This is a genomic window from Pseudomaricurvus alcaniphilus, from assembly GCF_011440395.1.
In the GTDB taxonomy this organism is placed as follows: Bacteria; Pseudomonadota; Gammaproteobacteria; order Pseudomonadales; family Cellvibrionaceae; genus Pseudomaricurvus; species Pseudomaricurvus alcaniphilus.
Map to the genome: position 1 here is coordinate 1 of NZ_JAAOIX010000009.1, position 56827 is coordinate 56827.

At 60.2% G+C, this 56827-nt stretch carries 55 protein-coding genes (1 of these 55 cut by a window edge); 23 read left to right on the forward strand and 32 right to left on the reverse strand.

The window, feature by feature from the left end:
- Positions 1-555 precede the first annotated feature (555 nt).
- Complete coding sequence (gene tyrS, locus G8764_RS16380; protein ID WP_166165759.1) at positions 556-1863, reverse strand: tyrosine--tRNA ligase; 1308 nt, start codon at positions 1861-1863, stop codon at positions 556-558.
- A 269-nt stretch (positions 1864-2132) separates the two neighbouring features.
- Between tyrS and G8764_RS16385 the strand changes: the two genes are divergently transcribed.
- Together G8764_RS16385 and G8764_RS16390 are read left to right on the forward strand one after the other, a co-directional pair.
- Positions 2133-3440: a peptidoglycan DD-metalloendopeptidase family protein gene (locus tag G8764_RS16385; RefSeq protein ID WP_341806407.1), complete on the forward strand. Its 1308-nt coding sequence runs from the start codon at positions 2133-2135 to the stop codon at positions 3438-3440.
- A 6-nt stretch (positions 3441-3446) separates the two neighbouring features.
- Positions 3447-4544 (forward strand): anhydro-N-acetylmuramic acid kinase, encoded by a 1098-nt coding sequence (locus tag G8764_RS16390; protein WP_166165761.1) that lies wholly within the window; start codon positions 3447-3449, stop codon positions 4542-4544.
- 188 nt (positions 4545-4732) lie between these two features.
- On the opposite strand, the gene erpA is transcribed toward G8764_RS16390, so the two are convergent.
- The 4 genes from erpA to argC all read right to left on the reverse strand — a co-directional run bounded on the left by erpA (position 4733) and on the right by argC (position 7585).
- Positions 4733-5086 (reverse strand): iron-sulfur cluster insertion protein ErpA, encoded by a 354-nt coding sequence (gene erpA / locus G8764_RS16395; protein WP_166165762.1) that lies wholly within the window; start codon positions 5084-5086, stop codon positions 4733-4735.
- A gap of 147 nt (positions 5087-5233) precedes the next feature.
- Positions 5234-5728, reverse strand: coding sequence for a polymer-forming cytoskeletal protein (locus G8764_RS16400; protein WP_166165763.1), 495 nt, complete (start codon positions 5726-5728; stop codon positions 5234-5236).
- A 5-nt stretch (positions 5729-5733) separates the two neighbouring features.
- A complete protein-coding gene (locus G8764_RS16405) occupies positions 5734-6468 on the reverse strand; it encodes a DUF6776 family protein (protein ID WP_207951931.1) in 735 nt (244 codons plus the stop codon).
- Positions 6469-6544: 76 nt separating this feature from the next.
- Positions 6545-7585 (reverse strand): N-acetyl-gamma-glutamyl-phosphate reductase, encoded by a 1041-nt coding sequence (gene argC / locus G8764_RS16410; protein WP_166165765.1) that lies wholly within the window; start codon positions 7583-7585, stop codon positions 6545-6547.
- Between the two features lie 279 nt (positions 7586-7864).
- Between argC and G8764_RS16415 the strand changes: the two genes are divergently transcribed.
- The 4 genes from G8764_RS16415 to hemL all read left to right on the forward strand — a co-directional run bounded on the left by G8764_RS16415 (position 7865) and on the right by hemL (position 12409).
- Positions 7865-9682, forward strand: coding sequence for a chloride channel protein (locus tag G8764_RS16415; RefSeq protein ID WP_166165766.1), 1818 nt, complete (start codon positions 7865-7867; stop codon positions 9680-9682).
- 24 nt (positions 9683-9706) lie between these two features.
- The gene (gene hemJ, locus G8764_RS16420) at positions 9707-10123 is read left to right on the forward strand and encodes a protoporphyrinogen oxidase HemJ (protein ID WP_166165767.1); all 417 of its coding nucleotides are present in this window, start codon (positions 9707-9709) and stop codon (positions 10121-10123) included.
- 120 nt (positions 10124-10243) lie between these two features.
- Positions 10244-11053 carry a bifunctional hydroxymethylpyrimidine kinase/phosphomethylpyrimidine kinase gene (gene thiD, locus G8764_RS16425; protein ID WP_166165768.1) on the forward strand — a complete coding sequence of 270 codons (810 nt, stop codon included), beginning with the start codon at positions 10244-10246 and terminating at the stop codon, positions 11051-11053.
- Between the two features lie 75 nt (positions 11054-11128).
- Positions 11129-12409, forward strand: a complete 1281-nt coding sequence (gene hemL, locus G8764_RS16430) for a glutamate-1-semialdehyde 2,1-aminomutase (protein ID WP_166165769.1) — start codon at positions 11129-11131, stop codon at positions 12407-12409.
- Between the two features lie 61 nt (positions 12410-12470).
- On the opposite strand, the gene G8764_RS16435 is transcribed toward hemL, so the two are convergent.
- From G8764_RS16435 to mrcB, 4 genes are all read right to left on the reverse strand, one after another.
- Complete coding sequence (locus G8764_RS16435; RefSeq protein ID WP_166165770.1) at positions 12471-12824, reverse strand: PilZ domain-containing protein; 354 nt, start codon at positions 12822-12824, stop codon at positions 12471-12473.
- Complete coding sequence (locus tag G8764_RS16440; RefSeq protein ID WP_166165771.1) at positions 12817-15273, reverse strand: DUF1631 family protein; 2457 nt, start codon at positions 15271-15273, stop codon at positions 12817-12819. The genes G8764_RS16435 and G8764_RS16440 overlap by 8 nt, the downstream gene beginning before the upstream one ends.
- 146 nt (positions 15274-15419) lie before the next feature.
- Positions 15420-15890, reverse strand: a complete 471-nt coding sequence (locus G8764_RS16445) for a tetratricopeptide repeat protein (RefSeq protein ID WP_166165772.1) — start codon at positions 15888-15890, stop codon at positions 15420-15422.
- Positions 15887-18190, reverse strand: coding sequence for a penicillin-binding protein 1B (gene mrcB, locus G8764_RS16450; RefSeq protein ID WP_166165773.1), 2304 nt, complete (start codon positions 18188-18190; stop codon positions 15887-15889). Before mrcB ends, G8764_RS16445 begins: the two co-directional genes overlap by 4 nt.
- Positions 18191-18295: 105 nt before the next feature.
- Between mrcB and G8764_RS16455 the strand changes: the two genes are divergently transcribed.
- Positions 18296-19312 carry an adenosine kinase gene (locus G8764_RS16455; RefSeq protein ID WP_166165774.1) on the forward strand — a complete coding sequence of 339 codons (1017 nt, stop codon included), beginning with the start codon at positions 18296-18298 and terminating at the stop codon, positions 19310-19312.
- 1 nt (position 19313) lies between these two features.
- On the opposite strand, the gene G8764_RS16460 is transcribed toward G8764_RS16455, so the two are convergent.
- The 3 genes from G8764_RS16460 to G8764_RS16470 form a co-directional block, all read right to left on the reverse strand.
- The gene (locus G8764_RS16460; RefSeq protein ID WP_166166035.1) at positions 19314-20294 is read right to left on the reverse strand and encodes a DUF2333 family protein; all 981 of its coding nucleotides are present in this window, start codon (positions 20292-20294) and stop codon (positions 19314-19316) included.
- Positions 20295-20404: 110 nt separating this feature from the next.
- Positions 20405-20875: a copper chaperone PCu(A)C gene (locus G8764_RS16465; protein WP_166165775.1), complete on the reverse strand. Its 471-nt coding sequence runs from the start codon at positions 20873-20875 to the stop codon at positions 20405-20407.
- A gap of 173 nt (positions 20876-21048) precedes the next feature.
- Positions 21049-21756 carry an N-acetylglucosaminyltransferase gene (locus G8764_RS16470; RefSeq protein ID WP_166165776.1) on the reverse strand — a complete coding sequence of 236 codons (708 nt, stop codon included), beginning with the start codon at positions 21754-21756 and terminating at the stop codon, positions 21049-21051.
- 290 nt (positions 21757-22046) lie between these two features.
- Between G8764_RS16470 and G8764_RS16475 the strand changes: the two genes are divergently transcribed.
- The 4 genes from G8764_RS16475 (at position 22047) to accC (ending at position 26493) form a co-directional block, all read left to right on the forward strand.
- Positions 22047-23879 (forward strand): protein-disulfide reductase DsbD family protein, encoded by a 1833-nt coding sequence (locus G8764_RS16475; protein ID WP_166165777.1) that lies wholly within the window; start codon positions 22047-22049, stop codon positions 23877-23879.
- Positions 23880-24155: 276 nt separating this feature from the next.
- On the forward strand, positions 24156-24593 hold the full coding sequence (gene aroQ, locus G8764_RS16480; protein WP_166165778.1) for a type II 3-dehydroquinate dehydratase: 438 nt from the start codon (positions 24156-24158) through the stop codon (positions 24591-24593).
- 56 nt (positions 24594-24649) lie between these two features.
- Positions 24650-25126, forward strand: coding sequence for an acetyl-CoA carboxylase biotin carboxyl carrier protein (gene accB / locus G8764_RS16485; RefSeq protein ID WP_166165779.1), 477 nt, complete (start codon positions 24650-24652; stop codon positions 25124-25126).
- A gap of 26 nt (positions 25127-25152) precedes the next feature.
- On the forward strand, positions 25153-26493 hold the full coding sequence (accC, locus tag G8764_RS16490) for an acetyl-CoA carboxylase biotin carboxylase subunit (RefSeq protein WP_166165780.1): 1341 nt from the start codon (positions 25153-25155) through the stop codon (positions 26491-26493).
- Between the two features lie 148 nt (positions 26494-26641).
- On the opposite strand, the gene ribA is transcribed toward accC, so the two are convergent.
- From ribA to nrdR, 10 genes are all read right to left on the reverse strand, one after another.
- The gene (gene ribA, locus G8764_RS16495; protein ID WP_166165781.1) at positions 26642-27250 is read right to left on the reverse strand and encodes a GTP cyclohydrolase II; all 609 of its coding nucleotides are present in this window, start codon (positions 27248-27250) and stop codon (positions 26642-26644) included.
- Between the two features lie 70 nt (positions 27251-27320).
- Positions 27321-27971, reverse strand: a complete 651-nt coding sequence (locus G8764_RS16500; RefSeq protein ID WP_166165782.1) for a retropepsin-like aspartic protease family protein — start codon at positions 27969-27971, stop codon at positions 27321-27323.
- Positions 27972-27991: 20 nt separating this feature from the next.
- Positions 27992-28474 carry a phosphatidylglycerophosphatase A family protein gene (locus tag G8764_RS16505; protein ID WP_166165783.1) on the reverse strand — a complete coding sequence of 161 codons (483 nt, stop codon included), beginning with the start codon at positions 28472-28474 and terminating at the stop codon, positions 27992-27994.
- A complete protein-coding gene (gene thiL, locus G8764_RS16510; RefSeq protein ID WP_166166037.1) occupies positions 28467-29441 on the reverse strand; it encodes a thiamine-phosphate kinase in 975 nt (324 codons plus the stop codon). Before thiL ends, G8764_RS16505 begins: the two co-directional genes overlap by 8 nt.
- A gap of 32 nt (positions 29442-29473) precedes the next feature.
- Positions 29474-29923: a transcription antitermination factor NusB gene (gene nusB, locus G8764_RS16515; RefSeq protein WP_166165784.1), complete on the reverse strand. Its 450-nt coding sequence runs from the start codon at positions 29921-29923 to the stop codon at positions 29474-29476.
- Positions 29924-29989: 66 nt separating this feature from the next.
- Entirely contained in the window at positions 29990-30460 is a 471-nt protein-coding gene (ribH, locus tag G8764_RS16520) for a 6,7-dimethyl-8-ribityllumazine synthase (protein WP_166165785.1), read from the reverse strand.
- A gap of 48 nt (positions 30461-30508) precedes the next feature.
- Entirely contained in the window at positions 30509-31624 is a 1116-nt protein-coding gene (gene ribBA, locus G8764_RS16525) for a bifunctional 3,4-dihydroxy-2-butanone-4-phosphate synthase/GTP cyclohydrolase II (RefSeq protein WP_166165786.1), read from the reverse strand.
- Positions 31625-31684: 60 nt separating this feature from the next.
- Positions 31685-32350, reverse strand: coding sequence for a riboflavin synthase (locus tag G8764_RS16530; RefSeq protein WP_166165787.1), 666 nt, complete (start codon positions 32348-32350; stop codon positions 31685-31687).
- 146 nt (positions 32351-32496) lie between these two features.
- Positions 32497-33624: a bifunctional diaminohydroxyphosphoribosylaminopyrimidine deaminase/5-amino-6-(5-phosphoribosylamino)uracil reductase RibD gene (ribD, locus tag G8764_RS16535; protein ID WP_243748856.1), complete on the reverse strand. Its 1128-nt coding sequence runs from the start codon at positions 33622-33624 to the stop codon at positions 32497-32499.
- A 38-nt stretch (positions 33625-33662) separates the two neighbouring features.
- Entirely contained in the window at positions 33663-34124 is a 462-nt protein-coding gene (gene nrdR, locus G8764_RS16540; protein ID WP_166165788.1) for a transcriptional regulator NrdR, read from the reverse strand.
- Positions 34125-34281: 157 nt separating this feature from the next.
- Here nrdR and G8764_RS16545 point away from each other — a divergent pair, with 157 nt between their 5' ends.
- Positions 34282-35898: a cation:proton antiporter family protein gene (locus G8764_RS16545; protein WP_166165789.1), complete on the forward strand. Its 1617-nt coding sequence runs from the start codon at positions 34282-34284 to the stop codon at positions 35896-35898.
- Positions 35899-36197: 299 nt separating this feature from the next.
- Here the strand turns inward: G8764_RS16545 and glyA are convergent, their stop codons facing one another.
- From glyA to G8764_RS16570, 5 genes are all read right to left on the reverse strand, one after another.
- Positions 36198-37463, reverse strand: a complete 1266-nt coding sequence (gene glyA / locus G8764_RS16550) for a serine hydroxymethyltransferase (protein ID WP_166165790.1) — start codon at positions 37461-37463, stop codon at positions 36198-36200.
- Between the two features lie 151 nt (positions 37464-37614).
- Positions 37615-38829: a type II secretion system inner membrane protein GspF gene (gene gspF / locus G8764_RS16555; RefSeq protein ID WP_166165791.1), complete on the reverse strand. Its 1215-nt coding sequence runs from the start codon at positions 38827-38829 to the stop codon at positions 37615-37617.
- An 11-nt stretch (positions 38830-38840) separates the two neighbouring features.
- Positions 38841-40334 (reverse strand): type II secretion system ATPase GspE, encoded by a 1494-nt coding sequence (gspE, locus tag G8764_RS16560; RefSeq protein WP_166165792.1) that lies wholly within the window; start codon positions 40332-40334, stop codon positions 38841-38843.
- A gap of 29 nt (positions 40335-40363) precedes the next feature.
- Positions 40364-42307, reverse strand: coding sequence for a type II secretion system secretin GspD (gene gspD, locus G8764_RS16565; protein WP_166165793.1), 1944 nt, complete (start codon positions 42305-42307; stop codon positions 40364-40366).
- Positions 42308-42391: 84 nt separating this feature from the next.
- Positions 42392-43033, reverse strand: a complete 642-nt coding sequence (locus G8764_RS16570; protein ID WP_166165794.1) for a type II secretion system protein N — start codon at positions 43031-43033, stop codon at positions 42392-42394.
- 251 nt (positions 43034-43284) lie between these two features.
- Between G8764_RS16570 and gspG the strand changes: the two genes are divergently transcribed.
- Genes gspG through gspM form a run of 7 tightly spaced genes read left to right on the forward strand, consistent with a single transcriptional unit; the run spans position 43285 to position 48020 of the window.
- Complete coding sequence (gspG, locus tag G8764_RS16575) at positions 43285-43707, forward strand: type II secretion system major pseudopilin GspG (RefSeq protein WP_166165795.1); 423 nt, start codon at positions 43285-43287, stop codon at positions 43705-43707.
- An 11-nt stretch (positions 43708-43718) separates the two neighbouring features.
- On the forward strand, positions 43719-44276 hold the full coding sequence (gene gspH / locus G8764_RS16580; protein ID WP_166165796.1) for a type II secretion system minor pseudopilin GspH: 558 nt from the start codon (positions 43719-43721) through the stop codon (positions 44274-44276).
- Positions 44273-44638 carry a type II secretion system minor pseudopilin GspI gene (gene gspI, locus G8764_RS16585; RefSeq protein WP_166165797.1) on the forward strand — a complete coding sequence of 122 codons (366 nt, stop codon included), beginning with the start codon at positions 44273-44275 and terminating at the stop codon, positions 44636-44638. The genes gspH and gspI overlap by 4 nt, the downstream gene beginning before the upstream one ends.
- Entirely contained in the window at positions 44638-45261 is a 624-nt protein-coding gene (gene gspJ, locus G8764_RS16590) for a type II secretion system minor pseudopilin GspJ (RefSeq protein WP_166165798.1), read from the forward strand. The genes gspI and gspJ overlap by 1 nt, the downstream gene beginning before the upstream one ends.
- Positions 45258-46265 carry a type II secretion system minor pseudopilin GspK gene (gene gspK / locus G8764_RS16595; RefSeq protein WP_166165799.1) on the forward strand — a complete coding sequence of 336 codons (1008 nt, stop codon included), beginning with the start codon at positions 45258-45260 and terminating at the stop codon, positions 46263-46265. Before gspJ ends, gspK begins: the two co-directional genes overlap by 4 nt.
- 7 nt (positions 46266-46272) lie before the next feature.
- On the forward strand, positions 46273-47529 hold the full coding sequence (gene gspL / locus G8764_RS16600; RefSeq protein ID WP_166165800.1) for a type II secretion system protein GspL: 1257 nt from the start codon (positions 46273-46275) through the stop codon (positions 47527-47529).
- The gene (gspM, locus tag G8764_RS16605; RefSeq protein WP_166165801.1) at positions 47526-48020 is read left to right on the forward strand and encodes a type II secretion system protein GspM; all 495 of its coding nucleotides are present in this window, start codon (positions 47526-47528) and stop codon (positions 48018-48020) included. The genes gspL and gspM overlap by 4 nt, the downstream gene beginning before the upstream one ends.
- A gap of 223 nt (positions 48021-48243) precedes the next feature.
- On the opposite strand, the gene G8764_RS22565 is transcribed toward gspM, so the two are convergent.
- The gene (locus G8764_RS22565) at positions 48244-49056 is read right to left on the reverse strand and encodes a CsgG/HfaB family protein (RefSeq protein ID WP_207951932.1); all 813 of its coding nucleotides are present in this window, start codon (positions 49054-49056) and stop codon (positions 48244-48246) included.
- Positions 49057-49387: 331 nt separating this feature from the next.
- Complete coding sequence (locus G8764_RS16615; protein ID WP_166165802.1) at positions 49388-51475, reverse strand: EAL domain-containing protein; 2088 nt, start codon at positions 51473-51475, stop codon at positions 49388-49390.
- A gap of 338 nt (positions 51476-51813) precedes the next feature.
- On the opposite strand from G8764_RS16615, the gene ettA reads away from it, so the two are divergent.
- Entirely contained in the window at positions 51814-53478 is a 1665-nt protein-coding gene (ettA, locus tag G8764_RS16620; protein ID WP_166165803.1) for an energy-dependent translational throttle protein EttA, read from the forward strand.
- A 169-nt stretch (positions 53479-53647) separates the two neighbouring features.
- On the opposite strand, the gene folK is transcribed toward ettA, so the two are convergent.
- From folK to tsaD, 3 genes are read right to left on the reverse strand one after another with little or no spacing between them, the layout of a single operon-like run.
- Positions 53648-54172 (reverse strand): 2-amino-4-hydroxy-6-hydroxymethyldihydropteridine diphosphokinase, encoded by a 525-nt coding sequence (folK, locus tag G8764_RS16625; RefSeq protein WP_166165804.1) that lies wholly within the window; start codon positions 54170-54172, stop codon positions 53648-53650.
- The gene (folB, locus tag G8764_RS16630; protein ID WP_166165805.1) at positions 54172-54528 is read right to left on the reverse strand and encodes a dihydroneopterin aldolase; all 357 of its coding nucleotides are present in this window, start codon (positions 54526-54528) and stop codon (positions 54172-54174) included. Before folB ends, folK begins: the two co-directional genes overlap by 1 nt.
- A 3-nt stretch (positions 54529-54531) precedes the next feature.
- On the reverse strand, positions 54532-55596 hold the full coding sequence (gene tsaD / locus G8764_RS16635; RefSeq protein WP_166165806.1) for a tRNA (adenosine(37)-N6)-threonylcarbamoyltransferase complex transferase subunit TsaD: 1065 nt from the start codon (positions 55594-55596) through the stop codon (positions 54532-54534).
- A 290-nt stretch (positions 55597-55886) separates the two neighbouring features.
- On the opposite strand from tsaD, the gene rpsU reads away from it, so the two are divergent.
- From rpsU to dnaG, 3 genes are all read left to right on the forward strand, one after another.
- Positions 55887-56102, forward strand: coding sequence for a 30S ribosomal protein S21 (rpsU, locus tag G8764_RS16640; protein ID WP_166165807.1), 216 nt, complete (start codon positions 55887-55889; stop codon positions 56100-56102).
- 138 nt (positions 56103-56240) lie between these two features.
- The gene (locus G8764_RS16645) at positions 56241-56690 is read left to right on the forward strand and encodes a GatB/YqeY domain-containing protein (protein ID WP_166165808.1); all 450 of its coding nucleotides are present in this window, start codon (positions 56241-56243) and stop codon (positions 56688-56690) included.
- 58 nt (positions 56691-56748) lie between these two features.
- On the forward strand, positions 56749-56827 hold the 5' portion of the coding sequence (gene dnaG, locus G8764_RS16650; RefSeq protein WP_166165809.1) for a DNA primase. The gene runs 2024 nt beyond the window's last position; only the first 79 of its 2103 coding nucleotides appear in the window; the start codon lies at positions 56749-56751; its stop codon lies off the right edge, out of view.

The following is a 56827-nucleotide window of genomic DNA, read 5'->3' on the forward strand; positions in this document are numbered from 1 at the left end:
ATTGTTAGGTCACTTGCAAATGATAATGCTATGTTCGCATCACCATCCCGCAAGCGCCCACACGCATTGCTTGATTAACTTGTTAAATAGCCAGTACCGCGCTCGGCTGATACTGTATTTTTCGGTTCCGTTCAGCGCTTCCTCAGAAGCCCTCCCTCAACCGTGGGATGCGAATTATACGCACCTCCCGAAGCCTGTCAATCATTTATTTGCGCCAATCTCAGCAGCTTAAATGATCGCTGGAAAACCCTGAAAATCACCTGACTTTCCGCTTCGTCCCGGCGACTGACTCAAGGGTCTGTGTCGTCGAGAGCGGCGCATTATACGCATCCTTTGTCACCCTGCAAGAAGAAGTTTACTTTTTTAACTTCTTCCGAACCTTTCTCAAAAAACTGCTGCAAGCTATTGATTGCTTGGGCTTTTTTTTAATCCCCGGCGGGCAAGGGAGGCGCATTATGCCGATGCACCTGGCACCGTGCAAGCCTTTTTTAAAATTTTATTAACGTCGTCGACAGGCGCCCAAATTAGCGCCAGGTTGCGCGTCCGTGGAACAACTCAAGCCCGTACAAACAGGTGATTTTTCTTTTTGCCAAGCTTGACCACAAAAAAGCGACCAAACAGCGCCTGCTCCGGCGCAAAACACTGTGCCGCTTTCATATTGTCCTCGGCACCCTTGGCCACCTCATTGATCAATACCGCATTGCGACCCAGCGCGTCTTTTACTTCCCGCCCCGCCTTCGCCATACCGCACTCTGTCAACAAGGTGGTGAGCGGTGTATCCGCCAATTGCGCTTCATCGAGAGTGCTGCAGGGCAGGCCATCCAGGGCCAATTGCTCCAGGTCCGCTTCGGTCAGATTTTTTAGTGAGCCACTGAACATCGCTGCGGTAATCCGTTCCGCCGCGGCCAACCCGTCCTCCCCGTGCAACATACGGGTCACTTCGCGAGCCAGCACACCCTGCGCCTGGGGTCGACCCTGGGCGGCGCGATCGGCCTCTTCGATTTCATCGATGTCGGCGACCGGCAGAAAGGTAAAGTAGCGCAGGAACTTGTAGACATCCGCGTCCGCCGTGCCCAACCAGAACTGGTAAAATGCGTAGGGTGACGTCTTGGCCGGATCCAGCCAGATGGTGCCGCTTTCTGTTTTGCCGAATTTGGTGCCATCGGCCTTGGTAACCAGCGGCAGGGTCAGGCCAAAAACATGGCCGCCATGTAACTTGCGGGTCAGGTCAACCCCGCCGACTATATTGCCCCACTGATCGGAGCCCCCAATCTGCAGGGTACAACCGTAGTTCTGGTAGAGCTCGGCAAAATCAAACGACTGCAGCAACATATAGGTGAACTCGGTGAAGGAAATCCCCTCACCTTCACGCTCAATGCGCTGTTTGACCGACTCCTTGTTGATCATGTTATTGACCGAGAAGTGCTTGCCGACGTCCCGCAGGAAATCCAGCACACTGAGCCCTGCGGTCCAGTCGAGATTATTCACCACCCGGGCCGGATTGCCTTCACAATCAAAATCAATAAAGCGGGACACCTGGGCGCGAATTTTTTCGACCCAGTTGGCGACAATGTCCGGTGTATTCAGCTTGCGTTCCTGCGCCTTGAAGCTGGGGTCGCCGATCAATCCGGTGGCTCCGCCGACCAGGGCAATTGGCGCGTGACCGGCGCGCTGAAAGCGCTGCAAGGTTAGCAGGGGCACCAGACTGCCAATATGGAGACTGTCCGCGGTCGGATCGAACCCGCAATACAGTGTTCTGGAACCCTCGTTTAAAAACGCTTCCAAGGTGTTATCACCGGTCATTTGGGCGATAAGACCGCGCGCCTGCAGATCCCGAATAAGGTCGCCATTTACACTGGACATGTACACTTCCTGACTATAGCCATTAACAATCTGGTGAACCGAGCAAACAAACGCCGCCGGGGCGCAAGTTTGACGAAAAGCGCACCATACCGAATTTGCACGCAAAAACAAGCGTCGACACCTAAAGCGGGAACCGGCGTGATTATCAGGCTATCATTGCCTATGATTTCTGATATACCATAAACAGTTAGTCCACCACCTTCACGCCCGACTTTAGTAAATCAATGGAACCCTCTGAAAACCATAACGAAAGTACGCATTCATCTGCAGTGCGACGTTTCCCCAAGAGGCACCTGGTTGCAGCCGGGGTACTGGGTGTGGCACTGGTGGTCAGTACTTTTCTGCCGCCCACCGATACCGTCGAACCCAAACGACAGAGCCAGACCGTCGAACTGGAGATCAAGCCGGAAATCCAGCAGTTGCTACCGCCGGTGGCTGAACCCATTACCGAAGAAATCATCCCGCAGATTGACTGGCATAAAGAGCGCGTTGTCTCTGGTGATAACCTGTCGCTGATATTTCAGCGCGCAGGCCTCAGTGACCGCATACTGTTTGAATTTATGGCAGGCCACCCCGAGAGCAACAGCCTGAAGCGCATTCACCCCGGCCATGAACTGGAATTTCATATTGAAGATGGGCGCCTGATGGCATTGCGCTACCGCCAGGACCGTCTCACCAGTCAGCTGTTCAAGCGGGAGAGTTCGGACAAATTCTCTTACGAACGGGAAGTGTTGCAGCCGGATACCGTGTTGGCCTATCGGCAAGCCACTATCAATGACTCCCTGTTCCTCTCCGCCCAGCGCGCGCAGATGGACGCCGACATGATCATGGAACTGGCCAATATATTTGGCTGGGACATTGATTTTGGTCTCGATATCCGCAAGGGCGACCACTTCAAGGTGCTCTACGAGGAGCGCTTTCTCGACGGCGAGAAGATCGGCAACGGCAACATCCTGGCGGCCGAATTTACCAACCAGAAGCAAACCTTCAAGGCCGTGCGCTATGAAGACAGCAACGGCAACACCCATTACTACACCCCGGAAGGCAAGAGCATGCGCAAGGCGTTTTTGCGCGCACCGCTGGATTTTCGCCGCATCAGCTCCAACTTCAATCCCCGCCGCCTGCACCCGATATCGAAGACCATCAAGCCCCATCGCGGCACCGACTACGCGGCCTCCCAGGGCACGCCGGTGTGGTCTTCCGGAGACGGCAAGGTGATTGCCTCATCCTACAGCAAAAGCAACGGCAACTACGTCGTTATCCAGCACGGCAATAATATTCAAACCAAATACCTGCACCTGCACAAACGCCACGTAAAAACCGGCCAACGGGTAAAGCAGAAGCAGCAGATCGGCACTGTCGGCTCCACCGGCTACTCCACCGCGCCGCACCTGCACTACGAATTCCTGCTCGACGGAGTGCACCGCAACCCGAGAACCATACTGGAAAAGCTGCCCAAAGCCCGGTCGGTGGCCGACGCAGAGCTGCAGCGCTTCTACAGCGCCACCCAGCCCCTGCTGGCCAGCCTGGAAAGTTACCACCAGCAAATACTGCTGACCCGAACGCAACAGGAATAGGCGCTGATGAAAGAACTGTATTTAGGCCAGATGTCCGGAACCAGCGCCGATGGAATAGATACAGTCCTGCTGGAAATCAGCGATAGCGGCATGCAGCTGCTGGGGCAACAGGCGCAGCCCTACTCCACTGAACTTCGGCAGCGCGTGCTGCGCTTGTGCCAGCCTGGCGACAATGAAATTGCGCACATGGGGGAGCTGGAATACCTGCTCGCGGAAGCCTACGCGGAAGCCGCCCTCAATCTGCTGGCGGCGCTGGATATCCCTGCGGCGCGGATTCGCGCCCTCGGCTGCCACGGTCAAACCCTGCGTCACCACCCCCCTTCCTGCGCCACCATACCCTTCACGGTACAGTGCGGCGACCCCAATATCGTCGCCGAAAAAACCGGTATAGCCACCGTGGCTGACTTTCGACGCCGGGATATGGCGGTCGGCGGCGAGGGTGCGCCGCTGGTGCCGGCCTTCCACTGTGCAGCGTTTGCTGCGCCAACCGAAAAACGGGTTATCGTCAATATCGGCGGCATCGCCAATATCACTGACCCGCACACAGGCCGTGGCTTTGACACTGGCCCCGGCAACACCCTGATGGACGGCTGGATCCATCGCCACAGCGGTGTGAATTACGACGCCGCTGGCAGCTGGGCGGCCAGCGGTACGGTGCAACCGACCCTGCTGGCGCAACTGCTGCAACAGCCCTACTTCCAGAGTCCGCCGCCAAAGAGCACCGGCCGGGAGCTGTTTAACCTGGACTGGCTCGACCAGCAATTGTCAGGCCTTGCGCCAATGGCCAGCGCCGACGTCCAGGCCACACTGCTGGAGCTGACCGCTACCACCATCCTCGATGCCATCCGGACTCACGTCGGCCCCTGTGAGGCGCTGTACGTCTGCGGCGGCGGCGCCAATAACCGCCACCTCATGCAGAGACTGGCACAATTAAGTGAGATGCGGGTAGCCACAACGGCCGCTCTCGGTATCGACCCGCAATGGGTGGAAGCGGCCGCATTCGCCTGGCTGGCCCGCCAAACCTTGCACGCCCTGCCAGGCAACAAGCCGGTAGCCACCGGGGCTCGCCGGGAAGTTATTCTGGGCGCCATTTATCCCGCCTGAGCAGGCCGACCAGCAAACTGCGGGCGCAGTAAACAACCCGCATAAGCCAGGGATGAAACCGGGTAAATGTGATCAAGTGCCGCCGGCAGAAATTTCGCTATGAATTTTGCCGAGGCCAGACGCCACAGGAAGCGCGGCGCCAGGACAGGTCAAACCAAATTAATCGATGGTATGTAAAGGGCCGGATACTAGACCGAGAAGGAGGAACCACAGCCGCAGGTAGAGCTGGCGTTCGGGTTTTGAATCAGGAAACGGGAGCCTTTCAGGCCCTCTTCGTAATCCACTTGCGAGCCAACCAGATATGGGTAGCTGATCGCATCGACCAGCACGGTAATACCGTCCTTTTCGATCACGGCGTCATCTTCTGCTACCAGCTCATCGAAAGTAAAACCGTACTGAAAGCCCGAGCAGCCACCGCCGGTAACGAAGACGCGCAGCTTCAGGTCTTCATTTTCCTCTTCCTCCACCAGCGAACGAACCTTGGCAACCGCACTGTTTGTGACTTGCAAGGCCTGGGGGGTAAAGGTTTCGGGGGCACTCATAAACTACTCCAGTTAAAACAACCACAGCCCGGACAACTCGGCAACGGCGGCAACAGCAGCGATGTCGGCCGCGCCAACCATTACTGCCTGTGCCGACCCTGCTAACGGGACAACAACGCCTATTATCGTTTTAACCCAGCAAAACAGTCAAGTACTCGCCGACTGGGGCTTCGTCGGCACTTTGTCGACTGGCTGCGAATTGCCGGCCGTATCGGCTTTTGCCGCGCGCTTATTAACCGCTGCATCGATGCTAAAGGCCGCCTGGGCGGGCTTGTCCCCTTCGATATAGACCAGGTTACCGTTCACCTGCGAGCCTTTGACCATCTCTATCACGCTGTAGTGGACATTGCCCTGCACCGTGGCTTTGGCGGCCAATTCCACATGCTTGGATGAGTGCACATTGCCTTTCACCAGGCCGTTGACAACGATGGTCGGCACATGAATTTCGCCCTCAATAACGCCCTGCTCCATGATCCTGATACGCGCATCGGACCCCTCCTCAGCGGAGACATTGCCCTTGATACGCCCTTCGACTTCGAGATTGCCGCTAAAATGTACATCTCCAACCAGCTCTGTGGTCTTGGAAATTAATGTTGTACTACCCGATGCAAAACCCACTGTACCGTCTTTTTTTCCCCACACAGTCTTCACCGCTCCTCTACCAACCAGCCAAAATTCTTTTTCACCACCACCGCGTTGCTGCCCGTCGAACTGGCTACCAGCTCGATCCGCTCCGGTTCAAAACCGTCCGGAATCGTCAGCCGGCCAGCAATGGTCTGAAAATACTTGAAACGTAGCTTGATATCTTCCTCTTCGACATTGTCGGCCATATCCTTGAGTGGCAATGTGACCAGCTGCTCAGCTTGCCGGCCGACAATATTGAAATTCAGAGTGCCCTTTAACAGCGAGTGCCGGGCCGCCAATTGCTGTACCACTAACTTATAATCGTAGACGCCAGGTTGGCCAACCGCCACCAGACTAAGCGATCCGATGGTCAAACCGCTGCTATTCTCCGAGGGCGACATCAAACTGCGGTAGAAGCTGATGTCCTCTTCCAGCGCGGCCACCTCCGACTTTAGCTCGATCACTTCCGCGCGAACCGTCTCGCTGGCGCGCTGGTCCACCTCCGCCCCCAGTTGCAGGTTGGCCACCTGCTGGCGCAGATTGGCCAACTCCTGGTCGGCCGCTTGCAACTTCAGCACCAGGCTATCGCGCTCCAGGGCGGCCCCGAGCTGGTCCGCCCTGCCGAATTTAACGCCGTACCAGTAGCTGCCGGCGGTACCGAGGATAAGCAGCAGAACACCCAGCGCAATCAGCACGCGGGCGCGCCAGGGACGGTAGGGCACCACCACCATCTGGCAATCCTTGCTGCCCTTTAGCATAGACACCCTACCCGGCCCGGGACCAACAGCCGTCGCATTGTTAACACAGACCGGCCCGCTACCGCTGCCGAAGCCGTCAAGGGAGCACGGCCACCTGGTTAAGGCCGGCGCGCTCGTCGAAGCCGAACATAATATTCATATTTTGCACCGCCTGTCCGGAGGCGCCCTTGGCCAGATTATCAATCACCGACAGGACCACCACCTTACCACGTTGCTGCGGCTGGAATACGGCGATGCGGCACATATTGGAGCTCTTTACCGTGCGGGTCTCCGGGTGGCTGCCAGCGGGCATCACGTCGACAAAGGGTTCACTGGCATAGCGCTCTTCAAACACCTGCTGCAGGTCAGCCGCAGCGCCATTCAGGTTGGCGTACAAGGTGGCGTGAATACCGCGGATCATCGGTACCAGGTGCGGCACAAAGGTCAGCCCTACCTCACCACTGCCGGCGGGTAAAACATCCCCTAATCCCTGTTCAATTTCGGGCAGGTGTCGATGTCCGGCGGCACCGTAGGCCTTGAAGCTGTCACTGACCTCGGCCAGCAGGTTGGCCACTTTGGCCTGGCGTCCGGCGCCGCTGACGCCAGAGGCCGCATCGGCAACCAGGTCGCTGGCATCCACCAGGTTATTTTCCAACAGGGGAATAAAGCCGAGCTGAATCGCGGTCGGGTAGCAGCCCGGGCAGGCGACCAATTGCGCGCTGGCGATTTGCTGGCGATTAACTTCCGGCAGCCCATACACTGCCTTGGGCAGCAACTCCGGACAGCCGTGCTCCTGTCCGTACCAGTCGCTCCAGAGCCTGGCGTCGCGAATCCTGAAATCGGCAGACAAATCCACCACCCGCACCCCGCGCTCCAGCAGGGCGGGCATCATGTTTTGGGCGACACCGTGCGGGGTCGCGAAAAACACCACATCACAGCTGGCCAAAGCATCCAGATCGGGCTCGCTAAACTGCAGATCGAGAAAGCCGCGCAAGCTTGTGTAGAGCTCATCTACCCGCAGGCCCGCTTCCGCCCGCGAAGTAATTATTTTTACCCTTACCTGCGGGTGATTGACCAATACCCGCAACAACTCGACCCCGGTGTACCCCGTGCCACCTACAATCCCGACTTCAATCACTGTTACCTCTCATATTTATCCGGCGCCTTGCCTGGCTAATGTGTTTACTGCAGTTACCGCAGCCGCAATTCTAGGTAAGAGCAACCGCCCTGTACACACCCGCAATTGCCGGATCGAAACAATAACGCCACAATAGTGTAGAAGTGCCACCGCGAGGCAACCAGTTAATTTACACTATTGGCCGGATTTTATTCCAAGCGGCACAATTTCCGCCGCCTGGCCGCACTGTCATGCCATACTCAACGATTACCGCCGATATGCCGAACTATAGAACCTACCATGCCTGAACCCAGTAGCGCCCCCTCCAACCCTGACCGGATCAATCACCGCGGGCAAGTAGTACTGGACCGGTTGCGCCACCAACTCGCCCACCTGGATGCCCTGCCACAACTGACCATCCTGGGTTTTTTCGCCGGCCTGGCCGCCGCTGGTATCATCGTTGCGTTTCGGCTGCTCATCGACCTGCCCCTGGCCGCGGCGTTTGCCTCGAGCAGTGAAAACTTTGAATCCCTACCGCGCCACTGGCACTTTCTGTTGCCGGTGCTGGGAGCGCTGCTACTGGGCCTGATCATGCACTTTATCCCGCCAGAGCGCCGCCAGGTGAGTGTCGGCCATGTGCTGGACCGGCTCCACAATCACCAGGGCAAACTCCCGGCCGGCAACTGGGCCTGGCAATTTAGCGGCGGCATCATCGCTTTGCTCAGCGGCCAGTCCATGGGCCGCGAGGGGCCCGCCGTGCATCTCGGCGCCGGCGCTGCCAGCCAGTTAGGACAGTGGCTGGCACTGCCTAACAACTGCCTGCGCACCTTGATCGGCTGCGGCGTCGCCTCCGCCATTGCCGCCTCTTTCAACACCCCCATGGCCGGTGTCATCTTCTCCATGGAGGTGATCCTGATGGAGTACACCATCGCCGGCTTTATCCCGGTCATGCTGGCCTCGGTCACCGGCGCCACCGTCTGCCACCTGATTTTTGGCGAGGCACCGGCGTTTACCATCAACCCGCCACAGATGAACGATTTGCTGGAATTGCCCCTGATCGTTTTTACCGGCCTCGCGGCGGCGACCCTTGCCGCCGGCTTTATCCGCCTGCAACTGCTCGCCAACCGGCAGCAACACTGGCCAGTGGTGCCGCGCCTGCTGTTGGCCGGCACCATCACCGGCAGCCTGGCGCTGTTCTGCCCGCAAATTCTCGGCGTCGGCTACGACACCATCGATGGCACCATGCAGGGCGAGATTGCCGTGCCGCTGCTGCTGGCCATTGTCCTGAGCAAACTGGTGGCCACGTCGGTAAGTGGCGGCCTCGGTGTGCCGGCGGGAGTGATCGGCCCCTCCCTGTTTATCGGCGCCGCTCTCGGCGGTTGCCTGGGGGCGGCCGGCACCGCCATTACCCCTGAAAGTGGCGCCAATCCCAGCTTCTACGTGCTGCTGGGCATGAGTGCGATGATGGCGGCGGTAATCAACGCCCCACTGACCGCACTGATTACCGTGTTCGAACTCACCCAAAACCCCCACGTGGTCTTTCCGACCATGTTGATCGTAGTCGTCGCTGTGCTGACCACGCGCCAGGTGTTTCGCTGCGAAGGGATATTTCTGGCCCAGCTCAAGGCCAACGGCTTTAACCTCAATACCGGCCCCATCCGCCAGGCCCTGAACCGGGTCGGCGTGCGCAGCGCCATGGAAACCAACTATCTGCGCAGTCCCAATCGACAGACTCTGGCCCAACTGAAAAATAAATTGCAGCAGCATCCCAAGTGGCTGCTGGTGGATGAGCCGGAAAAGGACAAGTATCTGCTCTCGGCGGCGGACATATCGGCGTTTCTCGACAACCGCAAAAGTACCGAACAAGACGCGCGGGATCCGGCCACGGCAAGCGACAGCGAAGACGGCGGCGACGTTGAAATCAAACTGCTCGATATTCCCGGGCGCCAGTGGCTGCTCAAACCCATCCAGCAGCAGGCCAGCCTCTACGAAGCGCAACAGGTACTGGAGCAGCACAAGGCCGATGCCCTGTATGTTGAGCGCCGTACCTCCACCATGCTCTCACCGGTGCTCGGCATCATTACCGGCGAGCGTATAAAAGACTACTACAAAGTGTAATTGCTAGGGAGCGCCCCGACGATCATGCTCTGGATCAAGGCTTTTCACATCATTTTTATGGTTTGCTGGTTTGCCGGCATCTTTTACCTGCCGCGCCTGTTCGTCAATCACGCGGCCAGCAGCGAGCCTGCGGTAACGGCGCAACTGGCGCTGATGGAGGCCAAACTGTATCGCTTTATCACGCCCTTTATGTGGCTCACCCTGGCCCTGGGAGTGTGGCTGGCGAGTTACAACTGGCCCTACTATCGCGGCGCCGGCTGGTTTCATATCAAACTCGCCCTGGTGGCCTTGCTGGTGGGATACCACTTTTACTGCGGTCACTGTGTAAAAGTTTTCCAGGCCCAGGACAACCGCCGGGGACACGTTTATTACCGCGTCCTGAATGAACTGCCGGTGCTGGTATTATTTGCCGTGGTCATCCTGGTGGTGGTAAAGCCCTGAGCGCACGGGAGCGGCGGGCTGTGGTAGACTCAGCCCGGATAATACGAACAACTCAGCCGGCAAGGCAGTCATGGCCGGAAGCAACCGCCATGACTCGACAATTCTCCAAGGATAATAGCAATGGCGGAATTCGATGCATTAACCCCGGTTATTCTCAGCTTTTCCCATCACGACCCCTGCGGCAACTCGGGCATCCAGGCCGATATCGAGTGCGCTGCCAGCCTCGGCTGCCACTGCGCCCCGATCATAACCGCGCTGTTTACCAAGGATACCGGCGACGTGCGCGACTTTTATCCGGTGGACGCCACCATGCTGGTGGAGCAGGCACGGGCAATCCTGGAAGACATGCCCATCAAAGCCATCAAAATTGGCTTCACCGGCAGCCCGGAGAATGTTGAAGCCATCCACTCCATCCTGCAGGACTACCCCAGTATCCCGGTGATTCTGGAGCCCATTACCCATATCGGTGATCGCGTCCTGGCCGGTGCCGAGGCCGTGCTGGCGGCCACGGAAAACCTGTTGCTGCCCTACACCCTGATTACCTCGACCAGCCTGCCCACCGCCCGCGACCTTGCCCAGCAGGGCGATACGGTCGAGGCCTGCGCCCAGGAAATCCTCGAGAGCGGCTGCGGCTATGTGCTGATCAGTGGCGCTAAAAACACCCGCGAGCGCTACGAAAGCCACCTCTACAGTAAACAGGGCCTGATCCGCCGCTACAATTGGAGCCGTATCAATGTCGCCTCCCACGGCGGCAGCGCCACCCTCACCGCCAGTATCGCCTGTTACCTGGGCCACGAATTACTGGTTGAGGAGGCCGCCCATCAAGGCCAGAACTTCACTCGCAACGCGCTGGCCAGCAGCCGTCGCCTGGGCATGGGGCAGCAGACACCCAACCGCTTCTTCTGGGCCGACCGCAACAAAAACAACTGACCCGCGAGCTTTTGCAATAGCTTACATTCACTGCCGCGCTGGTGGATAATGGCCGATTTTAAGGTTCCGTTTGTTATGACTCGATCCAGTGAATTATTCCAGCAAGCCCAGCTGCATATCCCCGGCGGGGTCAACTCGCCGGTGCGCGCCTTCAAGGCCGTCGGCGGCACGCCGGTATTTTTTGAGCGCGCCACCGGTGCCTATTTGTACGACGCCGACCAGCAGCGCTATATCGATTACGTACTCTCCTGGGGGCCGATGATCCTCGGCCACGCTCACCCCGAAGTGGTCGAGGCGGTGATTGCCAAGGTCCGCCAGGGCCTCAGCTTTGGTGCTCCGACCGAGATTGAAACCACCCTGGCGGACAAGGTCTGCGAGATTGTGCCCGGCATGGACATGGTGCGCTTTGTCAATTCCGGCACCGAGGCCACCATGAGCGCCATTCGCCTGGCCCGCGGCTACACCGGGCGCGATAAAATCATCAAATTCGAGGGCTGCTACCACGGCCATTCCGATTCGCTGCTGGTGAAGGCCGGCTCCGGCGCCCTGACCCTGGGTGTACCCAGCTCACCCGGCGTGCCCGCCGCCCTCGCCGACCACACCATCACCCTGACCTACAACGACATCGCCGGGGTCGAGGCCGCCTTCGCGCAGCTGGGCGAGCAGGTTGCCGGGCTGATTGTCGAGCCGGTCGCGGGCAACATGAACTGTGTGCCGCCCGTGCCCGGGTTCCTCGAGTGCCTGCGCGAACAGTGCGACCGCTACGGCGCGGTACTGATTATTGATGAAGTGATGACCGGATTCCGGGTCAGCCCGGGCGGCGCCCAGCAGCACTACGGCGTCACCGCCGACCTGGTGGCCCTGGGTAAAGTAATCGGTGGCGGCATGCCGGTCGGCGCGTTTGGTGGCAAACGTGAAATCATGTCCCACATCGCCCCGCTCGGACCGGTCTACCAGGCCGGCACACTGTCGGGCAACCCGGTGGCCATGGCCGCCGGGTTGAAAACTTTGGAACTGGTGGCTGCGGAGGGCTTCTACCCCGCACTCTTCGCCCGCACTGAACAACTGGTGCAGGGTTTGCAAAAGGTCGCGGATCGACACGGGGTGCCGTTTACCACCAATCACGTCGGCTCGATGTTTGGCTTTTTCTTCACCGGGGAGCCCGCCATCACCAATTACCAGCAAGTGATGGCCTGCGATATTGAGCGCTTCAACCGGTTTTTCCACGCCATGCTCAACGCCGGGGTCTATCTGGCACCGGCATCCTATGAGGCCGGCTTTATGTCCGCCGCCCACAGCGATGAAGACATCGAATTCACCCTGGCGGCAGCCGACAAGGCCATGGCGGCGCTGTAAACGGCGCCGGAGAGGGAAAGTAAATTGGGCAGTCGAGGAGAAGGCGGCCATGCCGCCGGTACTAATCGCCCATTTGCTGGACGAGAATTTCGATCTGTTGGCGCGCGGCGGCCGACAGGTCGATAATCTGGCAACCGGCCCAGCAGAGCGCTGAATCTTCCGAGTTGCGAACCCACAGGCAATCGGCGCCCAGCTGGATGCTGTCGGTGCCATTGATGGGGTTCGGTAACCTTAATTCCAGCTGATAGACGTAATCCGCTTGCATCCCGGCGCTGCCCATCACCATCAACCCCTCGACGTGAATATTGGCCAGGCGACCGAGGCGCAGCCCCTGATTGGCATCGTATACATCGACTACTGTCTCTATGGCGTGGCGCTTTAAACCCCGACCCTCCTGGGGCGCTGAATTACTCATCACCGGTTTCCTCTTTCAAATCTTCTGCTTTTGCATTCAGCTTGTGAAAAATATTTTCCAGCGCACGCTCGAAGAAGGGCTTCGAACTGCCGGCGATAACCCGGGCTTTTTTCCAGAGCATGTCACGGGCCAGCTCCAGGCCGGACTTCATGGCAACTTTCTTGCCCATTTGGTCAACCAGCATGTAGTGCAGGGTTTTGGAGTTATACCAGGCCACTTTCAGGCGCTTGCCACCTTCGAATTCCAGCCAGGTGCCAAACTCGATCATCTTCAGGTTTTCGACCATCTCCCTTTCTTCCGCGGTGGGAACTTCATTGTCGCTCTCGGTCTTGCCCGCTTTGGCGTCCGCCAGCGCTTCCAGCTTGTTGCGCATGGGCTCCGGCGCCGGCTCTACCTGCTTGCTCTGCAGCGCCATCTTCTGCAGGGAGTAGAGCGCCTCGAGCAGCTTTTTGCCCTTTGACTGATCGTAACCGATGGTTTCAAAACCGGTTTCAAGGATGTCGATGAGGCTGTCGTGCATCTCCATTTGCCGGTTCTTGTCGGCATTGGTTTCTTTTGGCTCAATACTCCAGAGCACATCGTCGATGACCTGGGTGGCTCGCTGCCAACTCTCCGACGCCTCACCGTAGCGCAACAGGATAAAGGCGAGGTAATCCGACCAAGGCTGCAGCAACATCAGCAGCACGGCGGAGGGCAATTCGCGCCCGTCGGTGCGGTTGCGCACCTCCCGGTTTACCCGCAACTTCACTTCGCGCAGCTTTTCTTCGCCCTGCACCTTCTCCATGGCGCGACGTTCCATCAGCTCCTGGCGCCGGGTGATACTCTTGGTGTAGCCGCTGAATTCCAGCAGCAGCTCGGCGAACAGGCGCACATCGCTTTCGAACTCTTCCAGTACGCGGGAGATAATGACTTTAATCTTGTCGTAAATATCGTATTGGCTGGTGCCGTCATTGCTGACCCACTTGACCCCGGCTTCCGCCATGGTATTGAGCAACAGCCTGGCCGGGTGCTCGGTCTGCTCGAAAAAGTCCTTGTCGATAAAGGCCACTTTCAGGAACGGAGTGTGTAAATAACTCAGCAGCGCCTTGACCGAATCCGGCAGATTGTCGTCTGACAACATGTACTCAAACAACATGCCCACCAGCTCGATGGTGTGCAAATCACCGGGGTCTACCGCGCGGTCTTCATCTTCGGCCTCCTGCTGCAGCTGCATCGCCAGCCGGTTGCCAAAGTCACTGATGGACATGGGCTCCAGGTTACCGGGGGTGGAGTCGAGCAATTTTTGACCGGTAACAGCCCTGGCTTGCACCTGCAGGTTTTGCACGGCGCCGACCAGTTGCTGATTGGTATAAATCATGGCCGGGCGACCGCCGGGCACGGCGGCATCACCCCTGGGGGCGGGGGTGGCCCCCGCGGGGTTGGGCGCGTAGTTACCGCCCTGACCGGGAGCGTAGCCTGGCGCTGCAGCGGGTGCGTAGCCCGTCGCCGCGCCGGCACCCGCGGGATTGGAGTAGGCCGCGGGCACATAACTACTGATGTGATTTTGCAGGGTGCGAATGGCATCCACCAACCGCCCCTGGTACTGGTCCGGCGGCAGGTTGGTATCGGGGCCGGCCATATAGCCCGGGCGAGCCATTTGCTGGCCGAAACCCTGCAGGTCCACGGCGCTGTCCTGGCCGGCGGTAACTGCATCCCAATCCTCATAGGAGGCTTCTTCGACATCTGCCACCGGCGGCGCTTCGTTGGTGGCCGGGCGATAGCGCAAATCGGGCAGTATGCCCTGGGCGCGCAAATATTCGTTGACATCTTCCAGCGCATCCGCCAGTTGCGAGACCATTTCCCGGTCAAACACCTTGAAGGCAATAATCTTGACTTTGGTGGTAAGTGGCGCTCGTTTGAAGGCTTTGCGCAGTGACTCGCAGAACTGGATCGGGCCGGCGGGGTTGCCCCGGTCATGGACTTTCTGGCCACCGTTCAACACGGAAAAGCGCTGGTTCAGGGCCCACAGGGTTTCGGCGTAGTGATTTTCGGCGCGGTGGGTAATGGAGGAGATGGCAATGGTCTCCTCCAGGTCTTCATTGTCGACCAGCGCCAGCATATCGCCCTGGAATTTCTCTTCACCGGTACTGGTGGCCAATTCGCGGCGCTTGAACTTGATAAAGCCCTCGCCGAGGTAACCGAGAAAGTAACGCTCAATTTCAGCGATACTCTGCTTCAGGATACGCTGCTGCTCAGTCAGCTCGGCCTGCTCCTGGTTGGTTTTGGCCGCGCCGGTGCGCTCCACCAACTGGGTGCCGAACTCTCGGGAAAACACCGCAAAGCGATTGCGCGCGTGCTCCACCAGTGTCGCCTGACAGGCTTTCAGGTGCTGGATAACAACAGCGTCCGAGAGCGTACCCGATGCAGCTGTGCCTGCCGCTGCCGGTCCGTGATTTCCCAGTTCGGTCATAGAATTCGGTTTCTTTACGCAATATTGACGATTTATAAAAGGCTAGCAGCTTTATTGTAGTCAATAAATTCGCTCGCCCCTAACGAAATACGGAATTTTGTGACGGCTGACCGGAGACCCGGCCGGAAAAAGTGGGCGCGCGCGGCTCAGCGCCCCCCCAGGGACTGCACCAAGTCTTCGGCGGCGCGGCAATTCTGGCCGCAAAAGCGCAGCGCCTGGCGGGCAAATCCCGCAGCCCGATCGTAATCGCCGAGCGCCTTGTAGCTTTCACCCAGCACCCGGTAAAAGGTGGCGTAGCGGCGATCCAGGCGCAGCCCGTGTTCCGCCGATTCAATCGCCTGTTGCCACTGCTGCTGGGCCAGGTGCTCCAGCGCCCTGTCTTCCAGCGCCGCGATCGCGCTGTAGGCGCGCTGCCGGGGCGGTGGGCGGCTGCCGGTTTCGTCCGGCGCCTCCGTTTCACGACCTTGCGGCACAGCTTCAACCGGCCCACTTTGGCCGCGCTCAGTGCCACTGGCGGGGCTCGCCGTCGGCTGGGCCTGCTGACTCTGGCAGGCGCTTACCAGCATCGCTACCAGTACCACTGCCGCCAGCGCCGGCAGCCGCGTTAATCTATTCACAACCATCGTTTTATCCAGTGCAAGACAGGGTTTTGCAGCCACTGACAGGCCGCCTTTTCCGTGGGACGCTGGCCAGCTCGAAACGGCAACAGGCGCGCATCGCGGCAATTTTCTCCGCTCAACTTGCCGGTTTTGCCATCAACCCACAGGAATTCAATATCCGCGGCGGGCACAATCTCCAGGCCGCGACTGGGCAGGCGCTTAAAGATATCGCCCCAGACGTGCAGCGCCCCGGTGGCGCCAGTCAAAGGTGTCACACCGTTGTCGTCGCGTCCGAGCCAGACCACCGCCAGGTGCTGGCCACTGAAACCGGCAAACCAGCTATCGCGCTGGTCATTGGTGGTGCCGGTTTTACCGGCCAGCGCCAGGCTGTCGGGCAATTTTTGATAAACGGATTTGCCGGTTCCTTCGCGCATGACGGTCTGCAGGGCGAATTGCAGCAAGTTGACACTGGCCGGATCCACACCCTCGCTCAGCTGCAACGAGTAACGGCGCAACTGTTGGCCCTCGGCATCCACCACCGAGCGAATGGTGCGCAGTGGCACCAGAACCCCGTCATTGGCCAGGGTGTGGTACATGGCGGCCACATCCAATGGGCTCAACTCCAGTGCACCGAGCAACACTGCCGGCAGCAGCGGAACATTTTCTTCAACGCCCAGGTTCTGCAGGGTGCGTCGCACGTTGTCGAGCCCCACTGCCATGCCCAGGCTCGCAGTGGCCTGGTTATAGGATTGCGCCAGCGCGTCGATCAACAGCACCTCGCCGTGGGAGGTATGATCAAAGTTATCCGGTTGCCAGATCTCGCCATTATCCCCCTTGACCGCAATGGCCTGGTCGCGCACCAGCGAAGCCAGATGCCAACCCGGTTTCCCCAGCGCACTGAGGTAGACGGCGGGCTTGACCAGGGAGCCGATCGGGCGAGTCGCCAGCAACGCCCGATTGAAACCGGCGAAACGGGGGTTGCGGTCACCGACGACCGCCTCTACCTCACCGCTGCCCACTGCGGTGAGAACCACCGCGCCCTGCAGGCTCGCCGCTGGCAGGCGGTAGCCTTTTTCCAGCGACTGCAGGCGCTCGGCCAGTGCCTGCTCGGCATGGCGCTGGGCCGGTGTGGAGAGGGTGGTGTAGATTTGCAGGCCCTCCGAACTGAGCGACTCCTCGCTGTACTCACGCTGTAATTGCTGCTTTACCAGGTCGATAAAAGCCGGGTAGTCGCGGATCTGGCGCTCCGACTCGGCCACTACCCCCAACGGCCGCGACTGCAAGCGCGCCACCTCCGCCTCGGCCAGCAGGCCCTCCCGCCCCATCACTTCCAACACCAGGTTGCGGCGGGCGGTGGCACGCTTCGGGTTGCGCCAGGGGTTGTAATAGGAGGCACCTTTGACCAATCCCACCAGCAGGGCGATCTCTTCGGTCTTCAGGCTGTCTATGGGCCGCTTGAAATAGTGACGTGCGGCCAGCCCGAAACCGTGAATCTGCCTGGGGCCGCTCTGCCCCAGGTAGATTTCATTCATATAGGTTTCGAGAATTTCCGCCTTGCTGTAATGCAACTCCAGCAGCACTGCCATGGCCGCTTCCGTGAGCTTGCGCGACAAGTCCCGGCTCTGGGTAAGGAAGAAGTTTTTTACCAGCTGCTGGGTCAAGGTACTGCCGCCCTGCACCACCCGCCCCGACTTGAAGTTTACCAGCGCCGCCCGGGCGATTGCCTTGGGCGATACCCCCCAGTGCCGGACAAAGGCCCGATCCTCCACCGCGATCAGCGCTTCGCCCAACAGCGGCGGCACTTCACTCAGGCGGACCAGGTCGCGGTCTTCGTGGCGGCCCGGGTAGATGCCGCCAATCAGGGCCGGCTCCAGCGCCACCAGTGAGGCCCGGTCGCCCTGCAGCACTTGCAAATCCACCACTTGCTCATTGGCCAGCGCGAACGCCACCTGCCGGGCCGACAGCGACTTGCCCGCCACCTGGTGGGCGCGAATATAAATCTCGATGCGACCGCGGTTATAGCTCCACTGACCCGGCTGGGACACCCGCGCCACCGGCCGGTATTCCAGCACTGTCAGCTCGTGGCGCAAATCGGCCAGGGTCAACAGGCGACCGGTATAAAGCTCCAGCGGTTGCGCGTAGACGCGCGCTGGCAGGGCCCATTTACGGCCGTCGAATTTATCCCGGACAATAAAATCGAGATAGACCAGCCATGCCACCAGGGCCAGTGTCAACAGTACTGCCAGCACGGCAAGGCCGCGCCAGATGCGTCGCCGGATGCCGGATTGGCGGGGTTTTTTGCGGAGTCTTTGCGTCATGGTGGCGAAGTGTACTGACTATAATTGCCCAAGCAAGGCATAATAAGTTATTTCCCTGAACAACATTACAACAACTTTTTACCCACCCCTGACTGGTAGAGGAATATGCTCGAAAATCCCAACAACAGCGACTATCACATCTACGGCATTGGTGCCGCTTTGGTCGACACTGAAATTGAAGTGACCGACACCGACCTGAGCCGCCTCGAGATCGAAAAAGGCGTCATGACCCTGGTCGATCCCGAGCGTCAACAGCAGCTGGTCGAGCATTTATCCGACCACCTGGTGGCCTCCAAGCGGGCCAGTGGCGGCTCTGCCGCCAACACCATTATTGCCGCCAGCTATTTCGGAGCGCGCACCTTTTACTCGTGCAAGGTAGCGGCCGACGAAAACGGTGATTTTTACCTGCGCGACCTGGAGGCCGCCGGCGTTGATTACCACCGGGAAATTGACCGCACCGACGGTACCACTGGCAAGTGCCTGGTGATGATCACCCCCGATGCCGAACGCACCATGAACACGTTTCTCGGCGTCAGCGAAACCATCTCGGTACAGGAGCTGCACCCGGAGGCGGTGAGCAATTCCCGCTTCGTCTATATTGAGGGCTACCTGGTCACTTCGACCAGCGGGCGAGCGGCGGCTATCGAGCTGCACAAAATGGCGCAGCGCGACAATATCAATATTGCCTTAAGCCTTTCCGATCCTGCCATGGTGGAGTTTTTTCGCGACGGGCTGACGGAGATGATTGGCAGCGGTGTCGACCTGCTCTTTTGCAACCAGGCCGAGGCCCAGGGGTTTACCCGCACCGACAACCTCGACGACGCAGTGGCCGAACTGCGCAAGATTGCCCGCACCTTTGCCATCACCCGTGGCGCCCAGGGCGCGCTGGTGTTTGACGGGGAGAAGTGCATCGACATTGCTCCCCATGCGGTCACCGCCATCGACACCAATGGCGCTGGCGACATGTTTGCCGGTGCCTTTATCTACGCCCTGACCCACAACCTCTCGTACCAGCAGGCGGGCCAACTGGCCAGCCGCGCCTCGGCACAGGTGGTATCCCAGTTTGGTCCGCGCCTGCGCCCGGACCAGCACCAGCAAATTTTGCGCGAGGTCCTGGGCTGAACTAGCCCTGGGACAGCAGTTCGCGCAGATCGATAATGGCGGCATTGGCCCTGGAAATGTAGGAGGCCATCACCAGCGAGTGGTTGGCCAGCATGCCGAGGCCGGAGCCGTTCAAGATCATCGGGCTGTAAACTGTGGCCTGGGTCGCCTCCAGCTCGCGAATAATCTGCTGCACACTGACCTGGGCATTCTTCCGGCCCAGCGTATCGGCAAAATCAATCTCGATAGCGCGCAGGAAGTGCAGCAGCGCCCAGGCGCTGCCCCTGGCTTCATAAAAGACGTCGTCAATCTCCATCCAGGCCGTTTTCACCTGCATTTCCGCAGGTGCCGAGGTGGAGCGGCTGGCCTTTTCCTCGCCGGCCAGGTCCGTATTCAGTCGGCGCTGGCCGACACTGGCACTCAAGCGCTGGGACAAACTGCCGAGCCGGGTTTCGACAGTGCTCAACCAGTAGCGCAGATTGTCCGCGCGAGCGAAGAACTGGGCGTTGTGCTTGTCCGCGTCAGTGAGGCGCTCAAGGTAATCTTCCAGGGCGGTGATGCCGTCCCGGTATTCCGACTCCGAGGCCGGCAGCGCCCAGCTGCGGTGGTCAAAGTTAAAACGCGACTCCGCTTTCGCCAGGGACAAGTCTTCGGTGGACTGTGATTGCGAGCGACTGAAGGCTTCGCGCATGGCCTTGGACAGGTCGCGAACCTGAATCAGCACCCCGTACTCCCACTTGGGGATATTATCCAGCCAAATACCCGGCGGCATCACGTCGTTGGACATAAAACCACCGGGCTTATCCAGCAAGGTACGGGTGACCTTGGCCAGGGTCGAAGTGGTGGCGACCCCGGTCAGGGGCTTGTCTTTGGTCTCCTGCAGCGCCAGGTTATCGCGCACCGAAAATATATCCGGCTCCGAGCTCCAGAACCAGCCCAGCACCAGCATAACCAGCAGGTAGATAACCACCAGCAACGCCACCACGCGCCCCAGGCCACCCATCAAATCTTCTCGAAACTCATCCAGACGCTGTCCCACAACCGCTCCTAATTTGCATTGATTCTGTACTGCTGCCCTGCACCCGTTCTGGCGCTGGCAATGCAGCCTGAGCCCTAATAACGAAACGCCTGCGCGAACGTGCGCAACGTCGAGCCATCCGCGAAGGTCAAGGTCAGCGCGTATTGGTCATCCGTTGCAGACGCCGGCAACGACGTCATGGCAAAGACCATTACATGGTAGCCGTGTGGCTGAAACACCACTGATTCACCGGCGCCAACCAGCAGCTCCGGCACCGCTCGCATTTGCATCAGGCCATCGACGTGCAAATGCTGGTGGATCTCCGCCCGCTGCGCGCCCTCCACTGCCACCGCCACCAGGTTCTGGTCACGGGCGGAGCGATTGTGCAGGTCAAAATACACCACTGCCGTGGACTGCCCCGGCAGCGGCAGGCGGATGCGGGCAGACTCGACCAGCATCTCTGCCCGGGCGCCGGGCTGGCATATTAACACCAGCAGCAGCGCCAGCAACAGGCAGCTCGCTCCGCGCCGGAATCCCGCCGCACTGTTGACCATCGACTCTGTCATATTCGTTGCAACTACCTTCTCACTCTGGAATTTATTCCGGCTCTCAAGCCTGCACCCAATCTACAGCGCGCAACTTGTTAGTGCTGTGCCAGCCCACCGGGCCAGGCTCATTATCCCCTATCGCCCCAATAAAACAACGGCGAGCTGTACCGAGCTACAGTTACTGCGCCAGGCTAAATAGGTGGCAGCACCGCGATCGAGGGCGGCGCGCCGATTTTTATATCACCCCGCACCCGGTAGCCGCCGGCGGCCAGGTTCAGCTGTTTGTACAACCAGCGCCCCTCACTGTCGTTGCGCGCCACAATCAGTACACTTTCATCGCTGGCACTGATGCGCGCCGCGAGCTCCCCCAACAGTTTGAGCAAGGCCTCACTTTTGCTATTGAGGTCGGCCTCATTGAGCAAAATCCGGGTGGTGGCCTGCTGCTCTTGCTGGCTCAGTGCCCGCGCCCGCTGCAAATCATTGGTCACCTCCGCCAGCAGCGGGTTATTGGGCTTGACCGCCGCCGCCCGCGAGATCAGCAGCTGCGCCTCCTGCCAGCGACTGTGGGCAATTGCGTCGCGCGCCAGATGCACGTAACGCACCACAATATCATCAATACCCGCCCGCGCCTGCACGTTATCGGGCTGCAATTGCAACACCTGGCGAAACAGGTCGTAGGCATTCTCGTGCCGGGGCAGGGTCAAACGGTTCGCCGCCAACGCCGCCTCGGCCGCGCGCAGCAATTGCGCCACCCGGTCTTCTGTCCGCGGCGGCGGGGCCGGCACCGGTTCGATCGGCTCTGCGGGCGGCGCCACTACCACCGCTGGCGGTGGCAGCGATCGCTGCTCCACACAGGCGCTGACAATCAGCAGCATTAGTAAAGCTGCGAGCAACTTCACATTAAAACCGTTGTCCCTGTTACATCGAGGCCAATTTATCATGCAGCTGTATATGTCCGTTGTTACAATACCTGTTGTTACCTTCTCGCTGAATAAAATACCCGTTAGCGAAGTGCCAACGCAACCGTTGCCCACTGCGCCGGGACCAGCGACCGGCACAGACAGACCGGCCGCTGGCAAGCGGTCACCGGGATTGCTCTGGCTGCGCGCACCTGCAGCCGGTACTGCTTCGGCAGAGCCCGCCAGCCGAGACACTTCCAGGCCACACCAGACTCCAGGACCAGCACTGCATGCTCATTAAATTCCTTTCGCTCTGCAAGTACTATCTGCTACTGCCCCTCCTAATGGTCTGTAGCGGCAGCCTGGCGCAATTCAGCGACCTCGAGCAAAGCTCAAATGCCAGCACCGCCCTAAGCGAGCCGGCGCCACTGTCGCTGCAAACCGTAAGCTTCCTGCCGGTGGAACAGGCCTACCGGCTCAATGCCGAACTGCTGGCGCCGGACCGGCTGCTGCTCAACTGGACCATAGCCGAAGGCTACTACCTCTACCAAAAGCAGCTCAAGGTAGTGCCCACCGACTCCAGCCAGCAGCTGCCGCTGGAATTGCCGCCGGGACAGGAAAAGTACGACGACTATTTTGAAGAGTACCTGCAGGTCTACTACCGGCAGCTGCAACTGCAACTGCCACTGCCCGACCACTCCGGGACTGAAACCTACCGCCTGGCGGTGCACTCCCAGGGCTGTGCCGACGCCGGCCTCTGCTACCCGCCGCAAGTACAAATGGTCGAGGTTAGCGGGGGTGAGGCGCGGCTGGTGGCGGCAGAATCACCGCTGCCGGCCAACAACTCAGTCAACAGCAACACACTAACCGGCACCACCCCCAGTGGCAGCAGTGGCCAGTGGCTGCTGGCCGTGGCCGGCGCCCTGCTGGGCGGCCTGCTCCTCAACCTCATGCCCTGTGTCTTTCCAATCCTGTCCCTGAAAGCCCTGAGCCTGGCCAACGCCCACCACCAGCCCCATCGGCAGCACCTGCACGGCTGGGCCTACACCCTCGGCGCCATGGTCTTTTTTGTCGCCATCGCCACGGTGATGATCGTTTTGCGCCAGGCCGGCTACGCCATCGGCTGGGGCTTTCAACTGCAGTCGCCGCTGGTGGTGGCCGCGCTGGCCTATGTTTTCTTTGCCATGGGCCTGCTGTTTTCCAGCAGCTATGCCATCGGCAGCAGCCTGGGCGGCATCGGCCAGAAACTCACCCAGGGCCACAGCCTGCCCTCTTCTTTCTTTACCGGCGCACTGGCCTGCGTGGTCGCGAGCCCCTGCACCGCGCCGTTTATGGGCAGCGCCCTGGGTTACGCCGTCACCCAGCCAACGCCCACCGCCCTGAGCATATTTGCCGCACTCGGGCTGGGCATGGCACTGCCGTTCCTGCTGCTCAGCTACTACCCTTCCCTGAGCCGCATCATGCCCAAACCCGGCCAGTGGATGGAGACTTTCAAACAATTGCTGGCCTTCCCCCTGTACCTGACGGCGCTCTGGCTGCTGTGGGTGCTGGGGCGCCAGGCCGGCAGCGACGCCATTATCCTGGCCGGCGTTGGCGCGGTGGCCATCGCCTTCGCCCTGTGGTTACTGCATCGGGCCAGTGAGCGGCGCTGGCTGCGCTACGCAGCGCTGGCCGGCCTGGCAGTCGCCCTGCTGCCCCTGTCCTATATCAACAGCGTGCCCGGCGGCAGCTCTGCCAGCCTGGAGGATGACTGGCAACCCTACTCGAGCGCGCGCCTGGAGCAACTGCTGGCCAGCAACACCCCGGTTTTTGTCAACCTGACCGCGGACTGGTGCATCACCTGCCTGGCCAATGAGCGGGTGGTACTCAGTTCCGACTCAGTGAACAGCGCGTTTAGCGACAGCGGTATCGTCAAGCTGAAGGGCGACTGGACCAACTACAACCCTGAAATTACCGACCTGCTGGCTCGCTTCGACCGCAGCGGCGTACCGCTGTACCTGTTCTATTCCGCCCAGCCCGGCATGCAGCCACAGGTGCTGCCGCAAATATTGAACAAGGGCATCATCCTCGACGCCATCAGCTCGACTAAAAACGCCGCAGAAGGGCAGGTTACTGCACGCTAACCACCTGTTGTCGTATTTTTACCCGAATCAATCCGTATCACGCATGCAATGAGTAAACTTGTCAGCAACGCCCGTCGCTGCCCCGGCCGGGCTGCACCTGACATTTCCTAATAGGCAAAACTTCGCCAATATGGCGGCTAAAATCAGGTAACTTCAGAAAAACTATCGGCCAACTAGACTATTCTCCAGTTTTGCGGCACACTTCCGAACTGCTGCACCATCCATCGCCCCCGGCTCTGCGGGAGGCCAAGACAGAACTCAGGAGAGACTCAGGCCATGGCAACTATCCTGGTGTTACACGGCCCCAACCTTAACTTGCTGGGTACCCGAGAGCCCGAGATATACGGCTCCACCACCCTCAGGGATATTGATAAGCGCCTGACCGAGATGTGCCTTGAACGCGGCCATCACCTGCAGTCGCTGCAAAGCAATGCCGAATACGAACTTATCGACCGCATCCACGACGCCCGCAATGAGGGCATCAATTTTATCCTGATCAACCCCGCCGCCTTTACCCATACCAGCGTGGCACTGCGCGACGCACTCGCGGCGGTCGCCATTCCCTTTATCGAGGTGCACCTGTCCAATGTGCACAGCCGGGAAGCGTTTCGTCAGCACTCCTACTTTTCTGACTTGGCGGTCGGCGTGATCTGTGGTTTTGGCGCCCACAGCTATGAACTGGCCCTGAATGCCGCGCTAAACCGACTTGGCTGATTACTGACTACTGATTACTGATTACTGAATTAAACTTTGAACGGGAAAACCTTCTCATGGATATTAGAAAAATCAAAAAACTGATTGAGCTGCTGGAAGAATCCGATATTGGTGAACTGGAGATCAAGGAGGGCGAAGAATCGGTTCGTATCAGCCGCGGCAGCAAGTCCTTTATGCACGCCGCGCAACCCATGTACGCCGCTCCAATGGCGGCACCTGCCGCGGCACCCGCAGCAGCGCCCGCATCGGTATCTGCCGCCACAGCCAGCAGCGACGAGAGCAAAGCCGCCACCACCAGCGGCCATATTATCAAGTCTCCTATGGTGGGCACCTTTTACTCCGCCCCCAGCCCCGGCTCACCGGCGTTTGTCGCCGTTGGCCAGCACGTCAAGGCCGGCGATGTAGTGTGCATCGTTGAGGCCATGAAAATGATGAACCAGATCGAAGCTGACAAGGCCGGCGTGGTGGAAGCCATCCTGGCGGAGGATGGCCAACCAGTTGAGTTTGACCAACCTCTGATCACCATCGTCTAAACGGCGCTGCGCCACAGGGGAATTGCATGTTTGAAAAAATAGTCATCGCCAATCGCGGCGAGATCGCCTTGCGTATTTTGCGCGCCTGCAAGGAACTGGGTATAAAAACCGTCGCCGTGCACTCGCAGATCGACCGCGATTTGAAACACGTGCGGCTGGCCGACGAATCCGTTTGTATCGGCCCCAACTCTTCCACTGAAAGCTATCTCAATATTCCGCGCATCATCAGCGCCATGGAAATCACCGACTCCATGGCGGTGCACCCCGGCTACGGCTTCCTGGCCGAAAACGCCGATTTTGCCGAACAGGTGCAAAACAGCGGCTTTACCTTTATTGGCCCCAGCGCCGACGTTATCCGCCTGATGGGCGACAAGGTCTCCGCCATCGCCGCCATGAAAAAAGCCGGCGTGCCCACGGTGCCAGGTTCCGACGGCCCATTGCCTGACGACAAGGACAAGTGCCTGGGGTTTGGCCAGAGCATCGGCTACCCGGTCATCATCAAGGCTGCCGCTGGCGGTGGTGGTCGCGGTATGCGCGTGGTGCACACCGAATCCGCCCTGCTCAACTCCATTCGCGTCACCAAGGCCGAAGCCAAGGCCGCCTTCGGTGACGATACCGTCTACATGGAGAAGTTCCTGCAGAACCCGCGCCACGTGGAAGTGCAAGTGATGTCCGACGGCCAGGGCCACGCCATCCACCTGGGCGATCGCGACTGCTCCCTGCAGCGCCGCCACCAAAAGGTACTGGAAGAAGCACCGGCACCGTTTATCGATCCGGATTCACGCCGCAAAGTGCTGGAGTCCTGCGTCAAAGCCTGTATCGAGATTGGTTATCGCGGCGCCGGCACCTTCGAATTCCTGTACGAGGACGGCCACTTTTATTTTATTGAAATGAATACCCGCATCCAGGTGGAGCACCCGGTCACCGAAATGGTCACCGGCGTGGATTTGATCAAAGAGCAAATTCGTGTCTGCGCCGGCGAAAAGCTGTCCCTCAGCCAGGACGACGTGGTCATCAAGGGCCACTCGTTCGAGTGCCGGATCAACGCCGAAGACCCGAAAACCTTTATGCCCTGCCCCGGCACCGTCACCCAGTTCCACGCCCCCGGCGGCCTCGGGGTGCGAGTCGACTCGCACCTCTACAACGGCTACAAGGTACCGCCCAACTACGACTCCATGATCGCCAAGATCATCACCTACGGCGAGTGCCGGGCAACCGCGCTGGCGCGCATGCGCAGCGCCCTGGACGAACTGGTGATCGACGGTATTCGCACCAATATCCCCCTGCAGCAGGACCTGGTGCGGGACGCCGGTTTTATGAAGGGCGGGGTCAATATTCACTACCTGGAAAAGAAACTGGGCAAATAGCGCCGGCCGTGCGGCCAGCTGCACAGGGACAAGCCCTGGATACCGCAATAAAAAAACCCGCTGCAAGGCGGGTTTTTTTATTGTTCGGCTAGTGGCCGCTACTGGTTAACTATTGGCCGACTGTTAACCGCCAGCGGCGCAGCCAGCGCTAACTTTCATCGTCATCATCACCGTCGAGCAAATGCCCCAGCTTGCCCTTTTTCGTGGCCAGGTATTTGACGTTGTGGGGGTTGCGACCGCGCTCGTGGGATAACCGCTCCACCACATCCACCCCCAACTCCTGCAGGGCTTTGACCTTGCGCGGGTTGTTGGTCATCAGCTTGATCTTGCCGATGTGCAAATGCTCCAGCATGGGCTTGAGAATGGAGTAGTCGCGCAAGTCGGCACCAAAGCCCAGCGCCTCGTTGGCCTCTACCGTATCTGCACCCCGATCCTGCAAGTGGTAGGCCTTGATTTTATTGAGCAAACCGATGCCACGCCCCTCCTGGCGCAGGTAAAAAATCACCCCGCGTCCCTCCAGCGAGATGCGGTGCATGGCGGCTTGCAACTGGGCGCCACAGTCGCAGCGCAAGCTGAACAGTGCGTCACCGGTCAGGCATTCGGAGTGAATGCGCGCCAGCACCGGTTCACCGCTGTCCACCAGCCCCATGGTCAGGACCACGTGCTCTTTGTTGTTTTCACGATCCTCAAAACCGTGCATTTCAAAAATCCCCCAGGGCGTGGGAAGTTTTGAAGACTCTACGAAACTAACCGTCACAAGCTAACCTCTTTCTCGGCGCGGGAACAGCGCCCCCCGGGGTCGGCCCCGGAGGTCATAGCGCGCGCAATTAATATTGGCTCTGTAACACCAACACTCCATTCTCTCTAAACATCTCTACCCGGCTCAAATAACTATTGCCGAGCAGCACCGTGTCAGGGAAATTACTCATATTGACCAATGCTTCGACGTTATCGACCCGCACCGGCCCCACCGTAACACTGTCCAGCATAACCAGATAGCTGTCGACCAGCCCGTTCGCGGTGCTGACTTGCAGCAGGCGACCATTGCGGTAGTCAATGCCCAGGGCTTTCGCCTGGGGCAGGCTCATTGCAACGGCCGTAGCACCGGTATCGATCATCACTTCCACCGGCTTGTTATTGATGCGCGCCGGCGTCAGGTAGTGTCCACCCCGGCGCGGTTGCAAGCGCACCTCCTGCACCTCGGCCGCCCTATAGGCCGACGAAATCTTGCGCGAGACGCCCAACTGGTAGACCTCGCCGTCGATATCCACCACCGCTTCGCGGCTGTCGGCGGCAACCAGAGTTACCCCGTTGCGGCTCATGCCAACCTTCAGCATCACCACCTCGCCATCGATGTTTAAAATCGCGCGACCGGCAAACAAGCCCTTCACTTCCACCTCGGCCGCTTGCACTGGCGGCAACCAGAGCAGGGCCAGCAGCAGTAGCGTGCCTCTTACCCCAGGGGCGCCTGCCGCCATTGCCCTCGCCCCCACCGATCTCAAAGCGGCAGCACTCGCACTGCCAGCTGCAAACACAGCAGCGCCATCAGCCCCGCCAGCACATCGTCGATCATAATGCCGAAGCCACCCTCCACCTTCCGGTCACACCAGCTGATGGGCCAGGGTTTGAGGACATCAAACAGCCGAAACAGCAGGAAGCCCAGCAGCAACCAAAGCCAACCAGGCGGGGCCGCCAGCATGGTAATCCAGAAGCCGACAAATTCATCCCAGACAATGCCCGGGTGGTCGTGCACGTCGAGGTCCTGGGCCGTCTTGTGGCACAGGTACACACCCACCACAAAGCTGAGCAGAACCAGCGCCGCGTAGACCGGCAACGACAACTGAGCCAGCAACAGATACAGGGGAATCGCCGCCAGGGTACCCATCGTACCCGGCGCCTTGGGTGACAAACCGGAGCCAAAACCGAAGGCGAGAAAATGTACTGGCCGCCGCACCAGTGCCGCAAAGGAAGGATTAGTCATCGCTTGCAAAGTGCTGGAAGCCGCTCGCTCCAGGCACTACCTCCTTGTCTCCGTCCACACATACCAGCCCCATTGCCGCGGTGATCTCACCGATGGCCGTCGCCGTCATTTCGCCGCGCTGCAGCAATTGCTGCAAACGCGGCACGTTTTCTTCTGCAACCGTAAAGCACAGCTGGTAATCATCACCGCCGCTGAGCGCAAACTGCCGCACCTGTTGCGGGTCAAAATTGGCCAGCACACTGCTTGAAGCGGGCAGCTGTGACAACTGCACCCTGGCCCCCACCCCGCTCTGCTGGCATATATGACCGAGGTCGGCCAACAGGCCATCCGACACATCAATGGCGGCGTTGGCCAGCTGCCGCAGGTGCAGCCCCGCCTGTATTTGCGGTACCGGCTGGTAGTAACGGCCCAGCAAATATTCCCGCTGCGCAGGCTCACGCACCGGTGCGCCCTGCAGCAGCGCCAGGGCCGCGGCGCCATCGCCCAGCGCGCCGGTGACATAAATACGGTCACCGGCCCGGGCGCGACTGCGCAGCAAGCCGCCGCCGCGCGGCACCGCGCCGTGCACCTGGATGGTAATGGCCAGCGGTCCGCGGGTGGTGTCGCCACCCACCAGGGCAATGCCGTACTGGTCCGCCACGCGCAGCAGGCCAGTGGCAAATTCATCCAGCCAGCCCGCGTCGCTCTTGGGCAGGGTCAGCCCCAGGGTAAACCACAGCGGTTCGGCCCCGGCCGCGGCCAGGTCACTCAAATTGACGCGCAGGGCGCGCTCACCGATCAGGGCCGGGGAGGCGTCCGCCGGGAAGTGCACGCCGGCCACCAGGGTATCCATGGACACGGCCAGCTGCGAGTCAACCGGCAGCTGCAACAGCGCGCAGTCATCGCCGATCCCGGCAATCACCGAGTCCGGCAGTGCCGACCGCTGCCTGAAACAGCGTTCAATCAGCTCGAATTCACCCAGCGCCATCGACTCTTTCACCCCTCGGCAGCACCCGTCCGTCAAACGGACTTAAGCGCCGCCTGTACTTCCACGGCGCGAAAACGTGCCGCCACCTTGTCGAGCACACCGTTGACAAATTTGTGGCTGTCAGTAGCGCCAAATTTTTTCGCCAGCGATACCGCTTCGTTGATGACCACCTTGTAGGGCACATCGATTCGGCTCATCAGCTCGTAGGTGGCCATCCGCAGCAGCGCCTGGGTCACCGGGTCCAGCTCATCGCCCGCCCGATCCTCGAGATACTCCACAAAGCCGGCCTCAACCTCGGTCAATTTGGCCGGCACTGAGTGCAGCAACTCGCGAAAATAGAGGGTATCGACCTTGCTCATGTCGTTGTCGGTAAAGAACTCGGCCTCGATGACGTTCAGGGCCGCCCCGGTCATACGCCATTGATAGAGCGCCTGCATGGCATAGTGTCGCGCCTTGCGGCGAGTGGCGGGAGAAGCTGTCATGGCGTTTATAATCTCAGTCTGTTGATATCGAGGCGCGTCGGTTGCCCGACCGGGCCGGGTAAAGTCTCACACCTTGCCAAGCAGGGACACCATCTCCAACGCAGTGACAGCCGCTTCTTCACCCTTGTTACCGGCCTTGGTACCGGAGCGCTCGATGGCTTGCTCGATGGAGTCCACGGTCAGGACGCCAAACGTGACAATGGTATCTGCACTCAGGGACACTTGCGCCAGGCCCTTGGTACACTCGCCGGCCACGTATTCGAAGTGCGGCGTGCCGCCGCGAATCACCGCGCCCAGTGCAATAATGGCATCAAACTCACCTTTGGCGGCGAGGCGCTTGGCCAGCAGCGGAAACTCAAACGCCCCCGGGGCATAGTAAATGGTTATCTGGTCGTCGCCGATACCGTGGCGGCGCAGGGTATCCAGCGCGCCTTCCTTCAGGCTTTCCACCACAAAGCTGTTCCAACGGCTGACGATCAGCGCGTACTTGCCCTGGCAACCGGTAAAGTCACCTTCGACTACTTTAATCTGGCTCATGAACTCTTCTCTTTTTACTGTGCTTGGTAATCAGTGCTCGCCCCTAAACTAGGCGCGATTGGAAATGTACTCCACCACTTCCAGCTCGAAACCGGAAATGGCGTTAAAGCGGAACGGCGCGCTCATCAGGCGCATTTTGCCGACACCCAAATCCTTCAAAATCTGTGAACCCGTACCCACCTGCTTGTACACCAGGTCCTGGCTGGGCCGCTCCTGCTTGCCCGACAACATCCAGTCGATGCTGTCTTCAACGTCAGTGGGAGACTCTGTGTGACAGATCATCACAATCACCCCGCGGCCCTCGTCCGCCACCATCTGCAGGGCCCGATCCAGGGTCCAGGGGGCGAACTCTTCATCCAAATCGCGGCGCACGCGCAGTACATCCCGCGCCATACTGCCCACATGCACCCGCACCAGCGGCGGCTCACCATTGCGCACATCCCCCATAATCAGGGCAAAATGCTTTTCCTGGCGAGGCTTGTCCAGGTAGGTAAGCAGGGTGAATTCACCGTACTGGGTCTTGATTTTCCGGTCCTGGATGCAGCTAACGGTTTTTTCATTCACCGAGCGATAGTGAATCAAATCGGCGATAGTGCCGATTTTCAAATCGTGCAGCTTGGCAAATTCTTCCAGGTCCGGGCGCCGCGCCATGGTGCCGTCGCTGTTCATAATCTCGACGATCACCGCGGCGGGCTCGAACCCCGCCAGGCGCGCCAGGTCACAGCCCGCTTCGGTGTGGCCAGCGCGGCTGAGCACGCCGCCGGGCTCAGCCATCAGCGGAAATATGTGACCGGGCTGGACGATATCGCTCGGCTTGGCGTCGCGGGCCACCGCGGCGCGCACGGTGCGGGCCCGGTCCGCCGCGGAAATACCGGTGGTGACACCCTCGGCCGCTTCGATGGAGACGGTGAAGTTGGTCGAGTGCTGCGCCATGTTGTCATTTACCATCAACGGCAGGTCGAGCTTTTTGCAGCGGTCTGGCGACAGGGTCAAACAGATCAGGCCGCGCGCGTGGGTGGCCATAAAATTGATGTCCTCAGGCCGAACCTGCTCCGCTGCCATCACCAGGTCGCCTTCATTTTCGCGATCCTCGTCGTCCATCAGGATGACCATCTTGCCCTGGCGAATATCGTCGATCAGTTCTTTTACGCTGTTCAGTTTCATAGTGTACCTTGCTTGTTGGGCGCGGCCTCCAGGGGCTGCTGTAATTCCTAATGGCTCGGGCTAGCCCCGATAAAAACCGTGCTCGGCGAGAAACGCCAAATCAATACCGCCTTTACTCTCTGCGCTGGCGGCCTTGTCGCCGAGCAGCAGTCGCTCCAGGTAGCGAGCGATAACATCCACCTCCAGGTTGACCCGGGTGCCCGCACGGTAGCCACCAATTATAGTCTTTTCAATGGTGTGGGGGACGATGTTCAACTCGAACTCATTGCCCTCCACCGCATTGACGGTAAGACTGGTGCCGTCCACGGTGATGGAGCCCTTGTGGGCGATGTACTTTGCCAGTTCCGCCGGCGCCCGCAGGCGAAAGCGCTCGGAGCGCGCGTCAGCGCTGCGACTGATTATCTCGCCAATACCGTCCACATGGCCGCTGACCAGGTGCCCGCCCAGGCGGGTGGTCGGGGTCAGGGCCTTCTCCAGGTTGACCCGCGAGCCCGGCTTGAGCTGGCGCAAGGTGGAGTAATTCAATGTTTCTACCGACACATCGGCGCGATAGCCATCTCCCGGCAACTCCACCACGGTCAGGCAGACGCCGTTGGTGGCGATGGAGTCACCCAGCTGCACATCACCCAGGTCGAGGCCGTGGGTCTTGATGCGCAGGCTCAGGTCACCGCCGCGGGATTCGCTGGCGACCACTTCCCCGATGGCCTCGATTATTCCTGTAAACATACTTCTACCAACCTCGTTTGGCTAAGGCATACCGGCATTTGAGGCTCGGCATTCTAGCTGATATGGCGACCGCGTCGACTGCTGTCCGGACTAAGCTCTTTTACCCGAGTTCTCGATTGGCCCAAGCCCTCGTTCGCGCTTGCCACTCAGGCTTCCGGGTCTGGCCGCGCGGTAATGCGCCAGTCGGCGCCCACCGCCCGAATATCCTGGATGGTCAGGGGCAGGCGCGCCGCCATCGACTGCAGCGGCAACTCGAACAGCGGCCGCGCCTCACTGCCCATTAATTTCGGCGCCATATAAATGACCAGTTCATCCAGCAGGCCGCGGCGCAGGAACGCCCCGGCCAACTGCGCACCCGCTTCCACCATCACTTCGTTGCACTGGCGTCGCCCCAATTCCTTGACCAGGGCACTCAGGTCGACCCGTTGGTCCCGCCCCGGCAGGCTGACTTGCTCCACTCCGGCTTCAGTCAAGGCCTCGTCTGGCGTGACGCCGCAGGACACCACCAACAATCCAGCCGGCGATTGTACCACTTTCGCACCAAATGGCAGCCTTTGGCTGGAGTCCAGCACCACGCGCAGCGGTTGCACTGCCGTGGCCAGCGCCACCTCGGTCACATTCAACTCATCGGCGCGCACGCTCAAAGCCGAATCGTCGTGCAGGATGGAACCGATACCGGTGACAATGGCGCAGCTGCGCGCGCGCAGGCGCTGCACGTCGGACCTGGCCGCCGGCCCGGTCACCCACTTGCTCTCGCCACTGGCCATCGCGGTGCGACCGTCCAGGCTCATGGCCATTTTACAGCGCACCCAGGGCAAACCGGTCTGCATACGCTTGATAAAGCCGGGGTTCAGATCCCGCGCCTCCTGCTCCAGCACCGGCCCCACCACTTCCACGCCCGCTTCATGCAGCTGCTGCAGGCCGCGCCCGGCCACCTGCGGATTGGGGTCTTCCATGCCGAACACCACACGCTTGATGCCGGCGCGCAGCAGCGCCTCACTGCAGGGGCCAGTCTTGCCGGTGTGGCTGCACGGCTCCAGCGAGACGTAGGCGGTGGCACCGCGGGCTCGCTCACCCGCCTGCGCCAGGGCATTGACTTCGGCGTGCCCCTCGCCAGCGCGCCGGTGCCAGCCCTCCGCCAGGATTTCGCCATCTTTGACCAGCACACAACCCACCCGCGGGTTGGGCATGGTGCTGTACAAGCCCAGCCGGGCCAACTGTATGGCCCGGGCCATCAGGGCCCGGTCGTTGGAGTCGTAATCAAAAACGTACATTGGGAGGGGGTACCAGCCAGAGTGAAAAACGAAGCGAGCTAGCGATCCGGCTGGTTTTCCAGCCGATCAATTTCCGCGCGAAATTCGGTCAGGTCCTTGAAGCGCCGATACACCGAGGCAAAGCGCACATAGGCGACTTCATCCAGCGCGCGCAGCTGCTCCATCACCTTTTCACCGATCAACAGCGCCGGCACTTCCCGCTCGCCGGTCGCCTGCAGGGAATGCTTGATGTGATTCACCGAGGACTCGATATCCTCCACGCTCACCGGCCGCTTTTCCAGCGCCCGCAAGATGCCGGCCCGCAGCTTGGCCTCATCAAATGGCTCACGGGTGCCATTTTGCTTGATGACCTTGGGCAGCAGCAGTTCGGCGGTTTCGTAGGTGGTGAATCGCTCGTGACAGGACAGGCACTCGCGCCGGCGGCGCACCTGATCGCCGCCCGCAACCAGGCGCGAATCTATGACTTTGGTATCATCAGCACTGCAAAAAGGACAATGCATAACGCGGTTCTCAGGGCAAAATTTGGCGCGAATGGTACCACAACCGCCTATAGATTGCGTCAGTTGGTGCTGTCACTCATAATCCCCTGACACGCCTGCCGGGGACAGGCCTGAAACTTGACCCGGCCAATCCCCCAGCTGGACACCAACGGAACCCATGGACTTTATTTGGATCTTGTTCGCATTTACCTGTGGCCTCGGTGTAAAAGCCTTCGCCATGCCACCGTTAATCGGTTACCTGATGGCCGGTTTTGCCCTCAATTACCTGGGCGTTGAGCCCACCGACAGCCTGCAATCCCTGGCCGACGTCGGCATCACTTTAATGCTGTTTACCATCGGCCTGAAGCTGGACCCGCGCAGCCTGCTGCAAACCGAGGTCTGGGCCAGCACCATCGGCCATATCGGCACCTGGGTAACCATTTCCGTGCTTTTCATGGTGGTGCTAGCGGCTATCGCCGGGCTCGCCGTGTTCTCCAGCCTCGATCTGGCTACCCTCAGCCTGCTGGCCTTTGCCTGCTGCTTCTCCAGCACCGTGTGCGTGATCAAGTTGCTGGAAGAAAGTGGCGAGCTGAAAACCCGCCACGGTCGCCTGGCCGTCGCCATCCTGGTAATGCAGGATATCGTGGCGGTTGGCTTTTTGGTCATCGCCACCAACAAGACCCCCTCGCTCTGGGCCATTGCCCTGCTGTTGCTAATACCGGCCCGCCCCCTGCTGCACAAATTACTGCTTAAAGCCGGCCACGGTGAGCTGCTGCCATTGACCGGGTTTTTCCTCGCCCTCGGCGGCTATGAACTCTTTAGCCTGGTCAATATCAAGGGCGATTTGGGCGCCCTTATCATTGGCCTGCTGTTGAGCCAGTACAGCAAATCGGCGGAGCTCTCCAAGGCCCTAATGAGCTTCAAGGACCTGTTCCTGATCGGCTTTTTCCTCTCGGTGGGATTTACCGCCCTGCCCGACTGGTCGACCCTCTGGACCGCCCTGCTGCTTGCCACCCTGCTGCCGCTGAAATTCTTTCTCTTCTTCCTTATCCTGGTCGCTCTCAAACTGCGCGCCCGCAGCGCCTTCCTGACCTCGCTGGCACTGAGCAATTTCAGTGAGTTTGGGCTGATTGTAGCCGCCACCAGCGCCGCCAGCGGCTGGCTGTCGCAGGAGTGGATCGCAACTCTTGCAGTAGCGGTATCCATCTCCTTCGTCGCCACCACCCTGCTCTACCAGGTGGCGCACAGCATTTACGGCAACCACAAAGCGCTGTTCAAGCGCTTTGAACGCTCGAAGCGCTTACCCCAGGACATCTACTTCCGCCCCAGCCACGCCGAGGTACTGATCATCGGTATGGGCCGGGTCGGCCGCGGCACCTACGACAGTCTCAAACACACGCTGGGAGATCGGGTCTGGGGCATGGATGCCGACCGGGAGCGTATTTCCCAGCACAAGAAGCGCCGCCGCCAGGTGTTTATCGGTGACGGTGAGGATGCGGATTTTTGGGAGTATTTCGACACGTCGTCGATCAAGATGATTTTACTGGCGCTGCCTACCATCGAGGATGCACTGCACACCACCGAGCAGATTCGCAAAGTGAACTACAACGGGCTGATCGCCGCGGTGGCCCGCTACGATGATGACCGTGAGCGCCTGCTGGAGGGGGGTGTCGACAAGGTGTTCAACTTCTTTACCGAGGCCGGCACCGGTTTCGCCGAGGAGAGCCTGGGCGCAATTGGTGTCAAGCGGCAGGAGATGGAAGCCGCCGCCGCGCCCGCCAGTGCTAGCGCCTGAGTGAAGTGAATTGCAGTGCTGCGGGTTTAGGCCCCGGGCAGTTGGTTTTAACAGATAAGTTTTCTCGCGGCGGCCCGGTGGGTGCGCCTTTATCGAACTTCGGCGCTTGGGATGGGGAAAGATCGCAAAATCTGCTCTTGACGAGATGTAGTCGGGGCCGGGGGAGCCGGTTGCGGATCAATCAGGCCGTGCTTATTCCCTCGGGACCGACGGGCTACTGGCAAAATCCACCCTCAATAAACAGGCACAAAAAAACCGGGCATAGCGCCCGGTTTTTTTACGTCACTATCGAGCCAGACTCAGTCGGCGTAGACCGGGAAGCGCTTGCACAGGGCCAGCACCTTGTCTTTGACTTCGGCGATAACCTGCTCGGAGTTGCCGTTTTCGAGGCTGGCCAGCACATCGCACATCCAGTGGGTCAGCTCGACGGTTTCGTCGACGCCAAAGCCACGGGTGGTAATGGCCGGCGTACCGACCCGCAGGCCGGAAGTGATAAACGGCGAGCGCGGGTCGTTGGGCACGGCATTCTTGTTGACGGTGATATTGGCTTCACCCAGGGCCGCGTCCGCGTCCTTACCGGTGTACTCCTTGCCAATCAGGTCCACCAGCATCAGGTGATTCTCGGTGCCACCGGAGACGATCTTGATGCCGCGCTCGATAAAGGTGGCGGCCATGGCCTTGGCGTTGGTGACGACCTGCTGCTGATAGGTTTTGTACTCTTCTGACATCGCTTCCTTGAAGGATACCGCCTTGGCGGCAATCACGTGCATCAAGGGGCCGCCCTGGCCGCCGGGGAATACCGCGGAGTTGAGCTTCTTCTCGATCTCAGGGTTGGCCTTGGCGAGGATGATACCGCCGCGGGGGCCACGCAGGGTCTTGTGAGTGGTGGAGGTGACCACGTCGGCGATCTGTACCGGGCTCGGGTAGACACCGGCGGCGACCAGGCCAGCCACGTGAGCCATATCCACAAACAGGTAGGCGCCGGCCTTGTCGGAGATTTCGCGGAAGCGATTCCAGTCCATGACCTGGGAGTAGGCCGAGAAGCCGGCAATGATCATCTTCGGCTTGTGCTCCAGCGCCAGGCGCTCAACTTCGTCGTAATCCACTTCGCCGGTTTCCGGGTTCAGCCCGTACTGCACCGCGTTATAGGTTTTACCGGAAAAGTTGACCTTGGCACCGTGGGTCAGGTGACCGCCGTGGGCCAGGCTCATGCCCAGTACGGTGTCGCCGGGGGCACACAGGGCCTGGAAGACAGCGGCGTTGGCCTGGGAGCCGGAGTGCGGCTGGACGTTGGCGTAGTCGGCACCAAACAGCTGCTTGGCGCGCTCGATGGCCAGGTGCTCGGCTTTGTCCACGTATTCACAGCCACCGTAGTAGCGCTTGCCGGGATAGCCTTCGGCGTACTTGTTGGTGAGCTTGGTGCCCTGGGCCGCCATCACCATGGGGCTGGTGTAGTTCTCCGAGGCGATCAATTCAATATGCTCTTCCTGACGGCGCCCTTCATCCTGAATTGCGGCCCAGATTTCCGGGTCAAAAGCTGCGATAGTCTGTGATTTGTCAAACATGGCGTCACCTGCGCGTAACCGAGTCAAATTGAGGGCGCGAATTGTACACTATTGCAGCGATTCGTCACACGCCCAAGGGAGGATTTATCCGGGAATCTGCCGCGATTGGGGCGCGGCGTCAGGAATGGAGTGCTGCCCGCTGCAACCGGCCCTAACCCACCAGCTGATTCATATTCAAAATGGGCAGCAGGATGGCCATCACGATCAACAGTACCGCCACGCCCATAAACAGTAGCATCAGCGGCTCAAACAGGCCCACCAGCACGGTCACCAGGTTTTGCAGGTCCCGGGATTGATAGGTTGCGGTACGCTCCAGCATGACATCCAGATCACCAGTGGTCTCACCGCTGGCGATCATATGCAGCATCATGGGCGGAAAGTAGCCGCTCTCGGCCAGCGCCTGGTGCAGGCTGCTGCCCTCCTGCACCCGCCGCGTGGCAGTGCGCAACTCCTGCTGCAGGTACTCGTTGCCGAGCACATCGGTACTGATGCGCATGCCCTCCACCAGCGGCAGGCCGCTGCTGGTGAGGATGCTGAGGGTGCTGACGTAGCGGGCGGTATTGAAGCCGCGGCTGAAGCGCCGGATAAACGGCAGGTGCAATAACTGTCGGTGCCAGCGCAGGCGAATGGCCGGCTGCCGCAGCAATTGATAGATGACAATGGCGCCCAGCAGCAACAGCAACAACAGCAACCAGCCGTAGTCGACGATAAAATCGCTCAGGGCCACCAGGCCCACCGTCAGCGGTGGCAGGGCCTGGCCACTGCCGACGAAGACCTTGATCACGTCCGGCACCACGTACACCATCAAGCCGCTTACCATGGTGATGGACAGCAAGATCAGCAGACAGGGGTAGATCATCGCCATCTGGATTTTTTGGCGGAACTGCTGGCTGTCTTCGGTGTGCTCCGCCAGTCGCTCCATGACCTTGTCGAGGTAACCGGAGTGTTCGCCGGCAGCCACGGTAGCGCGGTAGAGGCGGGGGAAGGCGCGGGGGTATTCGGCCAGGCTCTGGGCCAGGGAGTGGCCCTCCAGCACCTTGGCCCGCACCGCCAGCACGATACTTTCAATGCGCGAGTTTTCCGACTGCTGGGCAATGGCCCGCAACACCTCTTCCAGCGGCAGGCCCGCCTGGATCAGGGTCGACATCTGCCGCGTCACCAGTGCCAGCGACTTGGCCGGCAGGCCCGGCCCCATCCAGCCAAAGCGCCCGGCCTGCATGCCGCGCTGCTGGCCCTCCGCCAACTCCAGCGGCGTCAGCCCTTTCTCGCGCAATTGCTGGCGGGCCTGGCGGCTGCTGTCTGCCTCGATGACTCCGCGCAGGGTTTTGCCTTGCGCCGTCAGCGCTTTGTAGTCAAATGCTGCCATGGGAAACCGGGCTAGTCCTCACTGGTCACACGCAAGACCTCTTCCACCGTGGTCACCCCGGCGAGCACCCGGGCGCGGCCATCATCGCGGATACCGGGCGAATGCTGGCGGGCGTATTTGACGATATCGGCCTCCGAGGTGCGATTGTGAATCAGGGCCCGCATATGGTCATCCACCGCGATCAGCTCGTAAATACCGGTGCGCCCGGCGTAACCCATCTGGCTGCAGTGCTCGCAGCCCTGGGCTCGATACAGGGTCGGCGCTTCGCTGGCCGGCAATTGCAACAACTGGCACTCGGCCTCGTCCGCCTGGTAAGGCGTTTTGCAATGGGGGCACAACAGTCGCACCAGCCGCTGGGCCAGCACGCCGATCAGGCTGGAGGACAACAGGAACGGCTCCACCCCCATGTCCATCAAGCGGGTCACCGCGCCCACAGCGGTATTGGTGTGCAGGGTCGACAGTACCAGGTGGCCGGTCAAGCTGGCCTGAATGGCAATTTCCACGGTTTCCAGGTCGCGAATCTCGCCCACCATCACCACGTCCGGATCCTGCCGCAACATGGCGCGCAGCCCCCGGGCAAAGGTCATGTCGGCCTTCAGGTTGACCTGGGTCTGGCCGATGCCCTCCAGGTTGTATTCGATGGGGTCTTCCACCGTGAGGATATTCTTGTTGCCCTTATTGATACTCGCCAACCCGGCGTAGAGGGTGGTGGTCTTGCCGGAACCGGTGGGGCCGGTGACCAGCAAGATGCCGTGGGGCTTGTGCAGCAATTCATTCAGTAACTTTTCATCCCGCGGCTGCATACCCAGGTTGCCCAGGTGCAGGCGCCCGGCCTGCTTGTCCAGCAGGCGCAAGACCACCCGCTCACCGCTGCTGGAGGGCATGGTAGAGACCCGGATATCCACTTCCCGGCCCCCCACCTTGAGGGAGATGCGACCGTCCTGGGGCACGCGCTTCTCAGCGATATCCAGCTTCGACATAACCTTGATGCGCGACACCAGCAGCGGCGCCAGCTCGCGCCGCGGTTGCACCACCTCACGCAGGATGCCGTCCACCCGAAAGCGTACCACCAGCCGGTTTTCAAAGGTCTCGACGTGTATATCGGAAGCGTTGAGCTTGATGGCTTCCGACAGCAGGGCGTTGATCAGGCGGATAATGGGGGCGTCGTCTTCCTGCTCCAGCAAGTCCTCGGTTTCCGGCACCGCATTGGCGAGACTGGCGAGATCCATATCGCCGCCCAGATCCTCTACCATCTGCATGGTTTCGCTGGAATCGCGCTGGTAGGTGCGGGCCAGGGTCTCGCTGAAGCTGTTGGCATCGGTCACCCGGATCGCCACCGGCCGGGCCAGCAGGCGCTGCACTTCGGCAACCACTGCCAGCGCCGGGTAGCGGGTGCACAGCAGTTCCGGCGGGGTGGCCCCGGCACTGGCCGTGCCGGCCAGCACCACCTGGTGGCGCTTGGCAAAGCCGAAGGGTAATTTGGGCGCGGCTTGTGACTCAGTCATTGCTCCACGCCTCGGGCCAGGACCGCGCCTCAATCATTGTTCAGCTCCCCGGATTGCGGCTCTGGTGCGGTATAGGTTCGCGGCTCCGGTTCCGGCAGGCCTGGCAGCTCCGGAATCGCGCGCGGCACAAAATAGCTCTCTATTTTGCCGCGAAACTCCTGCTGACTTTGCTGGATGCGTTCATAACGCTCGCGCGAGGCGTCGAGACTGCTGTCCGGGTCGGGCAGGATGACAGGGTGGATAAACACCATCAAATTGGATTTGATAGTTTTAGTTTGAGTGCTGCGAAACAGGCGCCCGAGGCCGGGGATACTGCCCAACAGCGGCACCTTGCTCTCCGCCTGTGTCAGCTCGTCGCGGATCAGTCCACCCAACACCAGGATCTGGTCGTTGTCGATCAGCACCCGAGTCTTGATTTCGCGCTTGTCAGTAATAATACCGTCGTCGGTATTTCCTCCTGGCGGCGCAGGGACGATGCTCTCCACGCTCTGCTCAATCTCGAGAGTCACAGAATCATTATTATTGACCCGTGGCTTGACCTTCAGTGTGACACCAATATCCTGGCGCTCAAAGGTGACAAAAGGGTCATTGTTTCCGTCACGCAACTGACTACCCTGCTTAAATGGTACATTCGAGCCCACCAGGATTTCCGCCTCTTCGTTGTCCAGAGCCATGATAGTGGGTGTGGACAAAATGTTGACGTTGGTCTCGCCGGACAGGGCATTGATCAGGGCGCGCAGGCTACTGCCGCGAAAATACCCCAACGCAAATCCACCGCCGCTGCCATCCAATCCATCTTGCAAGGTGGTTCCCAACCTGGTCCCCTGAAAAGACCGAAAACCACCGCTAGTGTCTGTGTTTCTGCCCCACCACTCGATGCCAAAATCCTCGGTTACATCTTCCTTCACTTCCACGATCAGCGCCTCCACCAGCACCTGGGCGCGACGCTTGTCGAGTCTGGCGATCACCCCTTTCATGGTATTCAAAACTGACGGCGGCGCGGTGATCACCAGCGCATTAAGGGATTCGCTGGCCTTTACCCCGATTTCCGCGTCGGCGGTCGCCTTGTCCTTCTGGCTCTTCTGCAGGTTACCGGCGACGCTCTCCAGTATCGGCACCATCTCTTCAGCGTTGGTGTAATTGAGGTAAAACACCTGGGTATTGCCATCCCCGGACAGGGGTTGGTCGAGACGCGCCACCAGTTTGCGAATCTGGATACGCGCGGCCGGGTCGCCGGTCAGGAGAATGCTGTTGGAGCGCTCATCCACCGCCAATTGCAGCTCCTGGGCCTCGGCATTGTTGCCCCGCTGGGCCGGCACCAGCAGCTTGTTGAGCACCTCGACCACCTCCTTGGCGCTGGCAAACTGCAAGGTGATCAGCTCAATGTCCACCACTCCCACCTTGTCCAGGCGGGTGACGATATCGACAATTTTTTGGATATTGTTGGAGCGGTCGGCAATGATCAGCGAGTTGGTCGCGGGGTAGGCCGCCAGGTGCCCCACCTGGGGCACCAGCGGGCGCAACAAGTTGGCCAGCTGGGCGACGGAGATATTTTGCACCTTGATGATCTGGACCTGGATCTCCTCGGCTGCGTCCGGCGAGCTGACATCCACCAGTGGCACGGAGTTCTGCTTGGCGAGGGCGTCGGGTATGACCTTCAACACATTGCCCGATTCCACCACGGTAAAGCCGTGCACCTGCAGCACCGACAAAAACACCTGGTAGGCCTCACCCCGGGTCATGGGGTCGCCGGCCATCACCGTTACCTTGCCCTTGACGTTGGGGTGAATAATGATGCTTTTGTTGATGACCTCCTGGGCCCAGATGATGAGATCGCGAATATCCGCATCATCCAGCGCCAGCGTGATCTGCTCCTGGGAGTTCTGTTGCGCCAGCGCTGGCGGCGCCAGCACCGGCACCAGGCAACAGGTGCAGACCAGCAGGGCCATCAGGGGGTGTTTAAGTCTCTTCATAGTGGTGCCGGTTTTATCCTGGTAGTTTATTGTTTGGGCATATTGTTTGGCCATAAGAGTTGACCCAACGACGAGTCTGCACGGCTAGTCATCGCCCTGCTCCTGCTGGGCTTCACGCAATTGCCGCAACCGTTCGCGCAATGACTCCACCCGTTTCTCCCCCTGGGGGGTGCTCGGGCGAGCACTGTAATTCAATTCTGGCGGAGGGTTGCCGCTGCGGGGGCGCGCCACACGACTGCTGGCCGGGCTGCTACCCGGGGGACTGAAACTGAGCCGCTCCAGGCGACCGTTGCGGCGCAGCTCGACATGAGACGCGGCGACGCGATCGAGACTCGCCCCACCGGGTAATTTGTCGCCCACATGATAGTATTTGGCGCTCTTGCCTTTTTCGGCGATCAGGGCACTGCTGGCCTCGGCGTTGCTGCTACTAAACACGCCGCGCAGTTCCAGGCTCAAGCGGGTTTCCGGGGCTTCCTCCTCCTCGCGTTTGGCTACCGGCCCCGCGCTCACTGGCTGCCCAAACAGGCGCGCACTGATCAGCTCGGCCACGGCGATTCCCTGGGGGGCGGCTTGCGGGCGCTCAGCCGCCACAGCAACGGTCGCGGGTTGGCGCGCCAGCAGCACATCCTGATAGACACAAAACAGCAGATAGCCGGCTGCCAACGCTGCCAATAGCGCCGCTGCAGCTACCGTAATCGTGCGCCCCCCTACACTGGCCCGAACCATATTTCCCCGGCTTTTATTGGTGACTTCCCTAGCGCATGCATTCTGCCTGTTTTGACCCTGTCTGGCCACTCCCGGCCGCTACTGTGCAGCGCACGTGTAAATTGAAATTGTCATAGTGTGTGGTTAATCTTGTCATCTTATAACACAAAGTTGTTAATAATTTCGTTACGCCGGAACATAATTAAACCACCGCCCCCGCCGGGGCAGGAATACAGTATTATTAGAACAGTATTCTCCCAACAGGAAGCTTCATGAAGACAACACAGTCACAACAGGGTTTCACCCTGATCGAAATCATGGTCGTGGTGGTAATCCTCGGCATACTGGCGGCGCTCATTGCCCCCAATATCCTCGGCCGCACCGGCGAGGCGCGCATAACCGCTGCCAAAAGCGATATCAACAGTATTGGCAACGCCCTCGATCTTTACAAGCTCGACAACTTTGCCTACCCCTCCACCGACCAGGGATTGGAAGCGCTGGTCAACAAACCCAGCGGCTACCCGGAGCCGGTCAACTGGAATGCCGACGGCTACCTGAAATCCCTGCCCAAGGACCCCTGGGGCAACGAGTACCAGTACGTCAGCCCGGGCCGTAACGGGCCCTATGATCTCTACTCCCTCGGCGCCGACAAGCGCGAGGGCGGCGAGGGCGAAAACGCCGACATCTCCAACTAGCGCCTGTGCCCATGCCTCGCCTGAGCCCGCCAGCGCGATCCCGCGCCCTGCCGCAGAGGGGCTTTACCCTGCTGGAGGTCCTGCTGGTCGTAGTGATTATCGGAGTCATGGCCGGGCTCGCCAGTCTGGCCATTGGCGGCAATGAAAGCCGCCTGCTGCAGCAGGAGGCCGAGCGCTTGCAACAGGTGCTGACCATGGCCCAGGACGAAGCCGCTTTCCAGCAGCGCAACCTCGGCTTGAAACTGATGGACGATGGCTACCGCTTTTATCAGTTTGACGAACAGGAGAGAAGCTGGCTGGAAATGACCGACACGCCCTTTCAAGCACACCGCTTCGAACTGCCCCTGTACACCAGTCTCGAACTGGAAGGCACGGCGTTTGAGCTCAGCCCGGGCGGCGACAGCAAAAACCAGCCCCCCGAAATCCTGTTTTTGGCCAGCGGTGAAAACTCGGCCTTTATCCTGGAGCTGGAGCTGACCGGCGACCGCCGCGCCAGCCGCACCCTGTTCAGCGACGGCTTTGCCCCCATCGCCAATCAGGCAGCCCCTCTTGACCGGCCCCTGCGATGACTCGGACCCGCGGTTTCACCCTGCTGGAAGTCATGGTGGCGCTAAGTATTTTCGCCGTCTGTGCACTGGTGCTGCTGCAACAAAGTGGCCGCAACGCGCGCCAGGCCCATCTGCTGGAAACCCGCACCCTGGCCAGCTGGATTGCCGCCAATGAGCTGGCCCAGCTGCAACTCGCGGTCGAATTCCCCAGCGCCGGGCAGACCGAGTCCGAGGTGCGTTTCGCCAGGCGCGACTGGATCGTGGTGCGCGACCTGCACACCACCGCCAATGCGGATTTGCTGCGCGCCGTGATTGTGGTCAAGGCCGCCAGCCGCGACAATGACATCGCCTACCAGCAGACCGGCTTTCTGGGGCGCCACTGATGCGCCAGCGCGGTTTCACCCTGCTGGAAATAATGATCGCCCTGAGCATCTTCGCCATCATGGGGCTGGCCAGCTACCAGCTGCTGCGCGGTGAGGTGCTGGCCCAGCAGCGCCTGCAGGTCGCCAGCGACCGCCTCAACCACTGGCAGCGCGGCATGCTGCGCCTGTCCCAGGACTTGCAGCAAATCAGCCCGCGCGCCATCCGCGAAGACTATGGTGCCCAGGAAGCCGCGCTGGTAGGCGAATCCGACAGCGTGACCCTGACCCGCGGCGGCTGGAGCAACCCGCTGCAGCGCCCGCGCAGCGATTTGCAGCGGGTTCACTACCGGGTGGTGGCCGATGAGGACGACGGCTATTACTTGCAGCGCAGTTTTTGGCCCAATCTCGACCGCGCCCCCGGCAGCGAGCCGGTCTCGCAAACACTGATACCCGGTGTGGAGTCGATCAGCCTGCGCTACTTCGACGGCGAAAATAATGAGTGGCGCGAACAATGGCCGCCGCTGGCAGCTGGTTTGAGCGATATCCGGCGCTTGCCCCAGGCTATTGAAATCACCCTCAACAGCGCCCACTTCGGCACCATTCGCCGGCTTGTCACCCTCTCTGTCAACAGGCCTGAATCGTGAAGACGGCACTCCGCCAGCCGTGCCCGGCGCGCCAGCGGGGCGTCGCCCTGATAGCGATTCTGCTGGTGTTTACCCTGATTGTGATCCTGTTGGGTGGCGCCATCACCCGCGCCAGTCTCAACATTCGCAAAACCACTTTCCACTTGCAGCACAGCCAGGCGCTGCAGTACGCACTTGGGGGCGAGGCCCTGGCACGGCAGCTGTTGTATCGGGATTGGGAGGCCGACCAGAAGGACAAAGGGGTGGATCACCGCAACGAAAGCTGGCACCAGGAGGCGCTGTACGAACCCGACAACGGCCGGATGAGTGTCGTGATTCGCGACCTCGAGTCCCGCTTCAACCTCAATAACCTGGTCGACAGTGACGGCAAACCGGAGCCCCACCAGGCGGAGATATTCAATCGCCTGCTGCAGGCGCTGGCGCTGCCCACGGAACATACCAGCGCCATCGTCGACTGGCTCGACCCGGACACCCAGCCCGTCGCCACGGCCAGTGAAGACAGTCACTACCTCGGCATGCAGCCGCCCCGCCGCAGCGCCGATGCGCCGATGGTTGACCCCAGCGAACTGGCTGCCGCCGGCCTGTTTAGCGCCGAGGAGCTGGACAAGTTGCTGCCGCACATCACCGCGCTACCCCAAGCGACCACCATCAACCCCAACACCGCCGCTGAATATGTGCTCGGCAGTTTGCACAAGGAGCTTAATCCCGCCCAGGTTATCAGCGCCCGGGAGCCCGACGGTTTTCAATCCAACAGCGATTTCCTGCAGAGCGATGCCATGGCCGGCCTCACCCTGACCGACTCTGACATCAGCGTCAACAGCCAGTTTTTCCAGGTCCAGGTGATTGCCCGCTTCCAGGATACCGACGTCTACTTGCGCTCGGTGTTACACCGGTCACCGGAGTCTGGCACAATAACCACGCTCTATCGCAGCCTGCTCAAGCCGGAAGGCTTAGCCACCACGCTTGGCACCGACAGCGCTGCCACATCAACTGCCGGGAATTAGCACTTATATGAGCTCAACCCTGATTATCAGCTTGCCCCAACTGCCCGACGACCTGGCCGCAACCAGCGCCGCAGACTTGCACTGCGACTATCAATACGGTGACCAAGCCTGGCACAGTGCCAACCTGCAGCAGCTCGGGCAGTTAATGCAGGCGGAGCCCGCCACGCCGACACAAATAGACGTGTACCTGTCCGGCGTGAACGTGCTGGCCAGCACCGTGACCGCACCCCGCAAACAACACAAACACCTGGCCCGGATTCTGCCCTTTCTGTGCGAGGAACAGTTGGCGCAGGACATCGACAGCCTGCACGTGGTGGCCGGCAGGATCTTCGCCGACAACGTCACTGTCTGCGCCATCAGCAAGCGCCTGCTCAGCCAGTTGCTGGCGCTGCTGGACGAGTGTCAGCTCGCGCCGTCTCGAATAAGTTCCGAAGTCGACCTGCTGCGAACCGCCCTGCAACCGGGGCAGAGCCTGCTCTGGGTCGACCAGCATTGCTGCCAACTGGTTATTGCGCAACAGGCGGTCAGCCTCGCTCGCGAACAGCTAAAATACGCCCTGGAAACACTGCAGCAACAAGCCGAGGCCAACCTGCTGCTGTGTTACGACCCGGGCAGCGCCGGCCCGGAGATCAACCTGGCCATAGAGGATCTCAAGGCCCGCGGCACCACGGTAATCGAACAGCCTCTGAACCACCCCGAACTCAGTTGCCTGCAGCAACTCTTCCAGCTGGAGCTGGCCAGCGGCGCTGCCATCAACTTGTTGCAGGGGCCCTACGCCAGCAAAAAAAGTACCGCGAATACGATCAACTGGCGCCCGCTCGCACTCGCCGCCAGCGTGCTGGTCGGCCTCAACCTGGTTTACTCTTTGGCGAGCGGCATTTACTTTTCCAGTCAGGCGGACGCGTTGCACCAGCAGAGTGAGGCGCTCTATCGCAGCTATTTTCCCGACGACAAGCGCATCATCAACATCAAGACCCAGACCCAGGGCCACCTGAGCCGGGGCCAGGGTTACAGCAACGGCGGCTTCTTGCACATGCTGCACAACTTTATCGGCCCCTGGGGGGAATATCGCAACCAGCTCACCCTCAAGTCGCTGCGTTTCAATCAACAACGGGACGAACTACTGATGGAAATCGAAAGCCGCTCCATCGAGCAGCTGGACAAATTGCAATCGTCACTGGGAGAGCGGGCCGAATTGCTGTCGGCCAACGAGGATGGCAATAGCGTGCGCGGCCGCATCAAACTGCAGGGGAGCCAGCCATGAACACTAGCGTCAAACTCCCCGCTGCCATCAGCCAGTACCTCAACAAACTCAATGAACGGGATCGCCTCGCACTGCTGGCGCTGACTGTGTTTATCGCCCTGCTGATTGTTTTCTACGGCTTGCTGCAGCCGGCCAACAATTATCGCCAGCAGGCACGGGACGCCTACCAACTGGAACAGGAGCTGCTCACCTGGCTGCAGGCTCGGCAAAGCGCGATCGCCCAGCTGCAAAGCCGTCCGCTGGTGCAGGAAGCCGCGGGCAGCAATACCCTGTCGACCATCAACAGCTCGGCCGGCCAGTTCAAGCTCTCAATCAAGCGCGTACAGCCGGAGAGCAATGGCAACCTGCGGGTATGGATGGAGGAGGCGAACTTCGACAATACCCTGCGCTGGCTGCATCACCTGCAGCAGCAGGGCATCGGCGTGAGCGAAATCAACCTGGACCAGAGCGGCCCGGGCAGCGTCAATTTGCGGGCAACGTTTAGCTCCTAAACTGTCGGCAGGCAATAGCCGAGTCAACAAAGCAAACCACAAGACCTGCGATCAATTCACCCCCCAGAATTAATCGCAGGTCGCTGTTCTCCCCCAGGCTAAAAAGCCCTCACCCAAGGCGCTAAACGGCAGCAACCTAGCCTTGCGGCAAGCACAACCCAGGCCCGTGGTCGGCACTCAACCGTTTGGGGCCAACACGCAACCGTTTGGCACTGGCCCTGGCTTACTCACCCACTTTCAGCGAGCCGCCCTTGCCGAGACCACCTTTTACAGTTTGGGCTCTATAGTTTTTCAGGGCACCGACCATCTGGTTGTAGGAATCCGCAAAGGCCGCCGATAATATTTTGCCCTCAGGGGTGTTGGAGAAGGCTCCGGCCCCACCGCCAGCACCACCGCCAAACATGCCGCCCAGCAAATTAAAATCGTAGTTTTGGGCACTGCCAACCGCCGCGGAAACCTGCACACCGGAGCGATTGTCGATCAGCAGTAAGGTAGTGTTGGCCTCGTTCTTTTTCAGCCCGCCGGCGACCGCCGCCCCTACCGAGCCGAACAGACCGCCGACAATCCCACCGACACCACCTGTACCCTTGGCAGAAAACTGGATCGACGGGTTCATGGTGTAATCGGCCGCCACCATTTGCCCCTTGCCAAAGTTACTGCCCTCGCGCATTTCACCGGAGTCCATCAACTCGCGCTCCGTGGCCATGGCCGACATGGCCTTGCCGCGCTCTACCACAACGAAGCAGTTGGATTGCTGGATCATCATGCGAATCAATGGAATGGTACTGCCCAGTTGCGGGTAGCGGCTGTAGTACTCTCCCCACCAGGGCAAGGTGCGGTCTTCGTAGACCGACATGGTACCCATGGTTTCGTCGCACCGCTCCAGCGCGGTATTGTTGCCTTCGGCAGTCTCGCCACCGGCTGCGCCGGTAACCGTATTCCCCTTGGTTCCGCCCATGGTGGGCATGGTTGCATTACAGCCGGAAAGTGCCAAAAGCGCAGCACTGACGGCGCCTATCCACATTTTTTTGTTCACCGTATTCACTCCTTGTTACCTATTCAGTTCCGTAATAATGTCCTGCGATGCAAGTCAAACTAACGAAAACCAACTCTTTCCATGACTCTGTGATCAAAACTCCGACAATCAACACATTACCCAGGACAAACCTGCTGTCGAGATGACAGTCTTTGTGTAGCGTTTAATAATTTTAGCTATGAAGCGATAGCTGCTTATGCAAGAAAGACGGCTACTGCACCAGCACCGCGCCTCTGACAGGTTACAAGCATTTGGGCGTCACGAGAAGCCACATAGAACGAACCGAGTGACAGTTATTCACTCTTGGGCGACGAGGGCCGCTAAACACTTATCAGCCAAGCGCCTGGATCTGCCCTCGGCCCTGGGGCCAGGGCGCACTGAACAAATAGCCCTGCATTTCATCACAGCCGATGCGGCGCACGAAATCCCGCTGGGCCGGCGTTTCGATACCCACCACCCCCACTTTGAGCTGCAGGCTTTTGCCCAGTGCCACGATGCCCTGCAGCAGGCGCTGGTCTTCCGCGCTGCGCAGGTCCGTGATAAAGCTGCGATCAATTTGAATTTTGTCGATAGGGTAGCGATTCAAGCTGACCAGGGAAGAGTACCCGGAGCCGAAGCTGGTCAGGGAAACCAACACCCCCAGTCGCTTCAGTTCATCCAGGGTTTCCATGGCTCGCTGCGGATTTTGCAGCAGCATTTGCTCGGTCAATTCCAGCTGCAGGGCTGCAGCCGGCATGGCGGCGTCGGCAAACAGTTCGCGCAAGGTTGGCAGCAAGCGTGGGCTGGCTAATTGGCGGCCGGTTAAATTGACACTGATATACGCCACCTCAGCGCTGCTGTGCTGCCACTGCCGCCACTGTGCGCAGGCCTGTCGCAGCACCCATTCGCCCAGGGTCTCGAGGATCCCGGCGCTGGCCGCCAGGGCAATAAACTCCCGCGCCGGCAACAGGCCGCGCTTGGGGTGGCGCCAGCACAGCAGCGCTTCGCAGGCAACCGTGACGCCGGTAGCGGCCGCCAATACCGGCTGGTAATGCACCTCGAACTGGCGGGATTTAAAGCCGAGCAACAGCTCCTTTTCCTGCTGCCGCTGCTGGCGCACCTTGTTGTCGAGGGACGGCGTGTAAAACTGGTAGCCGGTCTTGCCATTTGCTTTCGCCAGGATCAACGCCGTTTCTGCGTGCTGCTGCAGCTTGGTCGGGTCACTGCCGTCGGCCGGATAACTGGCAATGCCGATGCTGGCGCCGCTGTACAATTGCTGGTTGCCCACCACAAACGCCTGGGCCAGCGCCTGCCGTATCTTTTCCGCCACCTGGGCGGCGCAGGTCGCGCCCTGGTCGCCCTCGGGCAAACTCCCCAGAATAACCGCAAACTTGTCTTCATCCAGGTGCGCGAGGGTATCTTCGGCCCGAATACAGTCGGCAATGCGCCGGCTCACCTGCTGCAACAGGGCGTCGCCCACCGCGTGCCCGAGCCGGTCATTGACCCCGCGAAAGCTGTCCAGGTCCAGCACCAGCAGCGCCAGCGATCCGCCCCGACGCCGGGTTTGGAACATCGCCTGCTGCAGGCGATCGGTAAACAGGTTGCCATTGGGCAGGCCGGTAAGCGGGTCGAAATACGCCAGCCGATGGATTTTCATGTCAGTGCTGCGGCGCTCCGTGAGATCGGAGAAATAGCCGATGGTATTAACAATTTTGCGGTTGGCGTCGCGTAGCACCGCAAAGGAACTCCAGGCGGTAAAGGCGTGCCCGTCCTTGTGCCGGTGCTGGATCTCTCCCTCCCAACCATCGTTGTTTTCGAGGCTCTGGCGCACCGCCCGCAAGAAAGTTGGCGCGTAGCGCTCAACATCGATCAGGCGGGGTGAGTCACCGATCACTTCCTCCGGCTGGTAACCGGTAATGCGAGTGAAGGTGCTATTGGTCTGGATGATTTTACCGAAGGAATCGGTCACATAGATGCCGATCATGGTGTTCTCAAACACCGCGCTCGCCAGCGCCACATCATCGACCCGGTGCTTGCGGGCACTGATATCCCGACAGATACAGACCGCGCCCTGGAGGGTATTATTGTCGTCCAGCGAGGGAATGCACTGCACACTGAGCGACACCCGGAAGCCGTCACGATGATTGATCGCCAGGGTTTCCGGCTCGCAGGCGTAGCCGGTTTGCATTTCGGTATTCAGCTTTTCCAGCTGGCGATAGATAAATTGACGCACGCCGAGAAAGCGCTGGTCGTCTTCGAAGTCGAGGGAGTGATTGTAGAGTCGCAGGAAGTCCCGGTCACAGTAACCCAACACCGCCTCAATCGAGGCACTGGCGTAGTACATGCTGCCGTCAGCACGCACCCCGAGCACCATATCGCTGTGCTCAGCGGCCGCCTGCTCCAGTAACAAGCCTAATTGGGTTCGATCCTCTTCCGTCACGCGCTTCCTCGATTGAGTTAGGTTAGCGGTCTGGCGCAGCGCTCGTTGTGCTGGCGCATTTTATAGTTTTTATAAGTTTTGCTTCTGAAAAAAAAGCCGTACACCCAACGTATAAGTATAAACAGCCCTGCCCAACCTGACCAAGCGGCTTGGGAGTCATATACAAAACTAGTCTAAAGATACGCTGGATAGATCAATCCCATCAATATACGCCCGCCTCCTTGGCCACAACCGGGGCGGGAATCCCGCTCCGCCACGCGCGCCCATTGACTCAGGCCGACGATTTGCCGACACTTGCCGCCACTCCAAAACCCACTTTCCAAAAGGTGAGCCGCCAAATGGCACAGTACGTATATTCCATGAACCGGGTCGGCAAGGTCGTGCCCCCGAAACGTGAAATCCTCAAAGACATCTCCCTGTCCTTCTTCCCCGGCGCCAAGATCGGCGTCCTCGGCCTCAACGGCGCCGGCAAGTCGACCCTGCTGCGCATCATGGCCGGGGTGGATACCGACATCAACGGCGAAGCACGCCCCATGCCCGGTATCAAGGTGGGCTACTTGCCCCAGGAGCCGCAGCTCGACCCCAACAAGGATGTGCGCGGCAACGTTGAAGACGGCGTGCGCGAAGCCCTTGACGCCATGGCCGAACTGGACCAGGTCTACGCCCAGTACGCCGAGCCGGACGCCGACTTCGACGCCCTGGCCAAGAAGCAGGGCCAACTGGAAGACATTATCCAGAGCTGGGATGCCCACAACCTCGACCACAAGCTGGAAGCCGCCGCCGACGCCCTGCGCCTGCCGCCCTGGGACGCCGATGTGAGCAAACTCTCCGGTGGCGAAAGGCGCCGGGTCGCCCTCTGCCGGCTGTTGCTGTCGCGCCCGGACATGCTGCTGCTGGACGAACCCACCAACCACCTGGACGCCGAGAGCGTGTACTGGCTGGAGCGCTTCCTGGTGGACTTCCCCGGCACCGTGGTAGCAATTACCCACGACCGTTACTTCCTCGACAACGCCGCCGGCTGGATCCTGGAATTGGACCGCGGTCACGGCATTCCCTACGAGGGCAACTACTCCAGCTGGCTGGAGCAGAAAGAAGCCCGCTTGGAACAGGAGCAGCGCAGCGAGGCCTCCCACCGCAAGGCGGTCAAGGCCGAGCTGGAGTGGGTGCGGCAGAACCCGAAGGGTCGCCAGGCCAAAAACAAGGCGCGCCTGGCCCGCTTTGAAGAGATGCAGTCGCAGGAATTCCAGAGCCGCAACGAGACCAACGAGATCTACATCCCCCCCGGTGACCGGCTCGGCGACAAGGTGATCAACTTCAAGAACGTGAGCAAGAGCTACGGGGAGCGACTGCTGATCGATAACCTCAGCTTCTCGATCCCGAAGGGCGCCATCGTCGGCATTATCGGCGGCAACGGCGCCGGTAAATCCACCCTGTTCCGCATGATCAGCGGGGCCGAGCAGCCGGACAGCGGCGAAATCGAAATTGGCGATACCGTCAAGGTCGCCTTTGTAGAGCAGAGCCGCGACAACCTCGACGACAAGAAGACCGTGTGGGAGGAAATCTCCGGCGGCCAGGATATCCTGCGCATCGGCAACTACGAGGTCAACTCACGCTCCTACGTGGGCCGGTTCAACTTCAAGGGTTCGGACCAACAGAAGCGGGTCGGCGACCTGTCCGGCGGTGAGCGCGGCCGCCTGCACCTGGCCAACACCCTCAAGCGCGGCGCCAATGTGCTGCTGCTCGATGAACCCTCCAACGACCTTGATATCGAAACCCTGCGGGCGCTGGAAGAGGCGCTGCTGAACTTCCCCGGTTGCGCCCTGGTGATCTCCCACGATCGCTGGTTCCTCGACCGGGTGGCGACCCATATCCTGGCCTACGAAGGCGACAGCAGCGCGGTGTTTTTCGAAGGCAATTACACCGAGTATCACGAGGACTTTATCCAGCGCAAGGGCGACAAGGCCCAGCCCAAGCGCATGAAGTACAAGCCCCTCAAGCACTGAGACGGCGCCCGGCAAGTATTTATTGCCGGGCAGCGCCTACCTGGCGGCGGTGAGCCTATCAGTCACCGCCATGCCCTCCCCCGTTACAACCACACTATTTAATTGCAGTCCCTGCCTGGCCAGCCCACAACTCAAAACTGCGTGTAGCTAAACCAGAGCGCTGTAAAAATCAGTTGTCGGCGCAATCCGCGCGAGAGATCGTCTGGCCGCGCCAGCAATAATCTACCGGCCACAAATTCTGCTCGCCGCGATACGCCTGCCACAATTGCGCGTAGGTGCGCCCATCAATCGGGTGGCGCCGGGAGGGCGCCAGCTCCGCCAGCGGCTGCAGTACAAAGGCGTTGCTGAGAACTTCCGCCCGGGGCAGCTCAATCCCCTCGTGCACGCCCACCAGCTCATCGTAGGTCAAGATGTCGATATCCAGGGTGCGGCCGCTGTATTTGCCGGCGCTGCGGTCACAGCCGTGGCTGTCCTCCAGCGCCTTCAGGCAGCGGGATAACTCCGCCAACCCCAGCTCGGTGCTGACCGCCACCACCAGGTTGAGAAAATTGTCGCCCGCGAAGCCAACCGCTTCGCTCTCGTACACTGAGGACAACTGCAGCGCACCGAACTGTTGCGCCAGCGCCTCCAGCCCCAGCGCCACATACCTGTGCGGCTCAATATTGCTGCCAATGCCCAGGTAGACCTCTGCCATCAGGGGCGCTCGCCACGCTCGATTTGCAGGCCCACCGTCCTGGCGTTGGCCAGCGCCCCGGGTTTGCTCAAGCGCAGCCGCAACCAGGTCACCCCGAACTCCTCCTGCACCAGTTGCGCAATTTGCTCCGCCAGCGCCTCCACCAGGAAACACTCAGCCGCCTCGACATACTCGCCGATGCGCGTGGCCACCTTGTTGTAGTCGAGGGCATATTGAATATCGTCGGTACTGGCAGCGGTATGGCTTTCAGTGGCCATCTCCAGGTCCAGGCAAATGGTTTGCCGCACCCTGCGCTCCCAGTCATAGACGCCAATAATGGTATCGATGCGCAGGTCGTGGATATACACCAGGTCCATAGGCTAGGCCTCCCCGTGGGTATTATTGTTGCTATTGGACGCCAGCGGCGGCAGGCTTTCCAGCGGCCAGCGCGGCCTGGCAATGACACTCAAGTCGTCGTGCTGGCCCGCCAGCAAACGCTGGCAACCGGCGTAGGCGATCATGGCGCCATTGTCGGTACAAAACTCGTGCCGGGCGTAGTAGACCCGCGCCCCGATCTTCGCCAGCGCCTGTTCCAGCCGCTCTCGCAGGCGCAGGTTGGCCGATACCCCGCCGGCGATAATCAGGGTCTGCAGCCCGGTCTGCTGCAAGGCGCGCCGGCACTTGATCACCAGCGTATCCACCACCGCCTCCTGAAAGGCGCAGGCGATGTCGGCACAGGTCTGCTGATCCGGCAGGCCGTCGGCCAGGGCGTGCTCGGCCACTGTATTGAGGGTATAGGTTTTGAGGCCGCTGAAGCTGAAATCCAGCCCGGGTCGATCCACCATCGGCCGCGGAAAGGTAAAGCGCTGGCGCTGGCCGCTCTGCGCCAACTTGGCCAGCGCCGGCCCGCCGGGGTAATCCAGGTCCAGCATCTTGGCAGCCTTGTCGAAGGCCTCACCGGCGGCGTCATCCAGGGATTCGCCCAGCAAGGTGTACTGGCCGACACCCGCAACCTGCACCAACTGGGTGTGGCCGCCGGACACCAGCAGCGCGACAAACGGGAAGGCCGGCGGCTGCGACTCCAGCATCGGCGCCAGCAGGTGCCCCTCCATATGGTGCACCCCGATAGCGGGCACCCGCCAACCGTAGGCCAGGGCGCGGCCGATACAGGCGCCTACCATCAACGCCCCGGCCAGGCCGGGGCCAGAGGTAAAGGCCACCGCATCGATATCGCGCTTTTCCAGCCCGCTTGCCGCCAGCACCTCGGTAATCAAGGGCAGGGTTTTGCGCACATGATCGCGGGACGCCAGCTCCGGCACCACCCCGCCGTATTCGCTGTGCAGCGCAATTTGACTGTAGAGACGATGCCCCAACAGGCCCCGGGCACTGTCGTACACCGCCACTCCGGTCTCATCACAAGAGGTTTCGATTCCCAAAACGCGCATAAATAGTTTGCCTGCAGCCAGCCGCCAAACGGCGAATGATAATCAGCCTGCCTGCCGAGAGCCAGCCTGATGTGCCAATTTGATGATATTTCCACCAATATACGGCCAAATCGTATTGCAGTCTGTTTTTGAAATGTATAGAATTTGCGCCCCTCTCATAGCGAGAGTGGGAATAAAGAAGCCTCTGCCCTGCCAATTTCGGCAGCCAACAGCGGCAGAGCGTCGCACAGAACGGGTCTTGCCCACTGCCGACACACCGAATTTGACCAACACAACTTACAGGTTAACTGATGCCTTTTGTAAAGCTTAAAGAAAACGAACCATTTGATATTGCCCTGCGCCGCTTCAAGCGCTCTTGCGAAAAAGCCGGTGTTCTGGCTGAAGTTCGTCGTCGCGAGTTCTACGAGAAACCCACTACTGTACGCAAGCGCGCCGCCGCCGCAGCCGTTAAGCGCCACGCCAAGAAAGTGCAGCGCGAATCGAAAAAGTTTCAGCGCCTCTACTAAGCATCAGCCCGACGTAAGCACCAGCCTGACGTACGCACCAAACTGACGTCAATACTGACCGCCCAGGCCAACCGGAAAACCGGGGCCTAACGGCCAGCTTGTCCGCCAATTAGGCGGCAACAAACTGTGGAGCAGCACGTGTCCAGCGAACTGAAAGAGCAGATCAAAGCCGCCATGAAAGCGGCCATGCGCGCCAAGGAAAAAGAACGCCTTGGAGCCATCCGCATGATTCAGGCGGAGATCAAGCGCATTGAAGTCGACGAGCGCATCGAGGTCGATGACGAGCGCCTGCTGGTGATCCTGGACAAAATGTGCAAACAGCGGCGCGACTCCATCAGTCAGTATGTGGACGCCGGCCGCGAAGAGCTGGCCGACATCGAACGCGCGGAAATGGTTGTGATCCAGGAATTTCTGCCCGCTGCCCTCAGCGAGGCCGAGCTGGACGCCATTGTTGCCGCCGCTATTGCCGATTCCGGGGCCGAGAATGCCCGGGACATGGGCAAAGTCATGGCCTTGATCAAGCCCCAGATCCAGGGCCGAGCCGACATGGGCGCGGTCAGCAAAATGGTCAAGTCTCGGCTGGCCTGACGCCCAACTGCCAGCCCCGCCGCTATCTCCCTGTGCGCTTCCGCGCTAGACTCGCTCTATGGCTGGCCTGATTCCGCAAACATTTATTGACGACCTGCTCGACCGCATCGATATCGTCGACGTGGTGGACAGCCGCG

What these genes read in the sequence shown, in the direction of transcription:
- G8764_RS16465 (WP_166165775.1), bottom strand. Translation starts at nt 20,875, where the DNA reads ATGACAGAGTCGATGGTCAACAGTGCGGCGGGATTCCGGCGCGGAGCG.
- gspE (WP_166165792.1), bottom strand. Translation starts at nt 40,334, where the DNA reads ATGACTGAGTCACAAGCCGCGCCCAAATTACCCTTCGGCTTTGCCAAG.
- hemJ (WP_166165767.1), top strand. Translation starts at nt 9,707, where the DNA reads ATGCTCTGGATCAAGGCTTTTCACATCATTTTTATGGTTTGCTGGTTT.
- G8764_RS16405 (WP_207951931.1), bottom strand. Translation starts at nt 6,468, where the DNA reads ATGCTAAAGGGCAGCAAGGATTGCCAGATGGTGGTGGTGCCCTACCGT.
- G8764_RS16505 (WP_166165783.1), bottom strand. Translation starts at nt 28,474, where the DNA reads ATGACTAATCCTTCCTTTGCGGCACTGGTGCGGCGGCCAGTACATTTT.
- accB (WP_166165779.1), top strand. Translation starts at nt 24,650, where the DNA reads ATGGATATTAGAAAAATCAAAAAACTGATTGAGCTGCTGGAAGAATCC.
- G8764_RS16500 (WP_166165782.1), bottom strand. Translation starts at nt 27,971, where the DNA reads ATGGCGGCAGGCGCCCCTGGGGTAAGAGGCACGCTACTGCTGCTGGCC.
- G8764_RS16460 (WP_166166035.1), bottom strand. Translation starts at nt 20,294, where the DNA reads ATGGGTGGCCTGGGGCGCGTGGTGGCGTTGCTGGTGGTTATCTACCTG.
- gspI (WP_166165797.1), top strand. Translation starts at nt 44,273, where the DNA reads ATGACTCGGACCCGCGGTTTCACCCTGCTGGAAGTCATGGTGGCGCTA.
- aroQ (WP_166165778.1), top strand. Translation starts at nt 24,156, where the DNA reads ATGGCAACTATCCTGGTGTTACACGGCCCCAACCTTAACTTGCTGGGT.
- G8764_RS16530 (WP_166165787.1), bottom strand. Translation starts at nt 32,350, where the DNA reads ATGTTTACAGGAATAATCGAGGCCATCGGGGAAGTGGTCGCCAGCGAA.
- tsaD (WP_166165806.1), bottom strand. Translation starts at nt 55,596, where the DNA reads ATGCGCGTTTTGGGAATCGAAACCTCTTGTGATGAGACCGGAGTGGCG.
- folB (WP_166165805.1), bottom strand. Translation starts at nt 54,528, where the DNA reads ATGGACCTGGTGTATATCCACGACCTGCGCATCGATACCATTATTGGC.
- nrdR (WP_166165788.1), bottom strand. Translation starts at nt 34,124, where the DNA reads ATGCATTGTCCTTTTTGCAGTGCTGATGATACCAAAGTCATAGATTCG.
- accC (WP_166165780.1), top strand. Translation starts at nt 25,153, where the DNA reads ATGTTTGAAAAAATAGTCATCGCCAATCGCGGCGAGATCGCCTTGCGT.
- ettA (WP_166165803.1), top strand. Translation starts at nt 51,814, where the DNA reads ATGGCACAGTACGTATATTCCATGAACCGGGTCGGCAAGGTCGTGCCC.
- G8764_RS16475 (WP_166165777.1), top strand. Translation starts at nt 22,047, where the DNA reads ATGCTCATTAAATTCCTTTCGCTCTGCAAGTACTATCTGCTACTGCCC.
- G8764_RS16415 (WP_166165766.1), top strand. Translation starts at nt 7,865, where the DNA reads ATGCCTGAACCCAGTAGCGCCCCCTCCAACCCTGACCGGATCAATCAC.
- G8764_RS16570 (WP_166165794.1), bottom strand. Translation starts at nt 43,033, where the DNA reads ATGGTTCGGGCCAGTGTAGGGGGGCGCACGATTACGGTAGCTGCAGCG.
- folK (WP_166165804.1), bottom strand. Translation starts at nt 54,172, where the DNA reads ATGGCAGAGGTCTACCTGGGCATTGGCAGCAATATTGAGCCGCACAGG.
- ribBA (WP_166165786.1), bottom strand. Translation starts at nt 31,624, where the DNA reads ATGAAACTGAACAGCGTAAAAGAACTGATCGACGATATTCGCCAGGGC.
- erpA (WP_166165762.1), bottom strand. Translation starts at nt 5,086, where the DNA reads ATGAGTGCCCCCGAAACCTTTACCCCCCAGGCCTTGCAAGTCACAAAC.
- nusB (WP_166165784.1), bottom strand. Translation starts at nt 29,923, where the DNA reads ATGACAGCTTCTCCCGCCACTCGCCGCAAGGCGCGACACTATGCCATG.
- thiL (WP_166166037.1), bottom strand. Translation starts at nt 29,441, where the DNA reads ATGGCGCTGGGTGAATTCGAGCTGATTGAACGCTGTTTCAGGCAGCGG.
- ribH (WP_166165785.1), bottom strand. Translation starts at nt 30,460, where the DNA reads ATGAGCCAGATTAAAGTAGTCGAAGGTGACTTTACCGGTTGCCAGGGC.
- rpsU (WP_166165807.1), top strand. Translation starts at nt 55,887, where the DNA reads ATGCCTTTTGTAAAGCTTAAAGAAAACGAACCATTTGATATTGCCCTG.
- glyA (WP_166165790.1), bottom strand. Translation starts at nt 37,463, where the DNA reads ATGTTTGACAAATCACAGACTATCGCAGCTTTTGACCCGGAAATCTGG.
- G8764_RS16455 (WP_166165774.1), top strand. Translation starts at nt 18,296, where the DNA reads ATGCTCGAAAATCCCAACAACAGCGACTATCACATCTACGGCATTGGT.
- gspG (WP_166165795.1), top strand. Translation starts at nt 43,285, where the DNA reads ATGAAGACAACACAGTCACAACAGGGTTTCACCCTGATCGAAATCATG.
- G8764_RS16440 (WP_166165771.1), bottom strand. Translation starts at nt 15,273, where the DNA reads ATGACCGAACTGGGAAATCACGGACCGGCAGCGGCAGGCACAGCTGCA.
- gspM (WP_166165801.1), top strand. Translation starts at nt 47,526, where the DNA reads ATGAACACTAGCGTCAAACTCCCCGCTGCCATCAGCCAGTACCTCAAC.
- G8764_RS16545 (WP_166165789.1), top strand. Translation starts at nt 34,282, where the DNA reads ATGGACTTTATTTGGATCTTGTTCGCATTTACCTGTGGCCTCGGTGTA.
- mrcB (WP_166165773.1), bottom strand. Translation starts at nt 18,190, where the DNA reads ATGACGCAAAGACTCCGCAAAAAACCCCGCCAATCCGGCATCCGGCGA.
- hemL (WP_166165769.1), top strand. Translation starts at nt 11,129, where the DNA reads ATGACTCGATCCAGTGAATTATTCCAGCAAGCCCAGCTGCATATCCCC.
- gspD (WP_166165793.1), bottom strand. Translation starts at nt 42,307, where the DNA reads ATGAAGAGACTTAAACACCCCCTGATGGCCCTGCTGGTCTGCACCTGT.
- gspJ (WP_166165798.1), top strand. Translation starts at nt 44,638, where the DNA reads ATGCGCCAGCGCGGTTTCACCCTGCTGGAAATAATGATCGCCCTGAGC.
- thiD (WP_166165768.1), top strand. Translation starts at nt 10,244, where the DNA reads ATGGCGGAATTCGATGCATTAACCCCGGTTATTCTCAGCTTTTCCCAT.
- gspH (WP_166165796.1), top strand. Translation starts at nt 43,719, where the DNA reads ATGCCTCGCCTGAGCCCGCCAGCGCGATCCCGCGCCCTGCCGCAGAGG.
- G8764_RS16435 (WP_166165770.1), bottom strand. Translation starts at nt 12,824, where the DNA reads ATGAGTAATTCAGCGCCCCAGGAGGGTCGGGGTTTAAAGCGCCACGCC.
- G8764_RS16390 (WP_166165761.1), top strand. Translation starts at nt 3,447, where the DNA reads ATGAAAGAACTGTATTTAGGCCAGATGTCCGGAACCAGCGCCGATGGA.
- gspF (WP_166165791.1), bottom strand. Translation starts at nt 38,829, where the DNA reads ATGGCAGCATTTGACTACAAAGCGCTGACGGCGCAAGGCAAAACCCTG.
- gspL (WP_166165800.1), top strand. Translation starts at nt 46,273, where the DNA reads ATGAGCTCAACCCTGATTATCAGCTTGCCCCAACTGCCCGACGACCTG.
- ribD (WP_243748856.1), bottom strand. Translation starts at nt 33,624, where the DNA reads ATGTACGTTTTTGATTACGACTCCAACGACCGGGCCCTGATGGCCCGG.
- tyrS (WP_166165759.1), bottom strand. Translation starts at nt 1,863, where the DNA reads ATGTCCAGTGTAAATGGCGACCTTATTCGGGATCTGCAGGCGCGCGGT.